Annotated in this window: 57 protein-coding genes (2 of these 57 cut by a window edge); 27 read left to right on the top strand and 30 right to left on the bottom strand. The window is 52.2% G+C overall.

The window, feature by feature from the left end:
* From DOP62_RS11940 to DOP62_RS11920, 5 genes are all read left to right on the top strand, one after another.
* Positions 1–619, top strand: partial view of an MFS transporter gene (locus DOP62_RS11940; protein WP_208674558.1) — the end only. The gene continues 755 nt to the left of window position 1, outside the view; 619 of the gene's 1,374 nt are visible here — the last part of the coding sequence; the start codon falls outside the window, past its left edge; its stop codon occupies positions 617–619.
* A gap of 102 nt (positions 620–721) precedes the next feature.
* A complete protein-coding gene (locus DOP62_RS11935) occupies positions 722–2,065 on the top strand; it encodes a helix-hairpin-helix domain-containing protein (RefSeq protein WP_208674560.1) in 1,344 nt (447 codons plus the stop codon).
* A gap of 225 nt (positions 2,066–2,290) precedes the next feature.
* Positions 2,291–3,226 carry an RpoD/SigA family RNA polymerase sigma factor gene (locus tag DOP62_RS11930; RefSeq protein WP_208674562.1) on the top strand — a complete coding sequence of 312 codons (936 nt, stop codon included), beginning with the start codon at positions 2,291–2,293 and terminating at the stop codon, positions 3,224–3,226.
* 31 nt (positions 3,227–3,257) lie between these two features.
* Complete coding sequence (locus tag DOP62_RS11925; protein WP_208674565.1) at positions 3,258–4,577, top strand: cytosine deaminase; 1,320 nt, start codon at positions 3,258–3,260, stop codon at positions 4,575–4,577.
* 2 nt (positions 4,578–4,579) lie between these two features.
* Positions 4,580–5,935 carry an FAD-binding oxidoreductase gene (locus DOP62_RS11920; protein WP_208674567.1) on the top strand — a complete coding sequence of 452 codons (1,356 nt, stop codon included), beginning with the start codon at positions 4,580–4,582 and terminating at the stop codon, positions 5,933–5,935.
* Here DOP62_RS11920 and DOP62_RS11915 read toward each other — a convergent pair.
* The 3 genes from DOP62_RS11915 to DOP62_RS11905 form a co-directional block, all read right to left on the bottom strand.
* Positions 5,932–6,693: an HAD family hydrolase gene (locus DOP62_RS11915; RefSeq protein ID WP_370538805.1), complete on the bottom strand. Its 762-nt coding sequence runs from the start codon at positions 6,691–6,693 to the stop codon at positions 5,932–5,934. The two genes, DOP62_RS11920 and DOP62_RS11915, sit on opposite strands and share 4 nt — an antisense overlap.
* Before the next feature lie 5 nt (positions 6,694–6,698).
* Positions 6,699–7,361, bottom strand: coding sequence for an FHA domain-containing protein (locus DOP62_RS11910; protein WP_208674571.1), 663 nt, complete (start codon positions 7,359–7,361; stop codon positions 6,699–6,701).
* Between the two features lie 102 nt (positions 7,362–7,463).
* On the bottom strand, positions 7,464–8,177 hold the full coding sequence (locus DOP62_RS11905; protein WP_208674573.1) for a DevA family ABC transporter ATP-binding protein: 714 nt from the start codon (positions 8,175–8,177) through the stop codon (positions 7,464–7,466).
* Between the two features lie 121 nt (positions 8,178–8,298).
* Here DOP62_RS11905 and uvrB point away from each other — a divergent pair, with 121 nt between their 5' ends.
* Positions 8,299–10,299: an excinuclease ABC subunit UvrB gene (gene uvrB / locus DOP62_RS11900; RefSeq protein WP_208674575.1), complete on the top strand. Its 2,001-nt coding sequence runs from the start codon at positions 8,299–8,301 to the stop codon at positions 10,297–10,299.
* Positions 10,300–10,360: 61 nt separating this feature from the next.
* Here the strand turns inward: uvrB and DOP62_RS11895 are convergent, their stop codons facing one another.
* Together DOP62_RS11895 and DOP62_RS11890 are read right to left on the bottom strand one after the other, a co-directional pair.
* Positions 10,361–10,816 carry a DUF3531 family protein gene (locus DOP62_RS11895; RefSeq protein WP_338438163.1) on the bottom strand — a complete coding sequence of 152 codons (456 nt, stop codon included), beginning with the start codon at positions 10,814–10,816 and terminating at the stop codon, positions 10,361–10,363.
* A 3-nt stretch (positions 10,817–10,819) separates the two neighbouring features.
* The gene (locus tag DOP62_RS11890) at positions 10,820–11,845 is read right to left on the bottom strand and encodes a Sll0314/Alr1548 family TPR repeat-containing protein (protein ID WP_261789893.1); all 1,026 of its coding nucleotides are present in this window, start codon (positions 11,843–11,845) and stop codon (positions 10,820–10,822) included.
* A 45-nt stretch (positions 11,846–11,890) separates the two neighbouring features.
* On the opposite strand from DOP62_RS11890, the gene DOP62_RS11885 reads away from it, so the two are divergent.
* Together DOP62_RS11885 and hslO are read left to right on the top strand one after the other, a co-directional pair.
* Positions 11,891–12,595: an ABC transporter ATP-binding protein gene (locus DOP62_RS11885; RefSeq protein WP_208674577.1), complete on the top strand. Its 705-nt coding sequence runs from the start codon at positions 11,891–11,893 to the stop codon at positions 12,593–12,595.
* A 34-nt stretch (positions 12,596–12,629) separates the two neighbouring features.
* Positions 12,630–13,523, top strand: a complete 894-nt coding sequence (gene hslO / locus DOP62_RS11880) for an Hsp33 family molecular chaperone HslO (protein WP_208674579.1) — start codon at positions 12,630–12,632, stop codon at positions 13,521–13,523.
* A 51-nt stretch (positions 13,524–13,574) separates the two neighbouring features.
* Here hslO and DOP62_RS11875 read toward each other — a convergent pair whose 3' ends face one another.
* Complete coding sequence (locus tag DOP62_RS11875) at positions 13,575–14,189, bottom strand: CPP1-like family protein (protein WP_208674581.1); 615 nt, start codon at positions 14,187–14,189, stop codon at positions 13,575–13,577.
* Between the two features lie 76 nt (positions 14,190–14,265).
* Positions 14,266–14,457, bottom strand: a complete 192-nt coding sequence (locus DOP62_RS11870) for a hypothetical protein (protein WP_222610254.1) — start codon at positions 14,455–14,457, stop codon at positions 14,266–14,268.
* A 192-nt stretch (positions 14,458–14,649) separates the two neighbouring features.
* On the opposite strand from DOP62_RS11870, the gene DOP62_RS11865 reads away from it, so the two are divergent.
* Positions 14,650–15,363 carry a response regulator transcription factor gene (locus tag DOP62_RS11865; protein ID WP_208674585.1) on the top strand — a complete coding sequence of 238 codons (714 nt, stop codon included), beginning with the start codon at positions 14,650–14,652 and terminating at the stop codon, positions 15,361–15,363.
* A gap of 23 nt (positions 15,364–15,386) precedes the next feature.
* Here the strand turns inward: DOP62_RS11865 and DOP62_RS11860 are convergent, their stop codons facing one another.
* The gene (locus DOP62_RS11860; RefSeq protein WP_261789895.1) at positions 15,387–16,103 is read right to left on the bottom strand and encodes a M48 family metallopeptidase; all 717 of its coding nucleotides are present in this window, start codon (positions 16,101–16,103) and stop codon (positions 15,387–15,389) included.
* Positions 16,104–16,675: 572 nt separating this feature from the next.
* Between DOP62_RS11860 and DOP62_RS11855 the strand changes: the two genes are divergently transcribed.
* Positions 16,676–17,980, top strand: coding sequence for an SLC13 family permease (locus tag DOP62_RS11855; RefSeq protein ID WP_208674589.1), 1,305 nt, complete (start codon positions 16,676–16,678; stop codon positions 17,978–17,980).
* Positions 17,981–18,152: 172 nt separating this feature from the next.
* Here DOP62_RS11855 and rpmB read toward each other — a convergent pair whose 3' ends face one another.
* Together rpmB and DOP62_RS11845 are read right to left on the bottom strand one after the other, a co-directional pair.
* Positions 18,153–18,389, bottom strand: a complete 237-nt coding sequence (rpmB, locus tag DOP62_RS11850) for a 50S ribosomal protein L28 (protein ID WP_011243767.1) — start codon at positions 18,387–18,389, stop codon at positions 18,153–18,155.
* Between the two features lie 39 nt (positions 18,390–18,428).
* Entirely contained in the window at positions 18,429–18,800 is a 372-nt protein-coding gene (locus DOP62_RS11845) for a hypothetical protein (protein ID WP_208674592.1), read from the bottom strand.
* On the opposite strand from DOP62_RS11845, the gene DOP62_RS11840 reads away from it, so the two are divergent.
* The 4 genes from DOP62_RS11840 (at position 18,799) to DOP62_RS11825 (ending at position 26,186) form a co-directional block, all read left to right on the top strand.
* A complete protein-coding gene (locus tag DOP62_RS11840) occupies positions 18,799–20,778 on the top strand; it encodes an FAD-dependent oxidoreductase (RefSeq protein WP_208674593.1) in 1,980 nt (659 codons plus the stop codon). The two genes, DOP62_RS11845 and DOP62_RS11840, sit on opposite strands and share 2 nt — an antisense overlap.
* Before the next feature lie 22 nt (positions 20,779–20,800).
* Complete coding sequence (locus tag DOP62_RS11835) at positions 20,801–22,246, top strand: tetratricopeptide repeat protein (RefSeq protein WP_208674595.1); 1,446 nt, start codon at positions 20,801–20,803, stop codon at positions 22,244–22,246.
* A gap of 222 nt (positions 22,247–22,468) precedes the next feature.
* Positions 22,469–23,812, top strand: a complete 1,344-nt coding sequence (locus tag DOP62_RS11830) for a methyltransferase domain-containing protein (RefSeq protein WP_208674597.1) — start codon at positions 22,469–22,471, stop codon at positions 23,810–23,812.
* 7 nt (positions 23,813–23,819) lie between these two features.
* Positions 23,820–26,186 (top strand): exostosin domain-containing protein, encoded by a 2,367-nt coding sequence (locus DOP62_RS11825; RefSeq protein ID WP_208674599.1) that lies wholly within the window; start codon positions 23,820–23,822, stop codon positions 26,184–26,186.
* 48 nt (positions 26,187–26,234) lie between these two features.
* Here DOP62_RS11825 and DOP62_RS11820 read toward each other — a convergent pair whose 3' ends face one another.
* Positions 26,235–26,669, bottom strand: coding sequence for a type IV pilin protein (locus tag DOP62_RS11820; RefSeq protein ID WP_370538804.1), 435 nt, complete (start codon positions 26,667–26,669; stop codon positions 26,235–26,237).
* Positions 26,670–26,915: 246 nt separating this feature from the next.
* Entirely contained in the window at positions 26,916–27,350 is a 435-nt protein-coding gene (locus DOP62_RS11815; protein ID WP_261789942.1) for a type IV pilin protein, read from the bottom strand.
* Positions 27,351–27,434: 84 nt separating this feature from the next.
* Here DOP62_RS11815 and DOP62_RS11810 point away from each other — a divergent pair, with 84 nt between their 5' ends.
* Positions 27,435–29,981 carry a glycosyltransferase gene (locus DOP62_RS11810; protein ID WP_208675023.1) on the top strand — a complete coding sequence of 849 codons (2,547 nt, stop codon included), beginning with the start codon at positions 27,435–27,437 and terminating at the stop codon, positions 29,979–29,981.
* On the opposite strand, the gene DOP62_RS11805 is transcribed toward DOP62_RS11810, so the two are convergent.
* From DOP62_RS11805 to rfbF, 10 genes are all read right to left on the bottom strand, one after another.
* Entirely contained in the window at positions 29,971–31,872 is a 1,902-nt protein-coding gene (locus DOP62_RS11805; RefSeq protein WP_208675022.1) for an O-linked N-acetylglucosamine transferase, SPINDLY family protein, read from the bottom strand. The two genes, DOP62_RS11810 and DOP62_RS11805, sit on opposite strands and share 11 nt — an antisense overlap.
* Before the next feature lie 4 nt (positions 31,873–31,876).
* Positions 31,877–32,395: a class I SAM-dependent methyltransferase gene (locus DOP62_RS11800; RefSeq protein ID WP_208675021.1), complete on the bottom strand. Its 519-nt coding sequence runs from the start codon at positions 32,393–32,395 to the stop codon at positions 31,877–31,879.
* 118 nt (positions 32,396–32,513) lie between these two features.
* A complete protein-coding gene (locus DOP62_RS11795) occupies positions 32,514–33,665 on the bottom strand; it encodes a glycosyltransferase family 2 protein (RefSeq protein WP_208675020.1) in 1,152 nt (383 codons plus the stop codon).
* Positions 33,666–33,755: 90 nt separating this feature from the next.
* Positions 33,756–34,286 (bottom strand): cephalosporin hydroxylase family protein, encoded by a 531-nt coding sequence (locus tag DOP62_RS11790; RefSeq protein ID WP_261790101.1) that lies wholly within the window; start codon positions 34,284–34,286, stop codon positions 33,756–33,758.
* 47 nt (positions 34,287–34,333) lie between these two features.
* Positions 34,334–35,002 carry an acetyltransferase gene (locus tag DOP62_RS11785; RefSeq protein WP_222610262.1) on the bottom strand — a complete coding sequence of 223 codons (669 nt, stop codon included), beginning with the start codon at positions 35,000–35,002 and terminating at the stop codon, positions 34,334–34,336.
* Positions 35,003–35,015: 13 nt separating this feature from the next.
* On the bottom strand, positions 35,016–36,158 hold the full coding sequence (locus DOP62_RS11780; protein WP_208675017.1) for a DegT/DnrJ/EryC1/StrS family aminotransferase: 1,143 nt from the start codon (positions 36,156–36,158) through the stop codon (positions 35,016–35,018).
* A 7-nt stretch (positions 36,159–36,165) separates the two neighbouring features.
* Entirely contained in the window at positions 36,166–37,392 is a 1,227-nt protein-coding gene (locus tag DOP62_RS11775) for a class I SAM-dependent methyltransferase (protein ID WP_208675015.1), read from the bottom strand.
* 2 nt (positions 37,393–37,394) lie between these two features.
* Positions 37,395–37,934 carry a dTDP-4-dehydrorhamnose 3,5-epimerase family protein gene (locus DOP62_RS11770; protein ID WP_208675013.1) on the bottom strand — a complete coding sequence of 180 codons (540 nt, stop codon included), beginning with the start codon at positions 37,932–37,934 and terminating at the stop codon, positions 37,395–37,397.
* Complete coding sequence (gene rfbG, locus DOP62_RS11765) at positions 37,924–39,051, bottom strand: CDP-glucose 4,6-dehydratase (RefSeq protein WP_208675011.1); 1,128 nt, start codon at positions 39,049–39,051, stop codon at positions 37,924–37,926. Before rfbG ends, DOP62_RS11770 begins: the two co-directional genes overlap by 11 nt.
* Positions 39,048–39,821 carry a glucose-1-phosphate cytidylyltransferase gene (gene rfbF, locus DOP62_RS11760; RefSeq protein ID WP_208675009.1) on the bottom strand — a complete coding sequence of 258 codons (774 nt, stop codon included), beginning with the start codon at positions 39,819–39,821 and terminating at the stop codon, positions 39,048–39,050. The genes rfbG and rfbF overlap by 4 nt, the downstream gene beginning before the upstream one ends.
* A 391-nt stretch (positions 39,822–40,212) precedes the next feature.
* Between rfbF and DOP62_RS11755 the strand changes: the two genes are divergently transcribed.
* The gene (locus tag DOP62_RS11755; protein ID WP_208675007.1) at positions 40,213–40,548 is read left to right on the top strand and encodes a hypothetical protein; all 336 of its coding nucleotides are present in this window, start codon (positions 40,213–40,215) and stop codon (positions 40,546–40,548) included.
* Positions 40,541–40,684, top strand: coding sequence for a hypothetical protein (locus DOP62_RS11750; RefSeq protein ID WP_222610261.1), 144 nt, complete (start codon positions 40,541–40,543; stop codon positions 40,682–40,684). Before DOP62_RS11755 ends, DOP62_RS11750 begins: the two co-directional genes overlap by 8 nt.
* A gap of 615 nt (positions 40,685–41,299) precedes the next feature.
* Here the strand turns inward: DOP62_RS11750 and DOP62_RS11740 are convergent.
* Complete coding sequence (locus tag DOP62_RS11740) at positions 41,300–41,950, bottom strand: phosphoribosylanthranilate isomerase (protein WP_208675005.1); 651 nt, start codon at positions 41,948–41,950, stop codon at positions 41,300–41,302.
* Positions 41,951–42,046: 96 nt separating this feature from the next.
* Between DOP62_RS11740 and psaK the strand changes: the two genes are divergently transcribed.
* Positions 42,047–42,289 (top strand): photosystem I reaction center subunit PsaK, encoded by a 243-nt coding sequence (psaK, locus tag DOP62_RS11735; protein WP_208675003.1) that lies wholly within the window; start codon positions 42,047–42,049, stop codon positions 42,287–42,289.
* 75 nt (positions 42,290–42,364) lie between these two features.
* Here psaK and DOP62_RS11730 read toward each other — a convergent pair whose 3' ends face one another.
* Positions 42,365–42,712, bottom strand: a complete 348-nt coding sequence (locus DOP62_RS11730) for a DUF4168 domain-containing protein (protein ID WP_261789941.1) — start codon at positions 42,710–42,712, stop codon at positions 42,365–42,367.
* A gap of 138 nt (positions 42,713–42,850) precedes the next feature.
* Entirely contained in the window at positions 42,851–43,849 is a 999-nt protein-coding gene (gene holA / locus DOP62_RS11725; RefSeq protein ID WP_208674999.1) for a DNA polymerase III subunit delta, read from the bottom strand.
* A 123-nt stretch (positions 43,850–43,972) separates the two neighbouring features.
* On the opposite strand from holA, the gene prfB reads away from it, so the two are divergent.
* From prfB to DOP62_RS11695, 6 genes are all read left to right on the top strand, one after another.
* A protein-coding gene (prfB, locus tag DOP62_RS11720; RefSeq protein ID WP_208674997.1) for a peptide chain release factor 2 occupies positions 43,973–45,095 on the top strand; the annotation gives its coding sequence in 2 pieces (ribosomal slippage) (positions 43,973–44,044 and positions 44,046–45,095; 1,122 coding nt in all).
* Between the two features lie 16 nt (positions 45,096–45,111).
* Positions 45,112–45,291 carry a DUF3285 domain-containing protein gene (locus tag DOP62_RS11715; RefSeq protein ID WP_208674995.1) on the top strand — a complete coding sequence of 60 codons (180 nt, stop codon included), beginning with the start codon at positions 45,112–45,114 and terminating at the stop codon, positions 45,289–45,291.
* 1 nt (position 45,292) lies between these two features.
* Entirely contained in the window at positions 45,293–45,778 is a 486-nt protein-coding gene (ybeY, locus tag DOP62_RS11710) for an rRNA maturation RNase YbeY (RefSeq protein ID WP_208674994.1), read from the top strand.
* Positions 45,779–45,834: 56 nt separating this feature from the next.
* Positions 45,835–46,281, top strand: coding sequence for a diacylglycerol kinase family protein (locus DOP62_RS11705; RefSeq protein ID WP_208674992.1), 447 nt, complete (start codon positions 45,835–45,837; stop codon positions 46,279–46,281).
* 64 nt (positions 46,282–46,345) lie between these two features.
* Complete coding sequence (locus DOP62_RS11700; RefSeq protein WP_208674990.1) at positions 46,346–46,948, top strand: anthranilate synthase component II; 603 nt, start codon at positions 46,346–46,348, stop codon at positions 46,946–46,948.
* A gap of 33 nt (positions 46,949–46,981) precedes the next feature.
* Entirely contained in the window at positions 46,982–47,734 is a 753-nt protein-coding gene (locus DOP62_RS11695; RefSeq protein ID WP_208674988.1) for an MBL fold metallo-hydrolase, read from the top strand.
* 111 nt (positions 47,735–47,845) lie between these two features.
* Here the strand turns inward: DOP62_RS11695 and DOP62_RS11690 are convergent, their stop codons facing one another.
* From DOP62_RS11690 to DOP62_RS11675, 4 genes are all read right to left on the bottom strand, one after another.
* Positions 47,846–48,304, bottom strand: a complete 459-nt coding sequence (locus DOP62_RS11690; protein ID WP_208674986.1) for a DUF4079 domain-containing protein — start codon at positions 48,302–48,304, stop codon at positions 47,846–47,848.
* A gap of 66 nt (positions 48,305–48,370) precedes the next feature.
* Positions 48,371–49,762, bottom strand: a complete 1,392-nt coding sequence (locus DOP62_RS11685; RefSeq protein ID WP_208674984.1) for a glycoside hydrolase 100 family protein — start codon at positions 49,760–49,762, stop codon at positions 48,371–48,373.
* A 36-nt stretch (positions 49,763–49,798) separates the two neighbouring features.
* On the bottom strand, positions 49,799–51,340 hold the full coding sequence (purH, locus tag DOP62_RS11680) for a bifunctional phosphoribosylaminoimidazolecarboxamide formyltransferase/IMP cyclohydrolase (RefSeq protein WP_208674981.1): 1,542 nt from the start codon (positions 51,338–51,340) through the stop codon (positions 49,799–49,801).
* Positions 51,341–51,675: 335 nt separating this feature from the next.
* Entirely contained in the window at positions 51,676–52,797 is a 1,122-nt protein-coding gene (locus tag DOP62_RS11675; protein ID WP_208674979.1) for a hypothetical protein, read from the bottom strand.
* A gap of 261 nt (positions 52,798–53,058) precedes the next feature.
* Between DOP62_RS11675 and DOP62_RS11670 the strand changes: the two genes are divergently transcribed.
* On the top strand, positions 53,059–53,925 hold the full coding sequence (locus DOP62_RS11670; protein WP_208674977.1) for a phosphatidate cytidylyltransferase: 867 nt from the start codon (positions 53,059–53,061) through the stop codon (positions 53,923–53,925).
* On the opposite strand, the gene DOP62_RS11665 is transcribed toward DOP62_RS11670, so the two are convergent.
* Entirely contained in the window at positions 53,922–54,602 is a 681-nt protein-coding gene (locus DOP62_RS11665) for an LmeA family phospholipid-binding protein (protein WP_208674975.1), read from the bottom strand. The genes DOP62_RS11670 and DOP62_RS11665 overlap by 4 nt on opposite strands.
* Before the next feature lie 130 nt (positions 54,603–54,732).
* Between DOP62_RS11665 and mltA the strand changes: the two genes are divergently transcribed.
* Both mltA and DOP62_RS11655 read left to right on the top strand, forming a co-directional pair.
* Positions 54,733–55,890, top strand: coding sequence for a murein transglycosylase A (gene mltA, locus DOP62_RS11660; protein WP_370538802.1), 1,158 nt, complete (start codon positions 54,733–54,735; stop codon positions 55,888–55,890).
* Between the two features lie 182 nt (positions 55,891–56,072).
* On the top strand, positions 56,073–56,242 hold the 5' end (the start) of the coding sequence (locus DOP62_RS11655) for an alpha/beta hydrolase (RefSeq protein ID WP_208674973.1). 1,414 nt of this gene lie beyond the right edge of the window; only the first 170 of its 1,584 coding nucleotides appear in the window; it begins with the start codon at positions 56,073–56,075; its stop codon lies beyond the right edge, outside the window.

Below are 56,242 nucleotides of genomic sequence, written 5' to 3'. Positions count from 1 at the left end.
AACTGCATCAGTCATTCCCTACTTTGTCCGCTACTGGATGCGACTACCAGATACTGATCTGACTTCGGTCATGCTGGCGGTTCAAGGCACAGCACTCCTAACACTGTTTGGCTGGAGTTGGCTCAGCAATCGTATTGGCAAACAGGCGGTTTACTACTGGGGTACGGGTCTGTGGTTGATTGCTCAAGTCGGCTTGTTTGTCCTGCAACCCAACCAAGTTGGCCTGATGTATGTCATGGCAATCTTGGCAGGTTGTGGCGTTTCTGTTGCCTACCTGATTCCTTGGTCGATGCTGCCGGATGTGATCGAATGGGATGAGCTACAGACCGGCCAACGCCGCGAGGGAATTTACTACGGCTTCATGGTCTTTTTGCAGAAACTGGCGCTGGCCTTGGGCTTATTTGTGGTGGGGCAAGCGCTGTCGTGGGCCGGTTTAATTCCTGGAGATTCAACCGTTGTTCAACCAGATAGTGCCCTCTGGGCAATTCGCATTGCGATCGCTCCATTTCCTACTATCTGCCTGATTCTGGGATTACTCTGCGCCAAAGGCTATCCGATCACCCGCGATCGCCATGAAGCCATGCTGTTGCAATTAGCTGAGCGGCGAGCAAAGGTCTAGCCGACACTTCATTGCCGCCGTACTTGTGTTCGATAACAGCAAGCCGCACTTGCCAGTAGACCGGTGTGGCACGATCGACGCAATGGATTGAGTCAGCAGCCTGTGGTCAAGATTGTTCGGCGGCGTTCCTTGGGTGTGCAGCCCGTCTACGACATTGGCGTGGCAACCGTGCACAATTTTGTGCTGGCCAATGGTCTGGTGGCCTCCAACTGCTTCAACAAAAGCCACTCGACCGCCTACGGCTACGTCACCTTCCAGACGGCCTATCTCAAGGCCAACTTCCCTGTTGAGTACATGGCTGCGCTGCTGACGGTTAACAGCGGCAACGCAGAGAAAGTGCAGAAGTACATTGCCAACTGTGCTGCGATGGGCATTGAAGTCCTGCCCCCCAACATCAATGCCTCTGGGGTGGACTTTACGCCGGTTGGCGATCGCATTCTGTTTGGGCTGTCGGCGATTCGCAACCTGGGGTTAGGTGCGATCGAGTCGATTTTGGCGGCCCGAGAAGCCGGTGGTCCTTTCCAATCACTGGCAGATCTCTGCGATCGCGTGGATACCGGTTCAATCAACCGGCGAGCGTTGGAATCCCTGATCCATGCTGGCGCGCTAGATGTGCTGGAAGCTGGAGGCAACCGTCAGCAACTGGTCGCCGATCTGCCGTTGGTCATTGATTGGGCCAACAGTCGCGCCAAAGATCGAGCCAGTGGTCAGGGCAACCTCTTCGACATGTTTGGCGGCAGTGAGAGCAACAGTAGCCCACTCGATACAGCGCCGCGTGCTGCTGCCACACCAGACTACAGCCCGGACGAAAAACTCAAGCTGGAAAAAGAGCTGCTTGGTTTCTATCTCTCTGATCACCCACTCAAGGTGGTTCAAGAACCGGCAAGACTTCTCGCCCCAGCCAGCATTAGCGACTTGGAGGACTACAGCGATCGCGGCTTGATCAGCACGATCGCCCTGCTAACAGAAGTCAAACCCGTCGTCACCAAAAAGGGCGATCGCATGGCAATTCTGCGGATCGAAGATTTGAGCGGCAGCACCGAAGCCGTTGTCTTCCCGCGTAGCTACGAGCAGATCGGCCACTACATCGAGGCTGATGCGCGGTTGATGCTCTGGGGCAAAGTCGATCGCCGCGACGATCAGGTGCAATTCATCGTTGAAGATGCGGAGCCGATCGACCATGTACGCCTGGTGCTCGTTGAACTCAGCGCCGATCAAGCCAGCGATATCGTCCAGCAGCAACGCCTCAAAGAGCTGCTCTTGCAGCAAAAGCGAGAGGAGGAGCGCTCGAAAGTGCCTGTCGTTGCCGTGATCCAAGCAGGCAGCGATCGCTACTTTGTTCGCTTGGGGGCTCAATTCCGCGTCGATGATCCTGAACAAGCCGTGCAAGCGCTACAGGCTGAGAATTTTCAAGCCCGTGCTGAAGCATTGCTCTCTTCAACCTGAGACCATCCGTAAAACTGGCGATCGCAGCAAGCCCTCGAAGTCCAATGACCGGGGGTTTTCTTGTTTAGTATCCCAAACTACTAAATGCAACAAAGACTGTCGTCTACTTAACAGTTCTTTGAAGCAAAAAACCTGAATTTTCTCCTTTTAGAGAAACTTTAGAAAAATCGCTGTTGTCCTTTCAGCGATCGGTGCTATAGTCTCCGCAAATCTCAGCGAGCAGCCATGAACGGACAGGAACGCCGAAACCTGAACGCAGCGGTTGAGCGACACACCAGTGATCATGTCAGCTGGTATCTCAGTTCAATTGGTAGAATTCCGCTGCTCACTGCCGAGGAAGAAGTCGAACTTTCTCGCAAGGTTCAACTGATGATGACCTTGCTGGAAAACCCAGACTCCGAGAGCAATCCCGAGAATCAAGCCGTTCTAAAAGCAGGCCAAAGAGCCAAGGCAAAAATGCTCAAAGCCAACCTTCGGTTGGTGGTTAGCGTTGCCAAGAAATATCAGAACCAAGGTTTAGAACTCCTCGATCTGATTCAGGAAGGGTCGCTCGGTTTGGAGCGCGCTGTTGAGAAATTCGACCCAGCCTTAGGTTATAAATTTTCGACTTACGCCTATTGGTGGATTCGCCAGAGCATGACGCGGGCAATTGATAATCATGCCCGTACAATCCGTCTGCCCATCCACGTGAGCGAAAAGATTAGCCGCATCAAAAAAATGACGCGGGAGCTGACCCATCAACTGCGGCGGCTACCGAGTCGGGCGGAAATTGCTGAGGCTTTAAAACTGCCGCTGCAGGATGTGGAAATGCTGCTCAGCCAATCTACGCCTTGCACGAGTCTCGATGCCCAAGCCCGGGGTGATGATGGGCGCAGCTTCTTGGGTGACTTGATTCCAGATCCCAAGAGCTTAGAGCCGATGGATGCCATGGATCGCCACATCCAGCACGAGCAAATCTCGACTTGGTTGGCGCACCTGACCGAACGGGAGCAGCAAGTGTTGCAACTGCGTTTTGGTCTGCATGACGGCGAGCAACATACGTTGGCTGAGATTGGGCGGCGGCTCAATGTTTCTCGGGAACGGATTCGCCAAGTGGAAGCGCGGGCCTTGCAAAAACTGCGGGTCTTAAGTCAGCAACCGCTTTGTCCTGAGGCTTGCTAGGCTAGCTCCGGATTGCTGGGGCTCGACCAACTTGACGCTTTCTCTTGCATTTCCTGAGAGCGATCGCTATTGCCTGCGCCAAGCACGAGTTCCGCAAGCAGTCTTAGACAACTGTGACGGACTTGGGCGGCCTGATCCAGAAGGCAGTTTTCTGCTCGATTTGAGCATTGAAGCCGGTCGAATTACCGCGATCGCACCGACTAGTTCCAGCCCAAGTGATGCTCTGAGTCTCGACTTACAAGGTCGGCAACTCTGGCCAGGTTTCATCGATATCCATACCCATTTGGATAAGGGACATATTTGGCTCCGCAGTCCCAATCCTGACGGCAGTTTTGAGGGTGCCTTGGCAACCGCGATCGCAGATTCCAGTCAGCATTGGACGCCAGACGAACTCTTGGCACGTATGGATTTCAGTCTGCGCTGTGCCTATGCCCACGGTACGGTGGCGCTGCGGACGCATTTGGATTCTGCTGGCGAGTTGGCCGCGCGGGGCTTCGCCGTCTTTCAAGAATTGCGGCAGCGCTGGAGCGATCGCCTCACCCTGCAAGCTGCTTCATTGGTTTCGCTTGATCACTATCAGGGCGCAGCAGGTGAGCGGTTAGCCGATTTGGTTACTGAAGCAGGTTGCCTGCTTGGGGGGGTAACTTTCCCATCACCTGAATTGGATGAACAGCTCGATCGCTTGTTGGATTTGGCTCGCGATCGCCAGCTCGATCTAGACTTACACGTGGATGAAAGCCTTGAGCCCAGCGATCGCACGTTGCAGCAGGTTGCAGCAGCGGTTCAACGCAAAGGCTTTACCGGCAAAGTGCTCTGCGGCCATTGCTGTAGCTTGTCGGTGCAACCCGAGGCTGAACTACCAACTCAGTTACAAGCTGTACAAGCGGCGGGTTTAGGCATTGTCTCGCTGCCACTCTGCAATTCGTACCTGCAGGATCGGCAAACAGGACGAACTCCTCGACTACGGGGCATTGCACCTGTTCAGGAAATTCGCACTGCAGGGATTCCGCTGTGTTTATCCAGTGACAACACCCGTGATCCCTTCTATGCCTATGGCGATTTGGACATGGTTGAAGTCTTCCGCGAGTCGGTGCGCATTGGCCAGCTCGACCACCCTTGGCTGCCTTGGCCCGCTGCCGTCACTTGCACACCCGCCGACTGGATGGGACTGGTTGATCAAGGACGAGTTGCAATCGGGGCTCGTGCTGATTTCGTGATTTTCAACGCCCGCTCTTTCACAGAACTGCTGGCCCGTCCCCAAAGCGATCGCCTGATTGTCCGCAATGGCCGTGCGATCGCCCCTAAATTACCTGACTATGCTGAGTTAGATGCAGTTCTGATGCGGCACTAGCCATGGTGGATTGGACAGCGGTAGATCACGCTCTCGCAGGCATTGAGAGCGATCGAGATCGCGCAACCTGTCAGCGGCTTTCGCTGGACTATGCCCACTTCAGCCCGATCCTCTGGCCGCAATTGCAAGATCGCGCCGCCGATCGCGTGCTCTATCCCCACACTAAAGCCGATTTACTGGCGATCGCGCGCGTCTGTGTGCAAGAGCAAATTCCTTTGACGGTGCGCGGGGCAGCGACGGGTAACTACGGTCAATGCACACCGCTGCAGGGCGGGATTTTAGTCGATCTGACAGCCTTTGATCAGATTGTTTGGCAGCGTGGTTCACGGTTGCGAGTTCAAGCCGGTGCAAAGCTCGCTGCAATCGATCGGGCGATTCGCCCGAGTGGCTGGGAGCTACGCTGGGCACCGTCGACTTACCGGACGGCGACAATCGGTGGTTTCTTTGCGGGCGGTAGCGGCGGTATTGGATCCATTACCTATGGACAACTACGCGATCGCGGCAATCTGCTGGGTGCACAAGTGCTGACCTTGGAAGCAGAGCCGCGTTTTGTCGAACTGCAAGGTGAAGCAGCCCAAGCGATCAACCATGCCTACGGCTGCACTGGCCTGATCACCGAGCTGGAGATTCCCCTTGCTCCGGCCTATGACTGGCAGGAATGCATGGTCAATTTCCCAAGCTGGTCAGGGGCTCTGAGTTTTGCCCAAGCGATCGCCGAGGCGGATGGCCTGATCAAGAAGATGGTCTGTGTTCTTGCCAACCCGATTCCTAGTTTTTGCAAAGCAATCAAAGATGCTTGTCACGCTGGGGAAACCGCCGTTCTGCTGTTGCTGTCGGAGTCAAGTCTGGAGGTAGCAACGGCGATCGCCTCGGAAATCGGCGGACGGATCAGTTGGCAGCGATCGCCGCAGGATCAACCGCTCACCACCTTGATTGAGCAGAGCTGGAATCACACCACCCTCCATGCCCGCAGCGCTGATCCAGCTTGGACTTACCTGCAAATGCTGCTGCCCTTGGGACAAGAAGCGGCTCTGATTGATGCGTTTCAGTCTCGTTGGGGTGACAGTGTGCTCTGGCATCTGGAACTGTTGCGCAGCCATGGTCAAGTCCGAGTTGCAGCACTGCCGCTGGTACGTTTTGAAGGTCGCGATCGCTTGCAACAACTCACTGATCAGTTGACCGCTGCCGGCGCGATTCTCTTTGATCCGCACACCTACTGTCTTGAAGACGGTGGCATGAAGCAAATCGATGTTCAGCAACTGACTTTCAAAGAGCAGATCGACCCGCAGGGACTGTTTAATCCTGGCAAGATGCGGGCGTGGTCGGAGAAATACGGCGATCGCAGTGCTGTGACTTAGGCGCGAGCGCGCAGTAGCGCCTCAACCAGTTCCAGAAAGCCTGCCACTTCAGGCTGTTGACAGAGATAGCGAGGTGGCTGGGACAGACGATCCAGGTATGGCGCTAAATTCGCGACACCCACACTCAGCGGAAACTCAGCAAAGAGGCTGGCATCGTTGGGGCTATCGCCCACCGTCACGATTTGGTCAGGAGTGAGATTAGGAAAAGCAGCCTGACACACTTGCCAGAGCGATCGCGCTTTGTTTTGGCCGCGTGGCAGCAAGTGACACTGAACAGCGCTGTAAACAAAGTCCAGCCCTTGCTCAGTAGCGATCGCAGCAATCCGATCGAGATCTGCTGGACTGAGCCCCGCCACATCAAAAGCCCAGTCCGTTTGCCGAAAGGCATTATCAGCCGCCGGTTGTAACTGCGGCCAATGCTGTTGAATCTGCTGAAAACAGTGTTGTAGCTGCTGGCGATGGTCAGCGATCGCCGCGATCGGGCTCAGGATAATCGGTGCTTGCTCAGGCCAGCAAATTGCGCCGCCATTCTCTGTGATCACCCCCGCCACCGGCAGATATTGCGCCAAGGCCATGCCCCAGCCCACCGATCGCCCTGTTGTGATCAACACTGCAATCTTGGCTGCTGCTAACTGCTCAAGGGCTTGAATCAGCGCCGGTGAAAAGCGATCGCCCGCAGTAAGGGTTCCGTCGAGATCACTGGCAACTAGTCGCACCGTGCTGAGCGCCGCTGACTGCAGCGGTTGCGGCTTTGGCAAGCCAATCACGCCTCAAATTCGGTTGTGTCCTCTGGCGACAAGCTCACCGTTGGATCTTGCAGCCCCGACAAACTCCGGAATTGTGGACTGAGATAGAAATAAGTCGCCTTCACATCGGCGCCAAACAGGATTTGGTCATAGTGTTTGAGGTCGCACTCTGTCACACTGCGATTATTGACGTAGGTGCCATTGGCACTGCGTCGGCCGGTTTCAGGGTCACCATCAATCAGGCGATAGCGGACCTCACCGTTTTCCGTCAAGAAGCGAACGAGGGTTGCATGCTGGCGAGAGGCATAGATCGAATGCAGGCGGATATCGCAGGAGTCGGCCTTGCCAATCGTGTAGTGCGACTTGTAGAGCTTCAGCTCGGTGGCCCCGCGCGAGTCTTCGACGATGAAGACATGTTCGGGCTGTGCGGGATCGGCCAAGTCGAGGGTCAACACCTTTTCTAAGGTGTTTTGCAAGGAGGCTAAACTCCGCAATGCTGCCGCACAGGTTTGAAGGGCTTGCTGAGTCGTCGCAAGTTCGCCGGCAACAACTGCCTTCTTCAGTGTTTCGAGCGCCGTACTGTAGCCACTGGTCTGCTGATCAACAAGTTCGAACAGCTCTGAGAGCGCATAGTCGGTGTTGCCAACTTTGACCCGAGTATCGAGGCTGATGATCGACACAGTTGTTTCCTAGAACAATAAGCCGGCTCGCAAAGGCGAAGTCGTATGGCATATTGTGCCCCCTTCCACGCCTTCTTGCTTGTTCTGTACTCAACGAAAAATTTAAGCTTTCTGGAGAATAGGGCTGGTTAATCCCCCTTTGACAAGGTGGCCATCTTCCATCTCCAAGATGCGATCGGCGATATCGAGGATGCGGTTGTCGTGGGTAACCAGCAGGATCGTGCAGCCCTGTTCCTTCGCCAGCTGCTGCATCAGGTCCACCACATCCCGACCCGATTGGCGATCGAGGGCAGCCGTCGGTTCATCGGCCAGCACCAGTTTGGGACGACCCACCAAAGCACGGGCGATCGCCACACGCTGTTTTTGCCCCCCAGAAAGGTTCTCAGGGTAGTAGTCGAGGTGATCGCCAAGGCCCACCGCTGTCAGCATTTGCTGCGATCGGGCGATGCGTTCGTCCCACTTTAGATCAGCCTGCAAATCTAACGTCATTTGCACGTTCTGGCTCGCTGTCAGAAAGCGTAGGAGGTTATGGGCTTGGAAGATGTAGCCGATATTGCGCCGCACCTCGACGCGTTGGCGTTGGTTGGCTTCGTGTAACTCTTGGCCCAGCACGGTCAGGGTGCCGGTCTGCACCGATCGCAACCCTCCAATTAACGTGAGAAGGGTGGTTTTGCCACAGCCGGAGGGTCCAGTCAGCAGAACAATCTCGCCAGGATTGAGATCGAAACCAACATTGAACAAGACCTGTTTTTGCAGTGAGCCGTGGCCATAAAAATGGTCAAGGTTCCGAATGGAGACCACTGGTTCGCTGCTCATGACCCTCTCCAAAGAGCTGCCTGCATTTTAGCGGTACTGTCTGGAGCAGCTGCGTGGGCGATCGCCCTTGAATGGTGCAGGATTGCTATCTTCAAGCAACAGTGGCAGCCACATCCCCAGCATGACGCCCTTTCAACTGCAAGCCCGCTATCAACCAATGGGAGATCAGCCCACTGCGATCGCGCAGTTGGTGCAGAAAGTTCAGGCAGGGATTCCCTATCAAACGTTGCTGGGTGCAACCGGAACTGGCAAGACTTTTACGATCGCTAATGTGATTGAACAGGTGGGGCGACCCGCGCTAGTTCTCGCTCACAATAAAACGTTGGCGGCGCAGCTTTGTAATGAGCTACGCGAGTTTTTTCCGAATAATGCAGTTGAGTATTTCATCAGCTATTACGACTACTATCAGCCCGAAGCCTACATCCCCGTCACCGATACTTACATCGCCAAAACAGCGTCGATCAACGAAGAGATCGATATGTTGCGGCACTCCGCCACTCGCAACCTCTTCGAGCGGCGCGATGTGATTGTTGTTGCCTCTATTAGCTGCATCTATGGCCTCGGCATCCCCAGTGAATATTTGAAGGCAGCCATCCCCCTAGAAGTCGGGGCTGAAGTCAATATGCGCGAGGTGCTACGCCAACTCGTCGATGTCCAATACAGTCGCAACGACCTAGAGTCAGGTCGTGGTCGGTTTCGGGTCAAGGGCGATGTTCTGGAAATTGGCCCTGCCTACGAAGATCGGATTATTCGAGTTGAGTTCTTTGGCGATGAAATCGATGCCATTCGCTACATCGATCCCGTGACTGGTGAAATTCTCCAAAGCCTCGATCGCCTCAACATTTATCCGGCCCGCCACTTTGTCACCCCTGAGGAGCGACTAGAAACCGCGATCGCCGAGATTAAAGCGGAGCTCAATCAACAGCTGCTGACCTTACAAGCCGAAGGCAAACTAGTTGAAGCCCAACGCTTGGAGCAACGCACCCGCTATGACCTCGAAATGCTGCAGGAAGTAGGCTATTGCAACGGCGTGGAAAACTATGCCAGGCACCTCGCGGGCCGCGAACCAGGATCACCGCCGGAATGTTTAATCGACTATTTCCCCAAAGATTGGCTCTTGGTGGTTGATGAATCCCACGTGACGGTACCCCAGCTACGCGGGATGTACAACGGCGATCAATCCCGCAAAAAAGTGTTGATTGATCATGGCTTTCGACTGCCTAGCGCGGCGGATAACCGCCCTTTGAAGTCGGAGGAGTTTTGGGACAAAGTGCGGCAGTGCATTTTTGTCTCAGCCACGCCCGGCGATTGGGAAGTGGGGCAATCGGAAACCCATATTGTCGAACAAGTCATCCGACCAACAGGGGTGGTTGACCCTGAGGTTTTTGTCCGACCCACAGAAGGCCAAGTTGATGATTTACTCACAGAAATTCAGCAGCGGGTCAGCCGTCAAGAGCGGGCTCTGATTACAACACTGACCAAACGGATGGCCGAGGACTTGACTGATTACTTGGGCGATCGCGGTGTTAAAGTTCGCTATCTCCACTCCGAGATCAATTCGATTGAACGGATTGAAATTCTTCAAGATCTACGCAACGGCGATTTTGATGTCTTGATTGGCGTCAATTTACTGCGGGAAGGCTTGGATTTACCTGAAGTCTCATTGGTCGCAATCCTTGATGCTGACAAAGAGGGCTTTTTGCGGACTGAGCGCAGCTTAATTCAAACGATCGGTCGTGCGGCTCGCCACATCAACGGCCAGGCAATTCTCTATGCCGATCGCCTGACCGAAAGCATGGAAAAAGCGATTGGCGAAACCGAGCGACGGCGACGCATCCAACTGGAATATAACCAACGCCATCAGATTACGCCTCAGCCGATCAGCAAGCGATCGAGTAATGCCATTCTGTCGTTCCTCGAAGTCTCGCGGCGACTGAATAAACAAGAACTAGAAGTTGCCGTCAGCCAAGCGGATGATCTTTCCTTGGAGGAAATTCCAAATCTGATTACTCAGCTAGAAGCACAAATGAAAGAAGCCGCCAAAAATCTTGAATTTGAAGAGGCAGCTCAATATCGCGATCGCATCAAAAAGCTGCGTGAGCGACTCGTCGGTCGTCACTGACAAAAAACTGGCTCGAGTTCAGACCCAAGCCAGTAATGCTCAGCAATCGCAACCGATTGCGCTAGTTCCAGTCATCTGCCGCAAAGTCAAGATTGCGGCGTCCTGGTGAGGGCCAATCGGCATTTTCACCGCCGATAAAGACCCGCTCTAAACCGACCATTTCTTCGCTCAGCCGCTGCAGTGCGTTGAGCAACACGTCCAGCGCGATCGCATCACTCGTACCCAAATCAAACCAGCAGCGAGCCCAACGGCCCTGATACTCCACTTCTCCCATGTTGTGCATCAGGGCTGGCAGACTATTCCGCTCCTGAGCTGACTGATAGCTCATGTAGCTCAGCTCAAGTCCTTCATCTTGAGCCTGCAAGTTCTCGGCATTGAAGCCACCGAGCTTACCGAGGAAAAACCATGAGTCAAAAACTTCCTCGAGATATTGCTGCTCGAGCGGTGCCGGCACCGTACTAAATTCAACCCAAATCCAGCAGTCGAACGGGTTAAACTCACGAAATTCAATTTGCATAGGTTACAGCGAAGGCAAGGTGGATGGTCCCCAAGGACCTGGCGCTTGGGTGACTTGATCGCGCAGAGCGACGCAGTCTTGACCGCGATTATCGAAGGTTTTTTGGTTATTGCAGGCTTCAAAAAAGAGCTGCCAAACTAGCGGTTGCGGCAGTTGTGCAGATTTCGCTAGGGCTTTTTGGAATTCTGCTGCCGCCGCTCGCCGTAAATTCGCATCCCCAGTCGCTTTACTTTGCTCAACCAGAATCTGCGCTTTGAGGTAGTAAAGCTCTGGGTTGTCAGGGGCGGCTGTAATCGCTCGATCTACGTAGCGCAAGGCTTCGGAATAGCGTTTGAGATTACGCAAGCCCAAAGCAATACCGCGATCGGCCAAATAGCGCGGACTCGCTTTTTCCAGCTTGGCGATCGCCCCATCCGGATTTGCCAAAGGCAAATTGGTCGCCACCATCAAATCGACAAAACCTTGAATCAAATTCAACTCCGGATCATTGGGGTTGATCTGAGCGGCTGCTCGCAAGCTGCCATAGACCGATTGGAGCGATTGCAAGGCTTGAGGCACAGCCGATAAGGGCACGCCGCCATCACCCGTCAGTTGGGGTAAGAGGCTAGCAGCTGCGGTCATCAACTCACCCACCGCAATGTAGATCTGGCCACGCAGCGGTTGTTGAGCCACGATCGCCTGCGCCTTACTCTTCGTTTGGCGAGCGTAGTCCGCAAAGGCTTGGCGGTTTTGCTGGGCAAAGGCCAAACTCCCTGCCAAAGCAAACACCAGAGGATCAGAGGAATCCTGCTGCAGAGCTTGTTGAAGGGCCCGTTCAGCAGCTGGATAATTGCCCTGCTGAAAAGCAGCCGTAAATGCTGCTGCCGTTGCAGCATTGATCGGTTGGGGATTACTGCTGCGGAAGGGGTCGACAGCTCGGCCAGCTGGCATGCCAACCGTACTGCAGAGAACGGCTGCACAGCTCGCAGCCAGCAAACGATGGATTAAGCGAATTTTCATGCTGACGTGACAAGCGATAGAAAGCAGCAAAGACGTTGACAGAACTCAGTCGTTCCTGAAGAGGCAACTGGCAGAATGGAACGGTTGCGATCGCTTAAGCCTTTGACCCTGCAACTGGACGGCATTTCATACCATCCTCCCGCGAGTTCACGGCCCATCTTAGACAATATCAGCTTCGATCTCGGCTTCCCGGAACTGGGCTTGATCGTCGGTCCCAGCGGTTCTGGCAAAACGACACTCCTGGAACTCCTCGCCGGTCTCGTGATTCCGCAGCAGGGACAGGTCAAATGGCATGACCAGGAGTTGAACTATCTCCAGCTCCGACAGTTAGCTGGTCTAGTCTTTCAATTTCCCGAGCGTCACTTCTGCGGCCATACCGTGCTGGAAGAACTGCGCTTAGGACATCCCGAAATCAGTCGTGAACAGGTCAAAGCAGCGCTCGTCTCTGTCGGATTGGGCGATCTTCCCTTTTCGGCCTCGCCCTATCAACTCAGCGGCGGTCAACAGCGACGGCTTGCCCTCGCGGTGCAGTTGATTCGGCAGCCTTGCATCCTGCTCTTAGACGAACCTACAGCTGGTTTGGACTGGTCGATGCGGCGACAGTTAATCCAGCTCTTTCAGGAGTTGAAAAAAACCTGGGGGCTGCTGATTGTCACTCACGAACCGCAGGAGCTAGCCGCGATCGCCGATCGCCAGTGGGCAATTGTGCAAGGCCAGCTAGAACCCTGGCAAGCCAGTCAGCCCGCCCAGGCTTTGAGCCAGCAGACTACCATTTGTTAAGAGCCTTCTTCATCTTCAGCAATCAACCGAGCACATGGCAGACCAATTGATTCGAGCCACTGCCGCGAGTGGCGGCATTCGTGCCGTGGGGGTGATCACCACCGATCTCACTGCTGAAGCTCAGCGGAAACACGGTCTGTCTTTTGTGGCGACTACGGCTTTAGGACGCAGTATGGCTGCAGGGCTGCTGTTGGCCTCCAGCATGAAGAAAGAAGGATCTCGAGTGAATCTGCGGATTCGCAGTGCTGGGCCTCTTGGGGGCCTGATGGTCGATGCTGGCTTGGATGGCACAGTGCGTGGCTATGTCGAACATCCAGCAATCGAAATTGAACCCAATGCGAACGGCTTACCGGATGTTGGCCGCGCTATTGGCCCCGGCTATCTGCATGTGATGCGGGATGTTGGCTACGGCCAGCCCTACACCAGCACCGTGGAGCTGGTGAACGGCGAAATTGGTGACGATGTCGCTTACTACTTGGCCAGCTCTGAGCAAACGCCTTCGGCAATCATGCTGGGGGTCTACCTCGATCGCCAGGGGGTAGAGGCGGCTGGAGGGCTGTTGATTCAGGTACTGCCCCAAGCTGCCCGCGATCCTGCTCTCGTCAGTTTGCTGGAATCACGAATTAGCCATCTAAAGGGTTTTACGCAACTCCTGCAGTCGGGCAAAGACCTGCCTGAAATTCTCAATGATCTTCTGGGTGACCTCGACCTCACGATTCTGGCCGAACCGCGATCGCTGCGTTTCTTCTGCCCCTGCACACATCAGCGGATGCTGGGCGCGCTCAAAATTTTCGGTGCACCGGAACTGCGGGACATGATCGCTAAGGATCAAGGCGCTGAAGCCACCTGCGAATTTTGTAGCGAGGTCTATCAAGCCAGCGTCGAAGAGCTGGAAGGACTGATCAGCGACTTGGAAACCGCCGCTTAATCCTGTCTTCTCCAGAAAACGCCCTAGCAGCAATCGCCCAAGCGTCAGTTGTCAATGCACAAACGTGGCGATCGCCCAGAGCAGCAGTAGTGCAAAGGCGGTGGCAATTTGCTCGGCGCTGAGGGGTCCTAGAACAGGAATCAAGCCCGCGATCGCAGTCCCCAACAACAACCCGATTAGCAAGGCAACAAAGGAAAAGAGGGCAGCGCGGCCAAAGTGGTTTTCTTTGCGTGTCACCAGCCAGATGGAACCGCCAATCCCTGCCACCAAGAGCAGTTGCAGCACCGTTGGCTGCAATCGAGGCAGCAGTGCCACCACCATCAAGCTGCCAAACACCACTGAACTGGTCAGTAACTCCTGCGGTTGAGGCTTGTCAAACAGGCGTCCTGCCCAAGCAGGAGCGGTCGGTGTTGGAAAGGCGGGGGTTTTCTTGGGTTCAGTGACCGGCTTTTCTGCAAAGCGAATCCGCTCGGGCACTTTGATTTTGCCTTCTTGGCGCAGCCGCAAGCGCTCCATCAGAATGGCGTCGTAGGCAGTTTCGATGGCAGTACGCTGCGGTGAATCGGGCTCTAGTTCAGCCAGTCGGCGATCGCGGGTTGCCTGAATTTCCTCAAACGAGGCGGATTCTGCCACGCCCAGCCGTTCGTAAGGAGTTTGGTCTGCCATCGCACTTGGGCTCTACAGAGTAGGTTCAAATTCTCTGCTCTATGGTATTTCTTCCAGCCCAATGCTTGGGGGCTGCCTAGCAGTTTGGCGTAGGCCACAGGGTCGCCGGCTCGCGATCGCGGCAGATCATCTGGGTTGGCAAACTGGATCGCAGACTCTCTCGGTCTATGGGTCTTGGCTGCAGTTTCGGGTACCACGGTCCAATCGTCACTGCCATCAGGGCAGCAAGGGCAGCTGTTTGCGCCACCATCGGTAGCTCAGGCAGCATGGCTTCTCTCTCACTCATCGATCCTAAGGTTCACGCTAATGAGTGAGCCATGAAGCTGGCATCAAGCAGTTGTGAAGCTTGTATGAAGCTAGGCAGCGGAATCCCGGGCGATCGCGAAGGGAATGTTAAGGCTCGGTGAAAGTCAGGTGAGCTCTCTAGACTAAGGGCAGCTCAACGGGTCTGCGCAAGCTGATGGAGACAGCCAAAATATTGGTCGTGGATGACGATAGCGCTGTGCGAACCCTGCTAACACGCTTCCTCTCGCGCCAAGGTTACCAAGTGGAAGCCGCGATCGATGGCAGCAGCGCTCTGGCTCAGTTCGAACGCTTCAGTCCAGATTTACTGATTCTGGATGTCAATTTGCCGGATACCAACGGCTATCAACTCTGCGAAATCGTCCAGAAACGCACCGGCGTCTATGTCATTCTGCTGACCAGCCGCGATGATGAGACCGATATTCTGACTGGCTTTGCCAAAGGGGCCGACGACTACATCACTAAGCCCTTTTCGTTGATGAGTGTGGGCGCTCGCATTGCTGCGATCCTTCGGCGACAACGCCATGTGGAAGCTGCCAGTCAGCCAGCCCTGAGCTACGAACAGCTCCAAATTGATCCGGCACGGCGGGAAGTTTGGTTTGCAGGTCAACCGATTACTTTGACGGCCTTAGAATTCGACCTACTGCATTTTCTAGCAACCCATCCCGATCGCGTCTGGCGCCGGAACGAACTCATTCAAGAAGTCTGGGAATACGACTACGTTGGCGATCAGCGCGTGGTCGATGTTCACATTGGTCAGATTCGTAAAAAGCTGGAGATCAATCCCAATCTCACTTGTCCTATTCAAACCGTGCGCGGTGTCGGCTACAAATTTGAATCAGCGGCCATGTCGCTGGCCTCTAGGCCTTAGTCAAAGTTAGCGATGCCTCTTCTTCAAGGGAGGAGAACAGCGGGCGGCTGTTTGAGGCGATCAGCACTTGCTCGCCAAGTGGGCAGAAAGTGATCGAGCATCTGATAGAAACGCGGCGTGTGGTTGCGCTCAAGGAGATGGACTAATTCATGCACCAGCACCGATTCCAAGCAGTGCAGCGGATACTTCGCCAGTTCTAGGTTGAGCCAAATCCGCCGATCGCAGATATTGCAACTCCCCCAAAGCGTTTTCATGCGTTTGATCCGCCATTCGGACACCGCAACGTTAAGCTGCGGTTGCCAGCAATCGAGCAGGGGTGGGATCTGCGTCTGCAAGTGCTGGCGGTACCACTGTTGCAAGCAGCGATCGCAATCGGCCAATGAATCTGTGGGACGAGTTTGCAGCACCAGCCTCCCTGCATCGGTCAACTGGATCGCGCGCACTGAAGCTTGGGTGTCAATCTCGAGTCGATAAGGAACGCCCCACAACGGATAAATTTCACCACTGATCAGTTGCTGTGCCGGCTGACGCGATCGCACTTTTTCTTGTTGTTGCAGCAACCAGGGCTGTTTTTGCTGCAGCAGTTGCTGGAGCTTCGCTTCACTCAGTTGCAACGGCACCGTGACTCGAATCCGACCGTCGGGAGCGTAAACCCGGAAATAGACGTGCTTGATCGGCTTGCGTAGCACTTCGATCGATAAGCGATCACAACTAATCCAGGTCGATACGGGTGGCCTCATGCCCATCACCCAAGTGACCTTGGCAGTTTATCGGCTATCTCCGGCAGCAAGAGATGACCGAGCTTGAGGGTCAGAATTTGGAACTCCTAAAGCTCAACAAAATCTCACCCTCTCGAAGTCGTCCAGATTAGGCAGTCTACTGATGTTCAACTTCAAGGATTCATACAGTTAACGGATGTAAGAGCTAGTGACTAATTACTGCAATCATCCAACCCAAAAGGAGACCCTGGAACGATTTAACTGTAAACAAAAATCTCAATGATCATTAATTTCAATGATGTTCTCCATGAGGATTACAGTGATTTTTTATCTCAAATTTATACACACTCGCTTCACTCTGACTGAAATTGAGCTTGTAGACTTCGACTCAGTCCAAGCCGAGAAGCTGACAGGCTAAGTATTTTTACTGTGCGATCGTTCTGTTGTGGCAAGCTACGGACATCCATGCTAGTTTCTGATCGCCATCATTTCTTAAAAACCAGCTGCTTTAGCAAGAAAGTTAGCCACTTGTCTTGACAGCGGCAAAGGCTTGTCGTAGCTCATACTGTCCTCGTCTTCTTGGTGGTTCTGCAATGAGCCTTGCTGCAATTGTGGCGATCGCGATCTTTTTGGCTGTGATTATCGCGGCCGCCTTGGAGCTGACCGATCTGACCGTCGTCGCGTTGGTTGGCGCGATGCTGTTGGTCATCACGGGCCAGCTGACCATGCCTGAAGCAGTCGCCAGTATTGCCAAAGCACACGGCACACTCGCACTTCTCTTCGGGATGATGGTTCTCGTGCAAGCCCTTGAAGCGACTGGCGCGTTTAACGGCTTGGCTCACCGAGTCGTCTTGGCCTCGCGGGGAGATGGTCGGCGATTGCTGTTAGGGATCATGCTGCTGACCAGCCCGATCTGTGCGGTCTTGCCCAACGCCACCACTGTGATGCTACTGGCACCGCTCTTACCCCCCCTGGCCAAAGAGCTGAAACTGGACCCGCGGCCCCTCCTCATCCTGCTGGTGCTGACAGCCAATAGTGCTGGTCTGTTGACCTTAGTCGGCGATCCCGCCACTTATATTGTGGCAACAGGCGTGGGCTTCACCTTTAGTCAGTATCTATCGCAGTTGAGTCTGGGAGGATTGCTGAGTCTAGTCGTCCTGTTGCCAACACTGCCTTGGCTCTACCGCAAGATTTGGACAGCACGCTTCACAGTGCCAGACTTGACGCCACCCCGCCCTCACCATCGCCAAGCCATGAAGATGCTGTTGGTGGTGACCTGTCTGATGCTGGTGTTATTTACGACCGGTGAGCGCTTGCCTGTTCCCCTCAGTCCCGACGCAACAGCTCTGGCGGGTGCCACCGCAGCGCTAGCCATCTGCCATCAAAGTCGCCTGATCAGTGTCGATCGCCTCTTTGCCGCGATCGACTGGTCAACCTTGGTCTACTTCATGGGTGTGTTCGTCCTGATTGGCGGGCTACAAAGCAGTGGTGCGATGGCCGCGATCGCTCAAGGGTTGACCACCTTGATTGGCACCAATGTGTTGCAGGGCAGTCTGTTGCTCTTGTTGTTAACAGGCGTGCTCTCAGCGTTCATCCCCAACATTCCGCTAGTGGCTGCCTTGACGCCCATCATGGTTAGCTACTGCCAAACGGCTGGCCTGACAATCGCCGGTGATGCGATCGCTCCTCAGGCTTATCCGCTTTTCTTTGCCCTGATGTTTGGCGGGACCTTGGGTGGCAATGCCACATTGATTGGTGCTTCAGCCAACCTAGTCGGCGCTGGGATTGCTCGCCAGCACGATACGCCCATTCACTTCCGCGACTGGTTGCCCTACGGCGTTCCAACCGTCGTCTTGCAACTCTCGGCGGCGCTGCTCTACTGCTGGTGGCGCTCCTGATATTTGCAAGGCAGCCTCTCTTGATCCGGCAGTCGGCGTAGAAGCTCGAGGACGAGAGAAAAGTAGTGCTCTTTGCCGTCTTGAACTATCTGAGTCCACCAGAGGCTACTAAAAAGCCCGTCGTTCTCTTCAGAACAGCGGGCTACAAAGGCTGCCAGATATCTGGCCAAGCTTACAGACGCTTGAGGTCGATTCCCAGCTCGCGAGCGTAGGCGCTGAGGCCTTTCTTTTGCAGGGTTTTGATCGCTTTGGTCGACAACCGCAGCTTGACGAAGCGGTTTCCTTCCGGCCACCAAATGCGTTTTTCTTGCAAGTTGACGTTTTGCAGGCGCTTGGTGCGACGGTGCGAGTGGGAGATGGCGTAGGCGTTATTGGCCTTTTTGCCGGTCAATTGACAGACGCGAGACATGAACGGCTCCGGAGACTTTCGATTGCATGCAATTCACCATCATACCTTCTTGCCTTCCGAGCTTCGAGCTGAGAGGGTGCGACAAAGCCAATCCCCAATACCATCCTCAGCAAACGCCTGACTCTGACCGGCTTGTTGCCAGTAGCGATCGCGGCAGTTGTAGATTGCTGGTGCTTGCCGTTGGCCATTGCGGCTCAGCGTCAGACGATATTCCCAGTAATTTTTGGCACTGCGCGTGATCTGTTCGATGCAAATGCGATCGCCCGCGATCGTGCGACAAGGTGCGGCGATCGCTTGAGGCATCATCCAAGGTCCAAGCCAGAGGAAGAGAACCGCGATCGCACCCAGCAGCCAGTTTTGCCGCTGCAGTGGCAGAATCGAGGCGGTTTGGTGGCAGGAGAGTGCAGGCATGGGTCGGCCAATCAGGCTCTGGATCAGCAGTATTGGACTTGCAGTGAGTCTGGGTTCTGCCGCGATCGCTAATGCCGCTACGCAGTCCACACTTACCTGTGAAATTTTAGTCGTGGGCGGTGGACTGTCTGGGGTAGCTGCTGCCGAAGCGGGGCTGTTGGCTGGGCGCACGGTTTGTCTGACCGAAATCACTGATTGGCTGGGTGGACAAGTCTCCTCGCAGGGCACCTCAGCCCTGGATGAAGCGGGTCTGCAGCAGACATTGCAGGTTTATCCCCAAGGCTACCAACGCTTTCGCGATCGCCTGCGTCAGTTCTATGGGCGTGAGAATCCTGGTGATTGTTGGGTTAGCCAGATTTGCTTTTTGCCCCGTGATGCGGCGCAACTCCTGGAAGCGCAACTGCGCGAGGCAGAGCAACGTGGGCAAGGCAAGCTACATTGGCTCCCGAATACCGTCGTTAAAGCACTGAATTTTGATCGCGATCGCCGCTGGATTGAGTCAGTGACGGCGATTCAGCATCGGCCTGCGATCGGTGCACCCCTCAACACGCTGCCCCTCTCCGCTTGGATTGAGGATGCCTATCGGCCCGAAGACTCCGCTTTGCTTCAGAAAAACGTTCTGCAACTGCAACCACCTGCTGGTCAGCCACAGCGCTGGATCGTGATTGAAGCCACCGAAACAGGAGAACTGTTGCCGCTAGCCGATGTCCCTTATCGCCTGGGCCTCGATCCGCGATCGCCGGGGAATCCTTCCTCGCCTGTGACTCAGCCTGACTCTTACTGCACTCAAGGCTTTACCTACACGTTTGCCATGGAGCAAACGCCAGCATCCTATCAACCCGATCGCCCACCTTTCTACGATCGCTACGCGCCTTACTTCAGTTATGAACTGTCGCGTTTTGCTAACCCTGATACTCTCTTTACCTATCGCCGGATTTGGGCACCCCAACCGCGATCGCCTCAACTGCAGCCCGGACGCAATGTCACCATTCCGCAGCCCGGTGATTGGTCCATGCAGAACTGGACGTGGGGCAATGACTATCGACCAGGGACTGCTGCCGATAATCTCATCCTCAGCGCCGAGCAATTGCGGGCCAGTGGCCAACTGGAACCGGGTGGCTGGCTAGGCGGTCTGCGCACCGAAACCCTTCAGCGGGGCGAAGAACATGCCCTCTCCTTTTTCTATTGGCTGTCCCAGGGCAATACCGACTCTCAATTAGGGCCGAACGTCAAACAGCCCTTTCCTTTCTATCGACTCTTACAAGGCATTGAGCAGCCGATGGGCACGGCGCATGGGCTCTCCAAATATCCCTACATCCGCGAGGGCCGGCGGCTTATTGGTCGTTCGTCTTCGACCTATCCCCAGGGATTTTCCTTGGTTGAAACGGATATTGCCCGCCCCGACTATGCGGATCCGATCTATCAAGAGACCCTGTCGCCCCAAGACTATGAGGCCTTGCGGCAGCGGCTGGCGCGAGAAGCGTTTTTGCAAGGCAACGCAGCGACGGATCTACCGATTGTGCCTCGGCCGCGCCTTTTCCCTGACTCCGTGGGCATTACGCAGTACGCGCTCGACTTTCATCCTTGCCTGACCGAGTCGCCGCCCGAAAAACCTGGCAATACGGAGCGGGCTGGCGTTCGGCTACCGCAAGGCTTGGCTTATCCCGGCCAAATTCCCCTGCGAGCCATGATTCCGCAGCGAGTCGATAATCTGCTCGTCACTGGCAAAGCGATCGCTTTTAGTTACAGCGTGGCAGCAGCCTACCGCGTCCATAGCTTTGAGTGGTCAGCGGGGGTAGCAGCCGGGACTGTGGCGGATTTTGTGCTGCAACAGCAAATCACTCCAGCTGAATTGGTGGATGAACTGCCTCGCCAAGAACCGCAACTTGAAGCCCTGCAACGACGACTAGTAAATGCGGGTAATCCGATCGCGTTTCCTGGAACCACCCTGCTCGATCGCAATTGGCTACGCCCTTGAACCTTCACTGGCATCCGCCAAGATGAAAAGGTTGAAAGAATCGCGATCGCAATTGATAGAGCTTGCTCTTGGTGATCTTGAAACCGCATCTGTAACGCAGTTGCAGCAGTGGGCTGAACAAGCCGCGAGTCAGCAAGACTGGTCAACAGCGCTGCAACTAATCGAACTAGCCGCTTGGCAGGAGCCAGAGAACTCTGCGATTTTGCGCCGCTGGGGAGATTGGCTAGCGGCGGCTGGGCAAGTGGAGGAAGCGATCGCAGCCTATCAAGCAGCGTTGGAATCCCAGCCCGGTTGCCCTCAGGCGATCGCAGCTTGGGCGGCTGTCCTCAATGAGCAAGGCCGATATGCGGAAGCGATCGCTCTGCTTGATCAGGCTGTAGAACAAACAACAGACCTCTGGCATCACCGAGCTGTGGCCTTACAGAGTTTGGGGGACTGGCCAAAAGCTTTAACGAGTTGCGATCGCGCTTTGCAGCTTGATCCAACGATGGCTGAGGCACAGTTCCTGCGCAGTAAGTTGCGATTAGGACTGGGGGATTGGTCGCAGGGTTGGCCAGAGTATGAAAGTCGGCTATTGGTGTTTCCAGAGTTACGCGATCGATTGCCCAGTTTTGGTCGTCCGCTCTGGCAAGGCGAAGACCTGACTGATAAAACACTATTGATTTGGGGTGAACAAGGTTACGGCGATCAGATTCAGTTTGTGCGCTACCTATCCGTCTTGCGCGCTCGCTGGCCCGAAACACCTTTATTGCTGCTGGTTAGTGAGCCATTAGCAGCACTCTTTCAACAACTCGCGATCACCAATCTACAAGTCGCCACTCAATTCACTTTTGAGGTTGAACCGGCCTACGACTTTCATCTGCCCCTGTTGTCATTGCCTGAACGACTTGGGGCAACAGCTGAAACGATTCCACTCGCTCAGGGTTATCTGCCGCGATCGCCTCAATTTGGTGGCAGCAAATTGAAGGCAAATCCTCATCTGCTTCAAGTTGGTTTTGTTTGGCAGGCTGGTGAGACAAGCGATCGTCGTTTTCAATGGCGACAAGCCGATAAAAGTGTGCCGCTTGAGTATTTTCTCCAGTTGCGATTGAAGCTGGAGGATTGTCAGTTTTGGAGTTTACAACTTGGCTCTGCAAGTCAGGCACTACAACAGAATCCGGATTGGACAGATTGTGACCTCTCCGATCAAATCCACTCCTTTGTAGATACAGCCGCTTTACTCAGTCAGCTAGATCTCCTGATCACGGTGGACACCGCGATCGCGCATTTGGCTGGTGCTTTGGGTGTTCCGGTTTGGGTGCTGTTGCCGAAGGTTGCGGATTGGCGCTGGAGACAAACAGGAACGACAACCCCTTGGTATGACTCTATGCGACTCTATCGGCAGGCGATCGCGGGGGATTGGCGATCGGTCTTTGAGCAGCTGCAACGGGATTTGGACTCAGACCCTACTAGACTGCATCCTTACTGAGCAGCTGAGTCGTTCTGCCGCGATCGCTATTCCTATTTTTCTATGCAGCTCCAGCAAAACCTAGCAACCTGAGCAGGCCTAAGGGCCTTTGTGGTGTCTCTAGACGAGCATGGCTGACAGGTTTTAGGCAATCAGGCTATGAATGACTGCTAGGCTGCTTGATAACAGGCTGACTTCAGCGGGGTAGGCTGCCAAAATACGATCGCTGTTGCTTGGGACGCTATGTCTTCGCTGTCGCCTGAGGCTTTGGAACGGATTCGCGCTCAGTTTGACTATGGGCCCTATCCGCGAGTGCCGTTGGAGGCAACACCCAAGGAAAACTACGGGGCGCTAGCGATTCATGATATTCGTTCAGCATTTTATCGGCGCGATCGCAAGCTGAGATCCACAGAGGGAGCCTGCATTTTAGATGTGGGTTGTGGCAGCGGCTTTAAGACGTTGATGTTGGCGCTAGCCAATCCGGGAGCCACCATTGTTGGAGTCGACCTGTCGCCTAAGTCGGTGGAGTTGGCACAGGAACGACTGAAGTTTCAGGGGTTTCCAGCAGTCAAGTTCTATGCCCTAGGGCTGGATGAAATTGGTCAGCTAGGGCTGGCGTTTGACTATATCAATTGTGATGAGCTGCTCTATTTCTTTGATGATCCGGCGGCAGCTCTGGGACAAATGAAAGCTGTGCTGAAGCCTGATGGCATTATTCGCACCAATTTACATTCCAAGAATCAACGGATTGCTCATTACCGCTTACAGGAACTATTCAAGTTTTTGGGCTTTTTGGATGGCAATCCAGAAGCAGCGGAAATGGAAGCGGCGACGGAGTTGATGAATGCGCTGCAACCGGGGATTTTGAGTCGGGCGGCGGTTTGGAATATGCCGCTGCAGCTACAGAAGGAAGAGAAGCAGGACGAGCTAGAGCAGTGGCTATTGGCAAATTTGCTGTTGCAAGCAGATAAAGGCTATGGCATCCCAGACCTTCGACAATACCTAGAAGCTGCAGGACTTGAGTTTTTAGGAATGGTGCAAGCACCACTGTGGCGACTGAATGAGTTGTTTGGCGATCGCGACCAGATTCCGGCGTTTTGGGCGTTGGGAATACAGGAGGCAAGTTTACTGGATCAGGCTTATCTGTATGACCTGTTGCATCCGGTTAATCGTCTATTTGATTTTTGGTGTAGTCCGCAGCCGTTGCGATCGGCAGATGATTGGGAGGAGTGGCCATTGGAGCAGCGCTTGGGGCTGACGGTGCAGTTGCATCCGCAGTTGGCACAACCAGGGATTGAAAAGCAGCTCCAGGAGAAGTTGAAGCTGCGGGAGCGCTTTAGTTTGGCGCGGGCGTTGCATGGTGAGTTTTTGGGGATGCTGACCTATGAGCCGCTGTTTGGGGCGTTGATTCGACCGTTGTTTGAGCGATCGCTACTGGTGAAGGATTTGGTGCAGCGGTTCCAGCAGTTGCAACCGTTGGATTATGCAACGGGTAAGCCCTGGGAATTAGAGGCAGTAGCTGAGTTGGTTTGGAATTTCTTAGCCGAATTAGAACGCGATCAGTGCCTGTTCTTAACGCAGGCTTGATTTCGTCATGGCTACCTTTTATCTAGCTGAGGCTGAGAATTGGTCATTCCGGACTGTTTGGCACGATCGCTTTTTTACGGTTCTCAAGTACCATCCAGCGCGGGCTGAGGATTTAGGGCAGGCTGATTATATTTTTCTAGATGCAGATTTTGCCCTAGAAACGAACTGGCCTTACTACGGGGCGCAGACCAAAGCAATCTTAAAGGGCGATCGCTTTCCGACGGATGAGGAAATTTTAGAGTATCTCTTCGAGCATCCGGTCAGTGGCTACGGGAAGCCCTTAGTGTTGATCAATATGAATCCGTTGGCAAAATGGCCGGCGATCATGCAGGCGCTACCGGATGTGTTGGTGGTCAGTCATTGCCATACAACTGAGAATTATCGCGCTGGGATTGATATTAGTTTTCCGGCGATGCCGCTACTCGATCGGCAGTGTTATCCAACCCGAGAGCGATCGACTTTACTGAGCTTTCGGGGAGCCAATAGTCATTCAGTGCGAGAGCAATTGCAACTGCTTCATCAGCCGCCAGAGATTGAGGTTGAGTTGATTCAGCAAAGCTATTGGGGGGCGTTGAATTATGCCGATGCTCCTCAAGGATTGAGTGCTGAGCAACAAATTTATACGGAGTTAATGGCTCGATCGCGCTTTTCAGCAGCACCGCGAGGCCATGATGTTTTTTCCTATCGGCTACTGGAGGTAATGGCGGCGGGTGCGGTTCCAGTCGTTTTAGCTGATGACTGGGTGTTGCCCTTTTCGGAGTTGCTGGATTGGTCTAAGTTTTCGCTGCAGGTGGCTGAGGAGCAATGTTTAGAGTTGCCGCAGAAGCTGCAAGTGATTTCCACTGAGCAATGGCAAGCAATGCAGCAGCGATCGCAGCAGGTCTATCAGCAATACTTTTACTCTCTGGCGCAGCAGGTCAATACGCTATTGCTGATTCTGGATCAGCGATCGGGTGATGACCCTACGCCAGAAGTTGAGATTGAGGCCGTGTTGCTCGATCGGGCGCAGCAGTACCGACTCTCTGAGGACTTAGTCGCAGCGGAAACTTGTCTGGCGACGTTACCCCGATCGCCTGCCTGTGTTTTGGAGCAAGTACGGCTAGTTTTAACGGCGCAGCAGCCAGAGACAGCGCTAGCACTATTAGATTCTGTGAAGGTACCGGAGGAAGAACGAGCAGAGTATTACAACTTGTTAGGAGTGGCGCAAACGCAGTTGGGGCAATGGGAAGCAGCGATCGCAACTTATCGACAGGGACTTGAACTGTTTCCGTTGCAGCCGAAGCTCTCTACTAATCTTTGTTTGGCGTTACGTCACTGCGATCGCCTACCGGAAGCGCTAGGGATTAGCACAGCATTGCTGACAGAACAACCGGAGAACGTCGATCGCATTCAGCTCCAGGCCGATACGCTCAATCTGTCGGCTGTCTATGACGAGGCGTTGGTGCTGTATCAACAGGTGTTGGCACAGGCTCCAGAGCGGGCGAATGCGCAACTGGCGATCGCAGAAATATTATTGCGGCAGGGAAAGGCTGATGGCTGGGAGGCCTATGAGGCGCGGTTTGCAGCAGAGCCAAGTTTAGCGGTATTGGCGGCTTATTATCCGCAACCGCGTTGGCAAGGAGAAGAACTGGGATCGCGATCGCTGTTGGTGTGGGGAGAGCAGGGCTATGGCGATCAGATTCAGTTCAGTCGTTATTTGTGGGTGCTGCGCGATCGCTATCCACAGGCTCGGATTCAGTTTCAAACGGATGCGGTGTTGGTGCCATTGTTTGCAGAGCCGCTCGCCAGTTTGGGAATTGAGGTGATTGCGGCGCAGGTCACAGAGCAAGTGTTTGATTTTCAGGTGCCGCTGTTGTCGTTGCCTCGGTTGGTGTGGCCAAGCTTGCAGGAGATTCCCTACAGTGCAGGTTGGTTGCCTTGTCCGTTGCCACCACCTCAAGAGGAAGCGAACCGCAAGTTTCGAGTCGGGATTGTCTGGCAGGCAGGTCGGCGGGCAGGGGTACAGAAAAGTGCGACGGCAGATCGGCGCAGTTGTTCGCTAGCGGCAATGTTGGAAGCAGTGCAAGAAGTTGTGCAGAGGCCAGATCTAGAGGTGGTGAGTCTGCAGTTGGGGTATGAGGGGGTGTTGCCGGAGGGGGTTATGGATTGGAGCGATCGCTTAGTCGATTTCGCGGCGACGGCTCAAGTGCTGATGGAACTGGATTTATTGGTGACGGTTGATACGGCGATCGTGCATTTGGCAGGAGCAATGAAGATACCTACAAAAGTTCTTCTTGCTTACCCAACAGATTGGCGATGGCAGCAAGACTTAGGAGTATCTTGGTACTCTTCCGTAGGGTCTTGTCACTTTGTCCATCTGCCTACCATATCTTAGGACCTTGGAAATATCCCAAGGTCCTTAGGATCATTATTGGTTACTCTGTTAGAGAGTTGCACTACCCTTGGTTGCAATGACAGTAAACTTGCCATCCGTCCCAATCGTGCCAGTTACGTTAATACTCGCTGCTTTGCCACTTCCAGCAGCTGTTACCTGGCTAGCATTGCCACATGTTAGGTCAAAGTTACCTGCACTACTACCAATACCAAGCTGAGTACAAGATGCGTTTGTGACGTAGTTGGGATCTAGTGTTGCCGCACTGAGGGTTCGGAGAGCAGCACCCACCGCCGATTTACCTTCAGAGGCATAAGCTTTATCCGTTTGGGCCAGCAGATTCGGTAGTGCAACTGCTGCCAAAATACCAACGATAATAATGACGACCAGCAACTCGACCAGGGTGAAACCCTTTTCGTCTTCCCCTTGTTCTTCTTTGCGCTGAGCAAGATATTGCAGATAACGTAGACGGAGAGAGTCAGACATCTTAAATTATCCTCTCAAAAGATCCTTCCTTAATCTAGTTTATGTGAACTGCGTACAACCCTCTTGTCAAAGTTTTCTTAACTTTAGATTTAAGCCTATACTCTAAGCAAAGAAATAGTAATTTTTATTGAATTTTCAAAAATCTGCACATCAATGATTTTTGATATTTGACAATAAAAACCTCCTCACAGACATCTACTGTGAGGAGGTTAAATGAACCACACTTAGTGATTACTAGATAGCTACCTACAGAGTTGCACTACCCTTGGTTGCAATGACAGTAAACTTGCCATCCGTCCCAATCGTGCCAGTTACGTTAATACTCGCTGCTTTGCCACTTCCAGCAGCTGTTACCTGGCTAGCATTGCCACATGTTAAGTTAAAGTTACCTGCACTACTACCAATACCAAGCTGAGTGCAAGATGCGTTTGTGACGTAGTTGGGATCTAGTGTTGCTGCACTCAGAGTACGGAGAGCGGCACCGACTGCTGATTTGCCTTCAGAGGCATAGGCTTTATCTGTTTGAGCTAACAGGTTCGGCAGAGCAACTGCTGCCAAAATGCCAACGATAATGATGACGACTAGCAATTCAACAAGGGTGAAACCTTTGTTATCTTCACCGTTTTCTTCTTTGCGCTGAGCGAGATATTGCAGGTAACGGAGACGGAGGGAATCAGACATTCAGGAGATCCTCAGCAAGATAGCTGTTCTTGAAGTAACTTACCCGTACAGCAGACTTTTATTTCAGGCTCTGAAAATTCCCGCATGGCTCTTCTTTGGCTCCGTCCGCATTGGGCTTCCCCAGATCAAAAAGCAGTTCTGCAAATCAGTGCAGCACTGCAACAAGCCACTGAGGAAGCAGCTGGTCTTTTGTTGGATACGGCAGGGGCTGAGGAAGAACAGGTTAATACCGCACTGATTGAAGCGGCTTGGGCTGCTAGCGAAAATGGCATTGATATTGAGGAGATTGCTTGCCACGGAGCAGATTGCCGGACAGGATTGCTGGGTGCATTACTCAAGTACCATCAATCTTGCCTGCAGGCAGTAAAGCAGAATACCGATTTGCAGCGTATTCCTGAGCCCCTGGCGACTCAACTGGTCGATTGTTTGCAGCACTTTCCGCAACAGTGGCAACCTTCCGCTCGGTCGCTGGCTGTCATTGTCCCCACCTATAATTGCGCTTCTAAGATTGAGCGAACGTTACAGAGTGTTGAGGCATCGATCCAATTTTTTCAGGAGAGCCTGCCTTTTTCCAGCTTATATGACGTAGAAGTTGTCATTGTTGATGATGCTTCGACGGATGACACAGTTACTGTCGTCCAGAGTTATATCAGCAACAAAACTCATTGCCAGCTTGTTTGTCATCGCTTCAATCGAGGGGCTGGTATTGCGCGCAATACTGGCGTTAATTTCAGCCAAGGTGAAATTCTTTTTTTCTGCGATGGGGATGATCTCTTCTTAGAGAAGCATGTTCTTTTGGGTATTCTGGCCTTAGAAATTTCACTCGACCAGCCTCAAATTTTAGATCGACTGCTGGAATATGCGGGCATTTCACTCGATCAAGAGATTACCCAGTACATCCGGAACATCAATGGTCGTCCGCCCTATGGCTTTGTTAGCTTAGGGGTCAAGGTAGATGAAGATATCCTGACAGAGTGGCATCAACGAATCACAGATTCTCTACTAATTAATCTAGTGGTTAGAAGATCAGTCTTTCAGTTTGTTGAGGGATTTCCTACTCAGTTGGTCTATCAACGGCTCAGATGTACAGAAGATGTTGCACTAAGAGATTGTCTATATCGCTTCTGCAATGGACTTCAAGTGGATGTCGAGACAACACAGTATCTTCGCTATCCGGGCAATAGTTTAGACCGACAACTTCGCAAGTTCCAAAGCCCACTCACAGAAGCTGCAAGTTTAGAAACCAGTAATTTAGATGACTTGCAGCTTGAAAGTCATCTGAGACTAGCCAAAATCAATCTCATACTGAATAAGACTCAATTGACTGAAGATTCTGTCAAGCATTTTATTGTTCCTCTGAAAACAGATCAAAAAACTTCTCAAAAAGATATCCAACAGGCTTCTGGTCTAGAGACAGTTATAGACAACTGCAATCAAAAGAAAGCAAGAGCGATCGCGTTTGATTGGCTAATTTCAACTTATACGGGCTGGGGAGTTTTTGGAACTAATTTTATCCTTCAGCTTCGTCACCAAAGGCAGTCATGGTTTCCTATTTGCCTTAAAAGCCCTTACTTAAATTTGCAGGATCTTCACCCATTAGTTGATCCACAAGTTTTAGAGCTACCTGTTTTCGATCCTGAGAGTGATGATGATGTATTAAAGCGACTTGATCGGGGACTTGATCAGAAGTTGCTGGTCTTGCAAGCAATGATGAATGATTTTCAGTCTAGAGAGTATGAATTTCCCCTTGAACAAAGGGCTGGCTTAATCTTCATGGAAGATACCTATGTAACACCCACAGGCAAGCAGAGAGCAAAGCGCTTCCCTGTGATTATCTCTGGATCAACATGGTGTAATGACCTAGTCGCTGCACATTATCAAGGTAATGCCTACGCCATTCCCCAAGGTGTAGACCCTGCACTTTTTCAGCCGAGCCAAGCAACCAGTTATTTTGGCGATCGCTTTATCATCTTTTCAGGTGGCAAACTAGAGTACCGCAAAGGGCAGGATATTGTCATTGAAGCATTTAAACGCTTCCATCAACAGCATCCAGACGCTTTATTGCTCTGTAATTGGAGCACTGCTTTACCTCAGTATATGAATGGCCTTCAACATGCTGGCTATGTACAAGGCTTACCCAATACAGAAGGTGATCTTAGATCTAACATTAGTCAATGGCTGATCGAGAATGGCTTGCCAGAGGATTCTTTTTACTGCTTGGGCTTTACACCCAATCTTCAAATGCCCTATGTCCTCCGAGAAGCCCATGCTGCCATTTTCCCAAATCGGGCAGAGGGTGGAACCAACTTAGTAGCAATGGAAGCGATCGCTTGTGGAATCCCAACCTTGCTCTCTAAAAACACAGGTCATCTAGACCTCATCCATTTATTTGGGATTGATGCTCTAGAAACTCAAGATCCTGTCAAACCTCACCAGCCCTATGTCGGCACGGAAGGCTGGGGACAATCTGACCCAGATGAAATCGTGGCATGGTTAGAAAAGGTCTATCAAAACTACCAAGACCAGAAAACTAAAGCCTTAGGTCACTCTGCGGCTATTCACCAAACAATGTCTTGGGAAATCCAGATCCAAAAAATGACAGATGTAATTATTCGTCACATTACAATCTGACTTCTCTATTACCGCTTAGCTTCTCTTGCAAGGCTTTTAGATAAAAGTCTTCTAGATGTCGGGTGAGATCCTGAGAGTCATAAAGTTCAGACTGCATAAATCGCTCTCGCATGCCTTGTCTTAACAGGGCAAGCTGATCGATTGATTGAGCAAACTGGACTCCTTTCTCAATGTATTCTTCATCGGTTTCTGCAATCCAGTCTTGAAGATTCAGGGCATGGAGCAAAGAAGCACTATTACGGCTGACCATTAAATCGCCAAGGCGAGTCAGGACAGGGACACCCATCCAGAGCGCTTCGGCGGTGGTTGTGCAGCCACTGGCCGGATAGGTATCAAGAGCGATATCAATCTTGTTATACATTGCAAGATGATCCTCTAAGTTCAACTTAGCCTCATTAAAGTTAATTCGCTGAGAACTAATTCCACAGAGTGAAAACTTTTCTATTAACTCAGAGCGATATAATGCGCTAAGACAACTTCGATTCTTTATTAAAAGCTGACTATTCGGAATTTCATTCAAAATAGAAGACCAGAGTAGGATTGAATAATCGCTGATTTTTCGACTTGCAACAAATGATCCAAAGGTAACGTATCCATTGTTAATAGCTGGCGGCAGTGCAGCAGTTGGAGAGTTAGTCGGTGGAGTGTAAGCTAGATAGCACCGAGGCAGTCGAATAATAGTTTCTGTAGCCAGCTCTGAAGTATGAATAGGGTGAACGATTTCGTCAGTTATCCAGTAGTCAATTGTTGGCAGCCCTGTTGTAGCAAAGTAGCCAAGATAAGTAGCTTGAATAGGTGCAACTCTTGGACTTAGGATATTAAGTTTGTTTCCATTTGTGTGTCCAGAAAGCTCAACAAGAATATCAATATTTAGCTCTTTGATAATCTGAGTAGTTGTTTCAGAATCAGTTAATTTTAAGTCAATCCAAGTATCTGCCAAGTCTTTGAACTTTTTTGTCTTTTCATCTTCTTGCGTATTCGAGAGCAAGATAATGTTAAACTCATCTCGTGAATGATTCTTCAAAATTCCTTCGATAAAATAACTTACAGAGTGTGTTTTAAAATCACCTGAGAGATAGGCAATATTTGTCTTATCTTTAGATTGTACATAGTTGAAGTTACTGGATTGGCAACTTATATCTTGGTCTTTACAATATTTTTTAGTCCAAAGTAAATGTGCATCTAAAATATCTTTGGCTGTTCTAAGTCCACTAGAAAATTCAAATAAATAATTACTTCCTATAATTAGTTTCTCTAGCTCTGATACGTATTGCTCTGCTTTAGAAAATGCGAATAAAGCTTCCTCTTCGTGAGCTAGATCAACTTCGTTAATACCGAGTTCATTCCAAAACTTACCAATAGTAGGTTGTTGAGCTATCAATTCTAGAACTAATATTTTTGCTTCTCCTGCGTAACCTTTTATTCTTAGTACCTCAGCAGCAAGTAGCTTTGCCTGCCAAAAGTCATCATCTAGTGATAAAATTTGAGAGCAGATTTTACCAGTTTGCTCTAGTTGACCAAGCTCCTTGAAAGAACATGCAATTTTATAAAGAATTTCCAGATTTTGAATTTTGTTAAAGTCTATTTGCCTAGCATAATAAGCAACAGATTTGTGATCTGTTAGTGAGTAACATATTTCGCATAGAAAAATTTTAATATCATCCTGACTGGGATTAAATTTGAGTGATTGTTCAAAACAAAATCGAGCAGCACGATACTTTTTCTGTATGTGATATGTACCAGCTAGGGCATACCAGTAGTGAGCATTATTAGACTCTGCTCTCACTGCTTTTTTAAAAAATAGAAGTGCTAACTTCTGCTCTCCCAATTTCCATTGCTCGATCGCTTGCTGGTAATAATTCTTTGCTGAGCAATCACTTTGAGTACTCATGGATTTATTTAACCGCAACGACGTTAAGGCTAATTGGATAACCTAAGAATATTAAACTACTACAATCTTGGAAGAGTTCAAAGTTCTCGACTCGCTCGTAGTCAGAAAACTCTGCCGCTTGTAAATAAGCAAATAAGATCTCGCAATCAAACCCAACTTTGTGGACATCATACTGATCAACCTGTCCCCCAAATAGCATTCGCATAATCTGTAAACGATGCTGAAATCCAGCCATCGGGCTTAAAAACAGCCAACTCAGAGTCTGTAAATCCGGCACACTGATATAAAGCTTGCCCTCTGGCTGCAAAACTCGTCGCCACTCCTGTAATACCGACACCAACTCATTCCCGAGTGAATGATGAAAATGCTCCAGCACATGGCTCGCATAAATTGCCTCGATCGAATTATCCGCGAACTGGCTCAAGTCAGCGGCATTCCCCACAAAGTCAACCTCTGGCCGCTCCAAAGCATCAAAAATCTTCCATTCTGGATGCTGCTCTTTACCACCGATATGCAGCTTCATTATTTAACCGTCATTTCCTAAGAGATAATATTCATATTGTTTCATAGCTGGCTGTATTTTTGGCTCGCAAGGAAGAATATTAAATTTAGCCACCGCAGGCTATAAAATTAGATAATTATTAGGACAGCAAAGAGCCTAAATAATTGTCTAAGAATATAGATGTATCAAAAGAGTTTCTAAAGCCATATTCATCACCATCAATCACCACTCTATTGAACATTGGCACTCTAAATAATGTATAAAATCCTTGATCAAGCAGGTTAATTCTACTATTGATAATTGATGTGGAAATACCATGATCAGTAATCAATCGCATTGCAGCATCAGCATCAATATTCCCTATTTCTAAAAGAGTTCTACATCCTGATGTAATTAGGTCGAGAAAAATATCTTCTTGTAAATCTTCTGACATGTAATTTAAAATAAAACATATGTAATCACTTAAATTGGTAATATGATACGACATCTTTTGATCTTTTAGTGATAATAATGCTACGTTTAAAAGATCGCTTAGTTGTTTAACTTGCAACTCTTGAACAAATTTTTGTGATTCTTCAGAGTTATTCGCAACTCCTGCACCATTACTTGATTTTGATATTCCTGAAACTGTAAAAGGAAGACCCATGTGAACAAAGGAATTAGTAAACCTCAGAATCTGTAAAGCAGAGAATACATCAGGAGAAATTGCTTCTTGAGGGTAAAAATTTTCAGTTTTTAAATTTGAACAGTTATAATTAATTACTCTTTGAAAAACTTCTCGATGAGTAAATGAGTTGTAGAGAGAGGGTAGGTTTTGATAATTTAAGAAGTAACGTAAGGAAGCATCTAATACTCTCTTTGAGCTTAACGCTACCCTAAAATTATGATCATTGATGATTAATGTATTAGGCGATTCGTAAGAGTCTGGCCAATAATAAACCCAGCGATTCCAACAGACTGTTTCTATGTTATTTTCTATCTCTTGCTCGATAAGTGAGAAAAGATAAGGAATGATTAGATCATCATCTCCTATAAAACAGAGATATGCACCTTGAGCACGGGTGAGACCATGCTCAAAGTTGTCTTTCATAGAAAGTCTTTGATTTGTGCGATATTTTCTTACTCGAGGATCTTTGATAGTCTCTAAGTAATCTGCCGTACCATCTTGGCTAAAGTTATCGCAAACAACAAACTCAACATCATCTCTCTCAATTCTCAAGCAAGCTGGAAGCGTATGGATTAGAGTTCCTAGCCGCTCTCGAGTGGGAATAACAATTGAAAATTTAACCATTGTTTTTCTCTCTGAGTGATTCAGATTGTAGAGGGTAATAGTAATGACTTGCGCTGACTATCAAGAAAATTAATTTATATGCTAACTTATTCATTTAATTCTTTTTAAATATCCATCTGGAGCTACGCTAATGAGCAATTTATTATCAATGTCTTTATCGATCGCAAATTCAGGATGTGATTTCAGCCATACATGAACGGCCGTCTTGGGGTTATTGCCCACATCCCAAGGGCGATTTGGGAAGGAACCCACCGGAAGATCTTCAATACAGGTATCAAAGACAATGCAGTAGCTCCCAACGGAGATGAGATCTGCATAAGCGTTCAGTTCAGCAAGGACATGCTCATGAGTATGGTTAGAGTCCAAAGAAACTAGGACTTGTTTCCTATTCTCAGTATGGCGTCGTACTTGACTGACAATCTCTGGATCAATTGAGGAGCCTTCAATTAGTTCCATCTTGAATCGTAGAGGATGCTGATCCAGTGCCTCACGGTTATGCGGACGGATATCAATATCGACACCAACAACCTTGCGCGTGGATTGCCGCGGATCTAAGCCTTCTGCAACATCTAACAGACACAGCAGGGATGCTGATAGCGCGAGTGAGCCACCATGAGCAATCCCTTAAAGTCTGTTCTCTCTGTTGATAAATACTCATTGGATCTCTTTCAACTTTCGATTTTTCTCAAAATTTTTGCGGGGTTTCCAACAACTACAGAATTTGAAGGAACATCTTTTGTGACTACAGATCCTGCCCCAACTACAGAATTTTGACCTATCTTTATCCTAGGCAAAATAGTAGCATTAGTCCCAACAAAAACATCATTTTCGAGTAAGACTTCGCCAGCTAGCGCAGCTTGAGGAGCAACATGGCATCGGTCTCCAATAATACAATCATGATCAATATTCGCACCGGAGTTTATTATTGAGTAATCTCCTATTTGAGCACCAAAGCTAATTATTGAACCAGCTAGAATTTGCGTGCTGTTGCCGGTCTTGCTAAATGAGCTAACAATTGCACTTTTGTGCTGAACACTTCTTGGCTGAAAACCAAAGCTTTTCATAGTTTCTGTTATATCTTGTCTTGCTCGACCATGGGTACCCCCAATTGCAGCAATACAGTCAACTTCTTTAGGGAATATTGACTTTAGAGCAAGATGCTTGATATAGATCTCAAGCCCTTGTACACCAAATGCTAGTGGAATCTCTACAGAAAAAGACTTTGTTTGATTATTGTTATCAAAAAGGTGGACAACTCTTACATTTTCAGCTTGGAGAATATCGTAAATGACCTTGCTTTGACCAGTGGCACCCCACACTATGCAGGAATGATTCATTAGTCGCTCACCTTCAATTCACGACTGATGCGATGCAAGACGTAATCCTATCAATTTCTTGGCTTAAAATTCCATGGGCACAAGGCAAGTTTATGGCACTAGGAGGAATTTTATAAGACCACCATTGCGTAGGATTTTGAGGTTTGAGGTGTTGAAATGGCTGAACCGATGACAGTGGATAGAAAAAAGGCCTCACATCAATACCTAACGGCTTCAGATGCTCTTGCAATGATTCTGAAATCATAGAATTTAGTGATGGATGCCCAATCACAACATTTGTCATCCACGCCCCAATTTCACAATTCTCCTCTCGTTTATTAAAGCAGTAATTCCCTATTTGAAACTCTTTGAACTTTTTCTTATATCTTTCTAGAATATCTTGCTTCTCTTTTATCAATTCATTAACTCTTTCTATCTGGGCACAGCCAATAGCAGCTTGAATATTGCTCATCTTGTACTTAAAACCCACAACGTCAGGCCAAAACTGTTTAGTTTGATTCCGAGCCCGTCCGTGATTAGAAAGTGTCAGCACTTGTTCATAAAGCTCGGGATCATTGGTGACAAACATTCCCCCTTCACCTGTGGTAATCGTTTTCGTACCATGAAAAGAGAATGCTCCAAAACGCCCCATACTGCCAGCCCGCTGTCCGTGATAGATCGAGCCAATCGCTTCAGCAGCATCTTCAATGACTGGAATGCCATGGCGTTCACCAATTGCCAGTAAGGCATTCATATCACAGAGATTACCGTAGAGATGTACAGCTATAATCGCCTTGGTTTTTGGCGTGATTGCTTCTTCTACCTGCTCAGGATCTAAACACCAACTATCAGGTAGGATGTCGACAAAGACTGGATTTGCCCCCAAATGTACAATTGGAGCGGCAGTGGCAATCCAGTTGGTATCGGCCAAAATCACCTCATCTCCAGACCCAATCCCCAAAGCATGCATACCCATATGGAGAGCACCTGTGCAACTACTCGTTGCAATGGCGTATTTTACTCCTAGGTGTGCTTTGAATGCCTCTTCAAAACGAATGATGTAGTCATAGCAGTGTTCGCCCCAGCCATTGCGTGCCGCATCAGTTGCATACTGTACCTCTAGATCAGTAATGGAAGGCTTAGTGTATGGAATTCGACGAAGGGGCTGAGCTGTCATTGTACTTTTAGCTCCACTGCTTCAATTCAGGAATTGCTGTCACTAATGAATATTCAGACAACTGCTGTCTCAGTTCATCAATTAAATTCCAAGGCAATACCAGCAGCTCATCCGGTTTCAGATCTGCCATTTGTTCTGGGCTAATGACAGGAATATGACTCCCTGGTAAAAATTGTCCCTGCTTACTCACAGCGCGATCAGCCACAGCTTCTAATAAATCTGCTTGAATCCCTGCGTAATTCAGCAACGTATTGCCCTTAGCCGCAGCCCCATAACCTAGAACTCGTTTTCCTTGTCTTTTAGCCCTCAACAACCACTCCAGCAAGCCATACTTTGCTGCTTCTGCCCGTTGCTGAAAATCAGCATAGGCAGCAACCTTCTCCAGCCCCCCTGCCACCTCAGCGGCTAAAACTTCAGCAACAGTGGCACTGGATTCCGCAGTGTCTTGATGTGCCATCCAAACTCGCAGACTTCCGCCATGCGTTGATAGTTCTTCGACATCCACCACGACTAACCCGCTCTGCTCCGCAATTCGCTGCACCACCCGTAGACTCAGATAGCTATAGTGCTCGTGATAAATCGTGTCGAATTGATTACCCTTCAGTAGTTGCAGTAAATGTGGAAACTCGATTGAGGCTCGACCTTGGGGCTTCAACAGTCGAGTAATCCCAGCAACAAAATCATTGATATCAGGCACATGCGCCAACACATTGTTAGCCACTACTAAATCCGCCCCGCCGCTGACTGGGGCTCCCTCACCAATTAATTCTTGAGCGAGAGCCGTCCCAAAAAAACGCTCAATCGTTTCAATTCCCTTGACCCGAGCTGCTATCGCTGTGGCATGGGTTGGCTCAATACCGAGGCAGGGAATTCCTCGCTGCTGCATATACTGCAACAGGTAGCCATCGTTGCTTGCTAGCTCCACAACTTGGCTATGTGGCCCTAACCCCAATTTTGCGATCGCCGCTGTTACAAATCGTTCAGCATGGGCACACCAGCTCTGAGAAGTACTGGAGAAGTAAGCATAATCTGCCGTGAATAGATCCTCAGCCGCTGCATGAGCCGGCAACTGAACCAGCCAACACTCTGTACAGACGTAGACCTTGAGCGGATAGGTGATCTCTGGCAGCAGTAGTTGCTCCACACTCAAATAGGCATTGCTCGGTGGTTGATGCCCGAGATCAATTACCTCATGACTGAGCAATGCACCGCAGTGCCGACAGAAATGACTCATGGTCAAGGAAGCAATGGTAAAGAACGATCACGATCGCTCAGTTCGGACGCCGGCAACGGCCAAGCGATCGCAAGTTGAGGATCATCCCAACGAACCCCTGTCTCAGCCTCGGGAACCCAAGCACCCGAATGCAAGTAGAGTAATTCACTGCTAGGCTCTAGCACCTGAAAACCATGGGCACAGCCCTCAGGAATTAGGAGCGCATTTGCTTGCTCTGGGCAAAGCTCAACTGCATGCCACAGGCCATAAGTAGCTGAATGAGGCCGTAAATCAACAGCAACATCCCAAACCAGCCCCCGCAGACAGCGGACTAGCTTGGCTTCACTGTGCGGTGCTGCTTGTAGATGCAGCCCCCGAATCGCACCCACTGCTTCTGTTCGGCTGAGATTCACTTGTGCGATCGATCGATTGCCCCAAGCCTCAGCAAATGTTGGCTCTTGAGCCCGAAAAGCATTGAGAAAGGCACCCCGATGATCTCGAAATGGCTGGCTAATCAGTTCCAGCACACCAGCAATGGGAGTGGGGTGCTGGTTAGGCAACATGACCAGTCATCGCCATTACATAAGCTGCCAAGTCCTCTAGGCAACAATCCAAGCTAGAACGGCCAAGCGCAACTTGGCGATACCAGCTAACAGTTCTTTTCACAGTGGTCTCAAAATCCCAACGCGATCGCCAGCTCAGTAAACGCTGCGCCTTATCGCTCACCAAATGCAATAGCCCGGCCTCATGCGGTGCCGTTGCCTCCGAGCGATCGACCCACTCTCCCGGCCAATGGACAAGAATTGCTTGAATCAGCTCCTGCACCGATCGATTCGATTCCAGAGCTGGGCCAAAATTAAACGCTTGAGCATAGTGATTGGGTTCACCCAACGTCTGTTGTTGCTGTTCATAAAGCCGTTGAGCAAGGAGCAAATAGCCTCCCAGCGGTTCCAAAACATGCTGCCAAGGTCGTGTGGCTTGGGGATTGCGAACCGGAATTACTTGCCCCTCTAATAGAGCCCGCATAGCATCAGGCACCAGACGATCAGCTGCCCAATCACCACCGCCAATCACATTGCCTGCTCGGGCAGTCGCGATCGCCAAATAAGGATTTTGATGAGCCGCTGATCCACAAAAGCTTGACCGCCAGCTAGCTACAGCTAGTTCCATGGCTGCCTTACTGGCACTGTAGGGATCATGACCGCCCAAGCGATCCGACTCTCGATAGCCATAGATCCACTCCCGATTGTCATAGACCTTGTCAGTGGTCACCATTACTACCGCACAAGGATGCTGCAGTTCCTTCACTACTTCTAGCAGTTGCAAGCTACCCAAAACATTGGTTTGCCATGTTCCAAGTGGATCAACGTAACTTTGCCGAACCAGTGGCTGAGCTGCAAGATGCAGCACCACTTCAGGCTGTGCTTCTGCAATGCAAGCTTGGAGTCTTGAAGCGTCGTTGATATCTCCTGTGCAGTGATGGAGTTCGCCCCAGCCCGACTGCTTTGGCGTCGCCTCTAACTGAAGCTCTATAAAAAGAGAAGCATCGGCATCAGGGGGAAGCGCATAGCCCCACACCTCAGCACCCAACGTCAACAACCACAGCGTCAACCACGATCCCTTAAAGCCCGTGTGACCTGTAACTAAAACTCGGCGATCTTGCCAGAAAGTTAGCATCATTCCCACACTTTCCATGGGGCTTGACCACTCACCCAAAGTTCTTCCAATCGGGTTCGATCTCGTAGCGTATCCATGGGTTGCCAGAAGCCTTTATGCTTGTAAGCTGATAATTGATTATCAGCTGCTAAGCATGGCAATACTTCAGCCTCCCAACTAGTACTATCATTCTCAATTCGTTCTAAAACACTTGGCTCTAGTACAAAGAAACCACCATTAATCCAAGCATTATCTCCGTCTGGCTTCTCTTGGAATTGAAGGACAGTATCACCATCTAGCCCCAATGCTCCATAACGGCCTGGAGGTTGAACTGCCGTTAATGTTGCTTGCTTTCCTCCCCGATAATGATGTGAAATTAGAGCTTCAATATCCACATCAGCAACCCCATCTCCATAGGTAAAGCAAAAAGTTTCATTCTTGAGATAGCGTTGTACGCGACCCAATCGTCCACCCGTTTGACTGAGCTCTCCCGTATCAACAAGAGTGACTTTCCAAGGCTCACTTTTACGCTGATGTACCTCCATGTGATTGTCAATGTCCATATGAAAAGTTACATCACTGGTGTATAGAAAATAATTAGCAAAATACTCTTTAATTAGATAGCCTTTGTAGCCACAACAAATAATAAATTCATTAATGCCAAAGTGACTATAAATCTTGAGGATATGCCAGAGAATAGGTTTTCCACCTATTTCTACCATCGGCTTTGGCTTCAAATAAGTTTCTTCACTCAGTCGGGTACCAAGACCGCCAGCAAGGATAACTGCCTTCACAGTGACAGAGGCCTTCTAAATGTCCCTTAGCACGATCGCATAGCTCTTTGATTCGTGTGCAGAGTATTTATAAATCAGCATAAAGATTAGATGCACCAACGGGTTTAGTGACCAATTACTCTTTTGGATTACTCAGCACATCTTTGGGTATGGCTCACGACTTTCGAACTATACCCAACCACTCTTTTAGATGACCTCGGTTATCTTTGGGTATACCTCACTGTTCCCAAACATAGCCCAGCTATTCCTGAACTATACTCAGCTACCCAACTCTAAAAAAATCTGCAGTTTCAGCAAAACTAACCCCAATACCCCATCGACTCTGTTATCCCATTTGTAGTGCTTAGCAACCTGCCAAAGCACTGTTTAAACACTATTGGAGTCATCCAAAATGTCCGTGACCTCATCTCTACCCCCCGCACAACTCGACGAACTCCGAGACATTCTGATGCAACGGCAAACCCTCTTTGATCCCCTACCCAGCCTCACCCCCAAACAACGCCAACGCCTCACCAAGCAAGGCAGCAAAAGCCAAGGCTTTGTCACCTACACTGCCACCCTGCTGCAAACCAACCCCACCTGGCTTCTCAGCAGCCTCAACACCAGTCGCTTCCTCGCCGACTACGTCATCAGCGATCGCATCCTCGAACAACGTAACCAAATTGCGCCAACTCAGCGATCGCCTCAGCGACCTCTACCTTCTTCTCAACGACAGCACCATGAATGAGTACTGCCCTCGAAATCTCCAGCCTACTCAAAGTCCTACAGCGCAGTCACCCCGACTTAAGCCAACATATCCAGAACTCAGCCAGCGCTTTATTGGTCAAGGCCGTACCGCCAACCCCAATAGCCTCAGTGCCTAAGATCTTCAGCCGCGATCGGGCAGCGTTCCGCAGTCGATAGCCTCGATCTTCTTCCAGCAGCAACAGCTTCACCCTTTTTAGTCGTCCTTAGCCGCACCCTATTGATTGGATCGCAATCAGAAAGCAGCGATCGCTCCTCCGCTTCAGTCTGAGGTGATCAGCTTATGGCTCTGTAGTCAAACTTCCAGAGTGGCCAAGCTATCCACATCCAACAACCCATCAGCTAACGCTTCAAGCTGATTGACTGACAAAGCCTAAACCCGAACCAATAAGCTTTCCGGCAATGATCCAGGCCGACGAGTGAGCAAGCGAGTGACAACAGCTAGCTCACCCTCTTGCCATCCCTCTTCCACTACACCTTGATAGAAGCGCGTATGCTTCAAGTCTTTTGTTGCAATGCCTAGCATCTGATGAATCTCCTCAAGCTAAGGCAACTTACTCGCCACTATTGCCTCCATCAACTCCAATAGCCGCTCAATCGCTGCTTCATCCTCTGCTGCTGACAACACTGCTCAGATTGCGTAAAACAGCCTGTCCGTCTTCATCCCAGACAGATTATCAGCCTGCGATCGCGGGTTTGCATTCACCCCTAAACGAAAAGAAGGAGCCTGGAATTTAGTTAATTCCAGTTGCACTCAGAGCAGCAAAGAGTGTTGCAACTTTGGTCAAATCCTTGTTGCCGGGCGATCGCTCAACACCACTCGACAGATCAATGCCAGCAGGTTGGAGTTGAAAAAGCGCTTCGCTGACGTTCTCGGGCGTCAGGCCACCGGCGAGTAACCATGGACGAGGCGGGTGAAAGGCTTGCAGGCTTTGCCAATCCAAAGTTGCGCCCGTTCCCCCCAGCATTTGAGGGTGATAGGCATCGAGCAGCAACGTGTCTACACACTCTGCAAATATCTCAGCCAAGGCTAAATCGGCCTTTGAACGAATGCGGAGGGCTTTGATCATCTCTACTTCTGGGAAGAGATCGCGCCAATACTGACAGTCTGATGGAGTCTCACTACCGTGCAGTTGAATGCTGGTGATCCCAGCTGTGACATAAGCCTCTAGTTCAGCTTGAGTCGCATTCGCAAAAACCCCAACTCGATCCACCGTTGGATGAGTCGCTTGTAGCACTTGGGTCAACTGGGCCACTTGAGCCGGTGAAACATAACGCGGCGACTGTTCCACGGCAATGAAACCGATCGCAGTGGCTCCGAGATCCGCGATCGCGACTGCTTGCTGGGGATCGCGCAGACCGCAAATTTTGATGCGTAGGCCCATGGTGCTCTAGCCATTTGTTAAGTATTCGCAAGCCTCGGTTCAGTCGGGCAGCCTGCTTTTTATCATGCTGGCTAGCTTGAACGAGGAGAAGAATCCATGAGCCCGACCACCGTGGAATGGAGCCCCAGTGTTGCTGCCATTATGATCACTGCCAACCTGTTTGCGATCGCGATCGGCTACTTTGCGATTCGCAATCGGGGTGTGGGTCCGGCTTTGCCGGTGGAACTGCCCGCAATTTTTAGTGGCTTTGGTCTGCCAGAATTGCTGGCCACGGCGAGCTTCGGCCATTTGTTGGGGGCTGGGCTGGTGCTGGGCTTGGCTCAAGCCGGTCTGCTCTAGCTGTCATTGCGAAGAGGGGGACCGTAGAGCAACAGACTCTGCGGTTTCACCGCTCAGGAGTGACGAGACTGCTAATCAACGCATCATCTGCATCAGCTGTGTCTGAACCCGCTCTTTGAGGGTTGGATTGCTGTTTTGCAGCTTACGAATTTCGATAAAGCGACTCGGACTCAGACCATTGCGGTCTAGGATTTGAGCTGACTGGCGGCAAAACTGGTCAAAAGCGCGGCGAACGCTGGGTTCATATTGTTGCCAGAGCTCGCGTTGATGACAGCGCAATGAGGGGACGGCCGATTGTCCTAGCTGTTCGCGAATAGTACTGAGGGTGTTTCGTCGCAGTTGCTCAATTTCAAAAGCTGACCGCGCAAAACTGTTGATTTCCTCAGGGCTGGGAAAGTCATCAGCTCGGGCAGCTAGCGGCATCAGCACAACCGCAAGCACGAGCGGTAGCAATGACTTGTACCAGTGATGAATCATAAAGCCGAAATTACCGTTGCAAGCGATTGGGGCGTTGCTGTCTTAGTTCTATTGAAGCGGGGAGTCTGAGAAATGTTCCGTTCGCTACGGACGCGATCGCGGCGGTTGGCAGCATTGACAGAGCGCAACCACTTGGGATTGTAGATGCGCAAGCGGATCGACTCCCTGTTTGAGTCCAAGTTCTAAGTCAAGGAGCAGCGGTAGGGTCTGCTGAAGTTGACGACTGGAGAGTGATCGCACTTCTTGCACAACGAAATGGACGCGCTTGGGGTTGCCGATCCCAGCTGCCGTCGCGATCGCCTGCGGATCTCGTTCTCCCCGTTCCTGCAAGAGCTTGACCCATAACCACATTCGGAATTGACCAATCAGGGTGGCACTAATCCGCAGGGCTGGCTCGTTGCTGGCGATCAACTCACTCACCAAACTTAGAGCGCGATCGCAGTCTCCTTGGCGAATGGCAGCCGCGAGTTGCAGGCTATTTTGAGTCGTTGTACTGACGAGGGCATGCACGACACGAGCTGTCACCGGTTCGGGGCGATCGGCTTGGTAAAGTTTCAGCTTTTCAAGCTCGTTGTAGAGCTGACGGGTTTGGTTACCCACAGCCGCCGCCAAACAGGCGATCGCTTCGCGATCGAGGCGTACCCCCACTTCTTGCGCGACTTGGGCAACCTGCTGTTCCAACGCCTCACCGCGCCAGGGAGGAATCGGTGAGAACTCCTTCAGCTCCGCGACCTTTTGCAGCAGCTTTGTGGATTTGAGCCGACCATTGGGCTTGCCCGTACTGCTAAACAACAGCACGGTCGTCTCGGGAATCTGGGGCAGCGTGCGAGCCAGTTCAGCGTAGACCGCATCAGAACATTGCTGAGCCAACGTGGTTTCGGGGAGCCAAATGAAGCGTTGACCAGACCCAAACGGAGGCGTCAGCGCCAGCGAGAGGGCTGCCAGCACGGAATCGGACTGCTCCGGCGGAATTCGCTCACTGTTGAAACTCGCCCAAGCTGGATCGAGACTGCGATCGCGCAATTTTTCAGCTGCTTGTCGCAGGGCAAATTCATCTTCCCCCCAGAAGTAGTAGACCGGCATCAGAAAACCATTCCAGAAGACCTGCAGCGGCGATCGCCCTTGATTCTAGGGCTGCTCCTTAGACTCGCAACGCCCCAAGCGATCGCGGTGTTAGGATCAGCGCTTGTCAGAGTCTCGCCGATCATGGACACGCTTGAGATTAAACGTCAGCACGAACCGCTCCGTAGCCGCCTGAGCCATGCTCAGGACTATCTTTGACGTTCCCGCTCTGCAAGCGCGTATCCAAGATTTAGAACAAGAAGCTGCCCAGCCTGACTTTTGGGATGACCAAGCAGTTGCCCAAAAGATTCTCAAGCAGCTAGATGACTGCAAAAGCCAAGTTCAGCGACTCGCGGACTGGCAACAGCTCGATTCGGATATTGAAGCGATTCTGGAACTGCTAGCCGTCGAGCCCGATCCAGCACTGTTTGAAGAAGCCGAAGCAAACGTCCAGCGGCTGCAACGTGAACTGGATCAGTGGGAACTGCAACAACTGCTCTCAGGTCCTTACGACGCTGAAGGTGCTGTGCTGTCGATCAATGCTGGTGCTGGCGGTACTGATGCCCAAGACTGGGCTGAGATGCTGCTGCGCATGTATACCCGTTGGGCCGAGGATCAAGGCTATCGGGTCCGTGTCACCGAACTTTCCGAGGGAGAAGAAGCGGGGATTAAGTCAGTCACCTTGGAAATTGAGGGTAAATACGCCTACGGCTACCTCAAGGCCGAGAAAGGCACCCATCGGCTTGTCCGCATTTCCCCCTTCAACGCCAACGACAAGCGCCAGACGAGCTTTGCGGGGGTAGAAGTAATGCCCGTGCTCGACACTGATATTGACCTCGATATTCCTGAGAAGGATCTGGAGATCACAACATCACGCGCTGGCGGCAAGGGCGGTCAGAACGTCAACAAGGTTGAGACGGCAGTGCGGATTGTTCACTTGCCGACCGGACTCGCCGTGCGCTGTACCGAAGAGCGATCGCAGCTTCAGAACAAGGAGAAAGCGCTGGCGATCCTCAAAGCGAAACTCCTGGTCGTCCTGCAAGAGCAGAAAGCCAAGGAAGTCGCGGAAATTCGCGGCGACATGGTGGAAGCCGCTTGGGGCAACCAAATTCGCAACTATGTCTTCCACCCCTATCAGCTCGTCAAAGACCTGCGGACGGGTGTAGAAACTAAAGCGATCGCGGATGTGATGAACGGCGACCTTAATCCCTTCATCCAGGCGTATTTGCGCCAAGATAACCAGATGCTGATCGAAGCCACCGTCTAAGAGTGTTGCCTCTACGATGACCACGCCTGACTCACCGACAGAAACCGTCACGCCAGCCGAGCCGCCCAGTGATAGCTACGTCAAGTTGGCGATGCGCAACATGGTTCGCAAGGGCCGTAAGTCCCTCTTTCACTTTGGCTTGACCACAGTCGGCCTACTGGGGCTGCTGGTGGGTTTGGCTTACCTGACTCGCTGACGTGGCTTTGCTTGATCTGACTATCCAAATCGTCTGTAGCGATCGCTTGCCAGAGTTGCCCTGGCAAGACTGGTTCGATCGCTGGCTAACGGATATCCAACCCAGTTTGCCGACCGATTGGCAAGCGCCAGCCTACGAAGCCTGCTTGCGTTTTGTCGATGATGGGGAAATTCAGCAGCTCAACCGCGACTATCGGCAGCAGGATAAGCCCACAGATGTTTTGGCCTTTGCAGCCCTAGAAGATGCGATCCCCCTGGGGTTGGAGCCAGAGGAGCCACTCTATCTCGGCGACGTGATCATTTCCGTTCCCACAGCTCAGCGCCAAGCCCTTGGTCATCCCCTGGAAACCGAGCTTGCTTGGCTGGCAGCTCACGGGCTACTCCATCTTCTGGGCTGGGACCATCCTGATGATGAGCAACTGGAAGCAATGCTGGCGCAGCAGGATCATTGGCTCAATCAGGTGGGCATTCTGAGTCCTCAGCGTTGAACGCAACGTGATAATCCCCCGTACACTGTGCGCAGTGGCTGCCATTGGAGGCCAACATGCCTGAAACCCAAACCCCTTCAAGCCGGATGGAGGCCAATCTTGCCCGAAATCGCGGCTATGCTTGGCGGATTGCTCCCAACTTACTCAGTAGCTTCCGCTATGCGGGGTTAGGCGTGAACTATGCCTTTCAGACCCAGCGCAACTTCCGCATCCATGTCGTGCTAGGGGCGATCGCCGTCGGCCTCTCGTTCGGTTTGGGGCTGAGTGCCACCGATCGCGCGATCGTGACGCTAACGGTCGCGGCGGTGCTGGTCATGGAATTGCTGAATACAGCGCTCGAATCCGTGGTGGATCTGACCGTTGAGCAGCGCTATCACGAGCTGGCTCGCATTGCCAAGGATTGCTCAGCAGGGGCGGTGTTGATTGCTGCGATCGCAGCAGTATTGGTGGCAGCCACGTTGATTCTTCCACCACTCTGGCTCCGCCTTAGTCTTCTCTGGTGAGCGCTGACCGGATTGAAGCCGCAGATCGTACGCTGGAAAAGATTGTTAATTTCGGACTCTGGCCGTGCTGCTCGTCATCGATAACTACGACAGCTTTACCTATAACCTCGTCCAGTATCTTGGCGAACTGGCCAGCGACTACGCGATCGCCCAAGAAATTGTGGTGCATCGCAACGACCAGATCGACCTCGCCGGAATTGCAGCCCTGAAACCGGATGCGATCGTGATTTCACCTGGCCCTGGCCGCCCGGAAGATGCGGGTGTATCGATGGCTGCGATCGCAGAGTTTGGGCCAACCACCCCAATTTTGGGCGTCTGCCTTGGCCATCAAAGTATTGGGCAAGTCTACGGTGGTCAGATTGTCTCTGCGCCTGAGCTGATGCACGGTAAAACTTCACCGGTGCTGCACACCAATGAGGGGGTGTTTCAAGGGCTGGACAACCCTCTGACGGCCACGCGCTATCACAGCTTGGTGATTGACCGCGCGAGTTGCCCCTCTGAACTGGAAGTCACGGCTTGGGTAGAGGACGGCACAATCATGGGCGTGCGGCATCGTCAATATCCCCACATTGAAGGCGTGCAATTTCATCCAGAAAGCGTGCTGACCCAGTCCGGCAAGGTGATCTTGGCGAACTTTTTAGCCAAAGTGCCGTCTCCTGAATGCTAGGCTCTTAGCCGTGTCTGTGGCGGGTGTGAATTTGTGAAGCGTCGTCAGTTTTTGCAAGTAGCGGGCTGGGGAAGTTTGGGGGCGATCGCCACGACTCTGCCCCAAGTCGCCCAGGCTCAAGCCGGTTCTCTGCAAATCCAAGCCTTTGGTCATAGCTGCTTCCGCTTTACAGGCGGAGGACTACCGGCCATTGTCGTCAATCCGTTTAAACCAGGGGGCTGCACAGCAGGGCTACCCCTGCCGCGACAGTCAGCGGGCATTGTGCTGATCAGTAGCCGCTTGCTGGATGAAGGCTATGCCGAAGCAATTACTGGCAATCCCCGCGTTTTGTTTGAAGCTGGGGTCTATCGACTGGGGTCGTTGCAGATTCAAGGCGTGAAGCTGCCCCACGATCGCATTGGTGGACGACGCTTTGGCAACAATGTCGCCTGGGGCTGGTCCCAAGCAGGGCTCTCGATTCTGCACTTGGGGGGCGCGGCTGCACCGCTCAGCGTCGAGAATCAAATTCTGTTGGGGAGCCCTGACGTCCTTTTAATTCCCGTCGGCGGTAGCCCCAAGAGCTACAACCCCGAAGAGGCGAAGGCGGCGATCGAGGTCCTCAAACCACGCCTGATTATTCCGACTCAGTACCGCACCAGTGCAGCTAGCAAAGAGAACTGCGACTTGGGGCCGCTCCAACCGTTCTTGGAGCTGATGCAGGGAACACCCGTTCAACGTCCCGGCACTACCGTCACGCTCCAGAAGGCCAGCCTACCGAAAACCGGATCGCGAATTATCGTTCTCTAACCGGTTGTTTGCAGTCAAGATTCAGCCACACAGGCATCAAAAAACAGTCCCACCGATGAGTAGGACTGTTTTTGTATCGGAGGGCACCGCGATCGCGATGCCTGCTTCGTCCTAGTGACGAGCGATGATGCGCTGAACAATATCCATGCCCGTGACGGCTTGCCAGGCGAACAGACCGACAATCACGGTATTGAGGGCGATGTGCGTGCCACGCGCCCAATCACTGCCTTTTTGCATCAAGGGTGACAGTGCTGCCGAGACAGCAATCAAGGCCGCCATACCCAAGCCCGCCAGCAAGTGGGGACCGACAAACAGCTTGCCATTGTTGATGTAAGTGACTGCCATACCGCCAACGGTGCCCAGTACCATCAAGGCCAAGACGAGGGAGCCGAACTGGAAGTGCTTTTGATTGACTTTGGCTTGGATCAGCTTCTTCTTCTCTTCCCCAGTCGCCGATCGCAGTTGGCGCACTTGGAAGCCGAGATAGCCCGCGTAGAGGCTCACCCCCAGCAAGATCCACATCAGCAGTGGATGGCCAAAATTGAGATAAAACTTGAGTTCGTCTGACATGGCGTGTTCTCCTCGCCGAGCTAGGACAGGCTGCTGTCTACTCGGCCACAAAGGTCTTCACAAATCTTAGGGTAAGCCCCGCAGACTCAGCAGTTGAATCCCTTTGGGCTGGCTGAGGAGCGCTTGATTGAGCAGAAGTCCCGTGAAAGTCCAAGTTTGATAGCGGCAGGCGCGCTCTGCAATTTGCACTGATTCCTTGCCTTCGTAGTATTCGGGCCACTCGTCTTGGGGGAGCTGCTGACACTGTTGTGCATGGTAATGCTGCAGCTTCTCTAGCCAGATCTCGCAGAGTTCGCGATCGCCGCCACGCTGTTGGTAGTGCAAAACAGCCGCGCTGAGATACCAGAGCAGTGACGGCCAACTCCCGCCATTGTGATAAGACCAAGGCTGATTTTTGGGATCGCAGCCCGTCAGGATTTTCCAAGCCGATCCGGTGAGAGCCGGATAGCAGAGTCGCAGTGGCACTTGACCCAAAATTTGGGCTTCATTCTGCAAAATCAACCGCAGAATTGCTCCCTGTTGATTGAGCGGTAGTGCATCAAAAATGATCGCCAGCAAATTGCCGAGACTGAAGAAGCGGAAATCCGGACGACCAGCTCGCATATTGCCCAGCAGGTAGCCGCCCGACTCACCGAGCCAAGGTTCCACCCAATCGGGAATGGCGATCGGCTGGATGTTATAGGGATTATGGCTGCGATCGCCAAATTCTTCGGTGGGCCACTGCTGCCAGCGCCGTAACCGTTGGGGTGTCACCCAGAAGTGCCAGCAAATATACTGCCGCAGGCGGCGCGCCTGGACATGGGCGGCGTTGGCGGCTTCGGTGTACTGCAGCAACTGGCCGCAAGCCCGTAGCGCTACATAGAGCAGGACTTGAATTTCCAAAGGTGCGCCTGCTACATCTAAGGGGCGATCGACCATGAAGGCACCATCGGGAACCTCCAACAGCGGATTTTGGTTGAAAACGGGACGTAACAGGAAGGCCAGCAGCCGTTGCAGCCCTTGCTGAACCGTTGAACTTTGCACAAAGGCATCATCTTGGGAAGCACGCCGATAAGCTTGCAGCAACACCGGCCACCAGAGGCTGGGGTCGGCAGAGACCACCCGTCCGATCGCCCGCTGACCATAGTCGGCGACACAGTGAGTTGCTTCGCAGACAAAGCTGGTTGGCAGAATGCCGTAGGTTTGCAGGGCTTGGCTCTGGAGGGAGAGCGACAGTTGCAGGAAATCGCGAACAACGTCGGTTTTGCCCTGCAACAGCAGATAAAGCATCACCGGTACGTTGTCGCGAATGAAGATTTCGCGATAGTTGGCTGCGGCTAGCTCCTGATCCTCAGGCAGCGCCGCGATCGCCCCCGCCCACTGATCGCGGTAACGCACCAAAGCCCGATCCCATAACAACTGCTCCGCTGTGTGCAACGCGGTCTGCATTGTGGCGGACAGCACAAGGGAATCGGGCATGGCAAAGTCCTGCGGGAGAACAGCAGTGAGTCAACCTTAGTGGAGGAAGTGACGTGTGCCAGTGAAGACCATCACGAGGCCGAGTTCATTGGCCGCTGCAATCGAATCCGCATCGCGCAGGCTGCCGCCGGGTTGCACGATCGCGCGAATTCCGGCTGCCGCTGCCGTCCGAACACTGTCATCAAAGGGGAAGAAACCATCGCTGGCCAAGATGGCACCTTGGGCGCGATCGCCAGCTTGCTCAAGGGCAATTTTGACGGAACCGACCCGATTCATCTGACCCGCCCCAATGCCCAAGGTCACGCCATTGGCGGTGACGGCGATCGCATTGGATTTGACGTGTTTGACCACTTTCCACGCAAACAGCAGTTCCTGCCAGTCGGCTTCGCTGGGTTGCTGTTCAGTGACGACTTGCCAACCCGCGATTGTTTCCAAGTGATCGTCACTGTCCTGAACCAAAAAACCGCCCGCGATCGATCGCACGGTCTGTTGGGGACCGCTGTTGAAATCCCCCAGGGTGAGCACCCGCAGGTTTTTCTTCGTTGCCAAGATTGCCGCTGCTTCCGGCTCCACAGCTGGCGCAACGATGCATTCCAGAAACGTTCCCGTCAACGTTTCTGCTGTCGCAACGTCGATCGCTCGGTTGAGGGCAACAATGCCACCAAAAGCGGAGACTGCATCCGCTTCAAACGCTTTGCGGTAGGCGTCGCTGAGATCGCTGGCAATCGCAACCCCACAGGGGTTGTTGTGCTTGAGGATCGCTGCGGCAGCTGGCCCTTCGGTCGGAAATTCAGCGATGATTTGGCGCGCCGCTTCTAAATCAACCAAGTTGTTATAGCTCAGCTCTTTGCCTTGCAATTGCTGCGCTGCCGTCCAACCACTAGCGGTGGCTCCTGCTTGATACCAAGTGGCAGACTGATGCGGATTCTCGCCGTAGCGCAAGACCTGAACGGGTTGAGCATTCAACTGCAGGCGATCGCTCTCGGCCTCAAATTGCTCAGCTAAATAGGTTGCGATCGCGGCATCATAAGCCGCTGTATGTTGGAACGCTGCTAGGGCGCACTGCTGGCGGAAGGTCAAGGGAATCTGGCCCTCTCCGTCTGCCAAGGCCGTCAAATAGGGCTCGTACTGGCTGGGATTGGTGAGGATGGTCAAATGGGCATGGTTTTTGGCCGAGGCTCGCACCATTGCTGGGCCACCAATATCAATTTGCTCGATTGCATCCGCCAACGTCACCTCGGGACGAGCGATCGTCGCCTCAAAGGGATAGAGATTGACGACGACCAAATCAAATGGCTGGATGTTGTTCGCTGCGAGATCGGCTTGATCATCTTCGCGATCGCGACGTGCCAAAATCCCCCCGTGGATGCGGGGATGCAGGGTTTTGACGCGACCCCCCAAAATCTCGGGTGAGCCCGTATGCTCAGCCACTTTTGTTACGGGGATTCCGGCTTCCAGGAGTTGCCTAGCAGTGCCGCCACTACTGACGATCTGAAACTGAAAGCGATCGACCAGTTGACGGGCAAAGTCAACGAGACCCGTTTTGTCGGAAACACTGAGCAGGGCAAATCGCGGCATTGAAAATCCTAGGAGAAGCATTCAAACAGCAGTCTTCCCCAGCATAAAAGCAAATGACCGAGGCTTGATCTTGCGATCGCTCTGGCACTGCGAATCTCAATTACAAATGAACCACTCATCGTGAATCATTGCCGTTGTGCTCAATTCAGGTGTCGCTAAAAAATAGCTAGAAGATCGATTCCTCATGGGGAATTCAAGGGGTGGTGAAGATTTAATTGGTTCGATATTTCATAACTGGCTAGAGTTCTCAAATGCCAAAGTTAGCCAAAGAAACATCGATGGCCCATGCATTACTAATCACAACTTTTGAGAGTTCTTCCAACGGACTGAACTGATCAGTCCAGGGAATAAACTTGACCATCAATCAACAAGCAATGGATGCCCTTGGCTTGTAGCCAGCGGGTTGTCTTGAGCAGGACCTGACTATCGGGCAGTTTAATCACTCGTTGATTGCGCTTGCAAAAGCGTTTCGCTGTGCGGGGGTTGTCAAACAGTGGCAAGGCTTGTGCTTCAGCCTGATCCGCTTCGACGGTTCCCAATTCAGTCAGTGTTGTCAGCGAACAAGTCACTAAATCCGCTGTGCGATCGACAACGACATAGCTGGTACGCGGCAAGGGGGCGATGCCCAAGGGCAATAGTTCTAAGGTGGCAGGTGCTTCCGTGCGATCGCTTTCGCCTTCTGCTCCTAACTCTTCCTCATCAAAAGCGAGTTCATCTTCCTCGCTGTCATCTTCCCCAAATTCATCCGCATCCTCGATTGCAGCGCCGCCACCTCGCAGGTCGTCGGCCGTCAATTCCAAATCGATGGCGGGGGTACTGGCAGTCTCGACCAGTTCATCTTCATCTTCATCTGGCAGCTCGGTGGATGCTACCGATGGGTTGGCCGTATCGGCAGCCGCTGTTTTGAGAATGGGGCGCGGGCGATCGGTTGTTGGCGTTGGCAAGTCAGTAGGGGTCGGTGCTGGCTCAGCCGCCGTGGTGACGGTTACGGAGTCGGCTGATTCTGGGCTTGGGGTGCTGACCTCAGCGAGTTGGGGATTGTCAGTTTCCTCACTCGCGCCAGTCTCGGCAGTAGTCGCTGCTGTTGAACGGCGACGGCGACGACGGCCAGCGCTCGTTGCCTCTGACTCTGTTGTCGGTGCGGTCTCAGCTGCAGTTTCTTCGTCTGGCTCGCTTGTGACGGCTGCTGCACCAACAGGTGTTGCTTCAGACAGGCTGACAGCTGCTGGGGCGACTGTTTCAGCGTCGGGAGCCTCTGCTGGACTCTCCGCAGACTTGCTGCGGCGCTCGCGCAACTGCTCGTATTCTTTGGGCGGAAAACTGCCCCGCAAAATCCGCGACACCGTGCTGACGCTGACCCCAAACTGTTCGGCCAAAGCGGCGATCGGATCGGTGGTTTTGCGAAAGCGCTCGATCAACGCTTGCTTATCAGCAGGAGAAAGCTTGGCTGGGGCCATGCAGCAGAGCAGCGCGAAAGGGTCAAGATGCCCATTCTACTGCGGTGCTTTCCTTGCACGGTGGGATTGAAGGAGAGCGATCGCGCTCTTTTCCATTCGCAATGGAACGGTGCAGGTCGAGATCAGAAGATCAGACTCTCGCCCAGCCTGATGGATCCGGTCTCAGCAACATACCGGTTGGTTCTGAATCTCTCTGCCGCAATTTTGAAACAGTCATCAGTCCTTGTGCCACAGTAAACAATTGGCGGACTATTTCTCCTCATGCCTTGGACCCGCATTCTCAGTGGCACGGTGGCGATCGCGATCGCTCTGGGATTGCTGACCTTGGGCGGCTGGTATTTCACCTGTGGCCTCGGGATCATGGTCTACCTTGGCCTCGAAGAATATTTTCAGCTGGTTCGCCTGAAGGGCATGATGCCAGCGGCACGTACAACCTTGGTTGTCAGCCAGCTGCTGCTGATTGTCGCTAATCTGAATCCTGCACTCACCGACGCGATCCTACCGGTAACGGCCATTCTGATCTGTGCTTGGCTGCAATTTAAGCCCAAACCCTCCAGCATTGCCGATATTGCCGCTTCGATTCTGGGTTTGTTCTACACCGGCTATTTGCCCAGCTACTGGGTGCGACTGCGATCGCTCGGAGCGGCTGCCAGCAGTAACCTGCCGCTCGGGGGCTTCTGGCCCGATCGCTGGCTACCGTTCAACCAATTGCCACCGGGGTTGGCGCTGCTCCTCTTGGCGTTCCTCTGCATTTGGGCAGCTGATATCGGTGCCTATTTCATGGGGCGTTGGTGGGGACGCACCAAGCTGACGCAGGTGAGCCCCAAGAAAACTGTGGAGGGAGCCATCTCTGGTTTGCTTGGCAGCATGACTGTCGCCACGATCGGCGCTTTCTCGTTGGCTTGGCCCTACCCCTTGCTGACGGGCTTGGGACTGGGCCTGATCATCGGTGGCTGCAGCCTGCTGGGCGACTTAACCGAATCGATGATGAAACGGGATGCCGGTGTCAAAGATTCGGGTCAAATCATTCCCGGTCATGGCGGGATCCTCGATCGCACCGATAGCTACATCTTTACCGCGCCGATGATGTACTACTTTGTGACGCTGCTCTTGCCGCTGTTGCGCTAGGCCACGGTGGGGAGAACCCGAAACTCACCGGTCAGATCGACTTGACCTTCGCTGATCACCAGACTGGCGATCGCCACATCCTCCCCCAAGGCAATCGCATAGGACTCCAACCACTGCAAATCGGGTGCGGGCTGGCTGGCTGACTGCCACTGCGGGCTATGCAGGCGCAGGGTCTGCGGATCGGCGAGGTCGAGGCTCAGGGACAGTTCTGTTTCTGGGGCGAATTGTAAATGCAGGCGATCGGGGCGAAGTCGAAACTGGAGCTGGGTTGCAAGCTGTTCAAGCGATAGACCTAGCTGTTGCCAACAATCGCCCAGAATTTGCCAAAGCGCTTGCTGCCACAGTTCGGATGCCAGCGAGTCATTGAAGTTGGATTCCAGCAGTTGGACTTCTGCTTGGATGCGAATTTCTTGGAGCAGTTGAAAGGCCTGTCCGCGCACCATCTGGGGCAAATTGACGCGAATCTCGGAACCCAGTAAGGACATCCGCTCCAGACAGAGTCCTTGGTAGACAATGCCTTGGGCTGCGATCGCGACATCGGGAATCGTTCCCCCGAGCAATTGACGACTGCCGCCGCCAATCTGGAGATCCAGCTGTGCGATCGTGGCTTGGCTATGCAGCCAGAGCTTAATCGCCGGGGCCAAAACCCGTCCAATGATTCCCGGTGCTGTACCCATGGCAGTGATTGACCTGTGATCCGCTGTCCACTGTCTCGCGAAGCGGTCGAAGCAGGCAATGGGCGATCGACTCAAACCCAGGCAACCTGCTTGCTAGACTAACGGCGATTTCTGACGCGAAGGTCGAGACATGCGATCGCAAGTACTACTGGGGCTCATACTCTTGGGTGTCCTCGGCGGCGATCGCTGGATACAACCGGCGGTCACACAGCCCGCACCCGCGGCAACAGTCACCGACTCAGGACTCCGTCTCAGTGCGCAGTGGCCGGTAGGTCAAGACACAGGGCTCTGGCAAACGGCTCGCGATCGCCAGGCCATGATTACTGCGATTGACCGCAGCCTGGCTTGGTTGTCCACCCCTGCAGCTGAGAAAGCCTACCGCGATCGTCCGGCGAACCAACCCGATCGCCGCTGGGTGCAGCGTAGTTTGCAGCGCTTTCGGCAACTGCTCCAGACCAGTCGCAATGCGGCAGCGTTTGAAACCGCCATCCGCAGAGAGTTTCAACTCTGGCAATCCCCTGGCCTAGACGAAAACCAGCGCGTTGATTTCACGGCTTACTACGAAGCGGTCTATCCCGCTAGCTTGACCCGCACCGCCACCTATCGCTATCCCCTCTACCGGCGGCCAGTTGACCTCGATCGCTGGCCGCAGCCCCACCTGACGCGGCGGCAAATCGAAGGGGAGGATGGTCTATTGGGCGCTCGCAGTCCCTTGGCGGGTACAGAACTCGTCTGGCTCAGCGATCGCCTCTCTGCTTTCCTCGTCCATGTCCAAGGCTCGGCCCGCCTGCAGTTAACCAACGGGCGTGAATTCACGATCGGCTACGCCGGTGCGACCCAGCACCCCTACCGCAGCATTGGTCAAGAACTCGTGCGGGATAGAATCTTTAGCGCCGAAAGCCTGACCCTCGGCAAGCTAATTGATTGGTTCACTGCCAATCCCGATCGCCTCAGTGACTACCTGCCTCGCAACGATCGCTTTGTCTTCTTCAAGCCAACCGCAGGGGCAGCTGCAACAGGCAGCCTCAGCCAGCCGCTGACGCCTGGCCGCTCAATCGCCACGGATAAGACGCTTTTTCCCCCAGCAGCTTTGGCCCTGATCAAAGCACCCTTGGCGGGCGATCGGGCTGGGCTTTCTTATCGCTATGTCCTCGATCAAGATACAGGCAGCGCGATTCGTGGCTATGGTCGAGTCGATGTCTTTTGGGGCACGGGGGCAATTGCCAAAGCCCGTGCCGGTGCTGTCAACGGTCCCGGTGCACTCTACTACCTGATGCTGAAGCGCTAACGGCAAGGCGATTGCTGCAGCTGAGAATGTCACGATTTTCTTGCGAATCGCTTGAATTCCAGTGAGCGCACTCTAACTTTTAACTAGCGAGAGGTTCAGGAAACCAGCTGCTCTAGGCTGAATTGCGCAGGTTAGCGATCGCTGAGCCCCCGCTTCTCCATGCCACCAAGGATAGTTACACGATGTTTAAGCCCCGGTCTTGGTTCGCACCGCTGCTCAGTACCGTGATGGGGCTCGGAGCGGCTATCCTCACGGCAATCCCTGGACAAGCTGCCGAAAACATTACGGTCCGTTGGGCCGGTACAGACATCACTATCTCGGTCAATGACCTCAATAACTTTGCCCAAGGACG

This window comes from Synechococcus elongatus PCC 11801 (assembly GCF_003846445.2).
In the GTDB taxonomy this organism is placed as follows: domain Bacteria; phylum Cyanobacteriota; class Cyanobacteriia; order Synechococcales; family Synechococcaceae; genus Synechococcus; species Synechococcus elongatus_A.
The sequence above is the reverse complement of the archived record's forward strand: the minus strand, read 5'-3'. Positions and strand labels throughout refer to the sequence as shown.

Coding starts and splice junctions, on each gene's coding strand:
- DOP62_RS11930 (WP_208674562.1), top strand. CDS start 2,291: ATGAACGGACAGGAACGCCGAAACCTGAACGCAGCGGTTGAGCGACAC.
- DOP62_RS11920 (WP_208674567.1), top strand. CDS start 4,580: ATGGTGGATTGGACAGCGGTAGATCACGCTCTCGCAGGCATTGAGAGC.
- DOP62_RS11905 (WP_208674573.1), bottom strand. CDS start 8,177: ATGAGCAGCGAACCAGTGGTCTCCATTCGGAACCTTGACCATTTTTAT.
- uvrB (WP_208674575.1), top strand. CDS start 8,299: ATGACGCCCTTTCAACTGCAAGCCCGCTATCAACCAATGGGAGATCAG.
- DOP62_RS11895 (WP_338438163.1), bottom strand. CDS start 10,816: ATGCAAATTGAATTTCGTGAGTTTAACCCGTTCGACTGCTGGATTTGG.
- DOP62_RS11885 (WP_208674577.1), top strand. CDS start 11,891: ATGGAACGGTTGCGATCGCTTAAGCCTTTGACCCTGCAACTGGACGGC.
- hslO (WP_208674579.1), top strand. CDS start 12,630: ATGGCAGACCAATTGATTCGAGCCACTGCCGCGAGTGGCGGCATTCGT.
- DOP62_RS11875 (WP_208674581.1), bottom strand. CDS start 14,189: ATGGCAGACCAAACTCCTTACGAACGGCTGGGCGTGGCAGAATCCGCC.
- DOP62_RS11870 (WP_222610254.1), bottom strand. CDS start 14,457: ATGCTGCCTGAGCTACCGATGGTGGCGCAAACAGCTGCCCTTGCTGCC.
- DOP62_RS11865 (WP_208674585.1), top strand. CDS start 14,650: ATGGAGACAGCCAAAATATTGGTCGTGGATGACGATAGCGCTGTGCGA.
- DOP62_RS11860 (WP_261789895.1), bottom strand. CDS start 16,103: ATGAGGCCACCCGTATCGACCTGGATTAGTTGTGATCGCTTATCGATC.
- DOP62_RS11855 (WP_208674589.1), top strand. CDS start 16,676: ATGAGCCTTGCTGCAATTGTGGCGATCGCGATCTTTTTGGCTGTGATT.
- rpmB (WP_011243767.1), bottom strand. CDS start 18,389: ATGTCTCGCGTCTGTCAATTGACCGGCAAAAAGGCCAATAACGCCTAC.
- DOP62_RS11840 (WP_208674593.1), top strand. CDS start 18,799: ATGGGTCGGCCAATCAGGCTCTGGATCAGCAGTATTGGACTTGCAGTG.
- DOP62_RS11845 (WP_208674592.1), bottom strand. CDS start 18,800: ATGCCTGCACTCTCCTGCCACCAAACCGCCTCGATTCTGCCACTGCAG.
- DOP62_RS11835 (WP_208674595.1), top strand. CDS start 20,801: ATGAAAAGGTTGAAAGAATCGCGATCGCAATTGATAGAGCTTGCTCTT.
- DOP62_RS11830 (WP_208674597.1), top strand. CDS start 22,469: ATGTCTTCGCTGTCGCCTGAGGCTTTGGAACGGATTCGCGCTCAGTTT.
- DOP62_RS11825 (WP_208674599.1), top strand. CDS start 23,820: ATGGCTACCTTTTATCTAGCTGAGGCTGAGAATTGGTCATTCCGGACT.
- DOP62_RS11820 (WP_370538804.1), bottom strand. CDS start 26,669: ATGTCTGACTCTCTCCGTCTACGTTATCTGCAATATCTTGCTCAGCGC.
- DOP62_RS11815 (WP_261789942.1), bottom strand. CDS start 27,350: ATGTCTGATTCCCTCCGTCTCCGTTACCTGCAATATCTCGCTCAGCGC.
- DOP62_RS11810 (WP_208675023.1), top strand. CDS start 27,435: ATGGCTCTTCTTTGGCTCCGTCCGCATTGGGCTTCCCCAGATCAAAAA.
- DOP62_RS11805 (WP_208675022.1), bottom strand. CDS start 31,872: ATGAGTACTCAAAGTGATTGCTCAGCAAAGAATTATTACCAGCAAGCG.
- DOP62_RS11800 (WP_208675021.1), bottom strand. CDS start 32,395: ATGAAGCTGCATATCGGTGGTAAAGAGCAGCATCCAGAATGGAAGATT.
- DOP62_RS11795 (WP_208675020.1), bottom strand. CDS start 33,665: ATGGTTAAATTTTCAATTGTTATTCCCACTCGAGAGCGGCTAGGAACT.
- DOP62_RS11785 (WP_222610262.1), bottom strand. CDS start 35,002: ATGAATCATTCCTGCATAGTGTGGGGTGCCACTGGTCAAAGCAAGGTC.
- DOP62_RS11780 (WP_208675017.1), bottom strand. CDS start 36,158: ATGACAGCTCAGCCCCTTCGTCGAATTCCATACACTAAGCCTTCCATT.
- DOP62_RS11775 (WP_208675015.1), bottom strand. CDS start 37,392: ATGAGTCATTTCTGTCGGCACTGCGGTGCATTGCTCAGTCATGAGGTA.
- DOP62_RS11770 (WP_208675013.1), bottom strand. CDS start 37,934: ATGTTGCCTAACCAGCACCCCACTCCCATTGCTGGTGTGCTGGAACTG.
- rfbG (WP_208675011.1), bottom strand. CDS start 39,051: ATGATGCTAACTTTCTGGCAAGATCGCCGAGTTTTAGTTACAGGTCAC.
- DOP62_RS11755 (WP_208675007.1), top strand. CDS start 40,213: ATGTCCGTGACCTCATCTCTACCCCCCGCACAACTCGACGAACTCCGA.
- DOP62_RS11750 (WP_222610261.1), top strand. CDS start 40,541: ATGAATGAGTACTGCCCTCGAAATCTCCAGCCTACTCAAAGTCCTACA.
- DOP62_RS11740 (WP_208675005.1), bottom strand. CDS start 41,950: ATGGGCCTACGCATCAAAATTTGCGGTCTGCGCGATCCCCAGCAAGCA.
- psaK (WP_208675003.1), top strand. CDS start 42,047: ATGAGCCCGACCACCGTGGAATGGAGCCCCAGTGTTGCTGCCATTATG.
- DOP62_RS11730 (WP_261789941.1), bottom strand. CDS start 42,712: ATGCCGCTAGCTGCCCGAGCTGATGACTTTCCCAGCCCTGAGGAAATC.
- holA (WP_208674999.1), bottom strand. CDS start 43,849: ATGCCGGTCTACTACTTCTGGGGGGAAGATGAATTTGCCCTGCGACAA.
- DOP62_RS11715 (WP_208674995.1), top strand. CDS start 45,112: ATGACCACGCCTGACTCACCGACAGAAACCGTCACGCCAGCCGAGCCG.
- DOP62_RS11705 (WP_208674992.1), top strand. CDS start 45,835: ATGCCTGAAACCCAAACCCCTTCAAGCCGGATGGAGGCCAATCTTGCC.
- DOP62_RS11690 (WP_208674986.1), bottom strand. CDS start 48,304: ATGTCAGACGAACTCAAGTTTTATCTCAATTTTGGCCATCCACTGCTG.
- DOP62_RS11685 (WP_208674984.1), bottom strand. CDS start 49,762: ATGCCCGATTCCCTTGTGCTGTCCGCCACAATGCAGACCGCGTTGCAC.
- purH (WP_208674981.1), bottom strand. CDS start 51,340: ATGCCGCGATTTGCCCTGCTCAGTGTTTCCGACAAAACGGGTCTCGTT.
- DOP62_RS11675 (WP_208674979.1), bottom strand. CDS start 52,797: ATGGCCCCAGCCAAGCTTTCTCCTGCTGATAAGCAAGCGTTGATCGAG.
- DOP62_RS11670 (WP_208674977.1), top strand. CDS start 53,059: ATGCCTTGGACCCGCATTCTCAGTGGCACGGTGGCGATCGCGATCGCT.
- DOP62_RS11665 (WP_208674975.1), bottom strand. CDS start 54,602: ATGGGTACAGCACCGGGAATCATTGGACGGGTTTTGGCCCCGGCGATT.
- mltA (WP_370538802.1), top strand. CDS start 54,733: ATGCGATCGCAAGTACTACTGGGGCTCATACTCTTGGGTGTCCTCGGC.